Origin of the sequence: Stenotrophomonas sp. NRRL B-14846 (assembly GCF_050473585.1) — a bacterium.
Lineage (GTDB): Bacteria > Pseudomonadota > Gammaproteobacteria > Xanthomonadales > Xanthomonadaceae > Stenotrophomonas.
In genome coordinates this window covers 1927137-1983287 of sequence record NZ_JBFLUN010000022.1, presented here as the reverse complement: position 1 = coordinate 1983287, position 56151 = coordinate 1927137, and the positions used below count along the sequence as shown (strand labels likewise).

The window sequence follows — 56151 nt, the reverse complement described above, 5'->3', positions numbered from 1 at the left end:
GAAGCGCGCTTCATCACCGGCTCCCAATCGGGATCGGTCATGTCGGCGATCAGCACGTCGCCCGGCTGCACGCGGTTCATGTCATCCAGCGTCTTGACCACGCGGGCCACGCCCGAGCCGATCTTGGCACCGACGGCACGGCCTTCGGCCAGCACGTTGCCGCCCTTTTCAGTCAGCGCGAAGCGCTCGATCTGGGTGGCATGGCTGCGCGACTTCACCGTTTCCGGGCGCGCCTGCACGATGAACAGCTTGCCGCTGACACCGTCCTTGGCCCACTCGATGTCCATCGGGCGGCCGTAGTGCTTTTCGATGACCAGTGCCTGCTTGGACAGTTCCTGCACGTCCTCGTCGCTGATCGAGAAGGTGTTGCGCAGTTCGACCGGGGTGTCCTCGATCCTGACGCGCTCACCCGGAACATCCGAATACACCATGCGGATCGCCTTGCTGCCGAGCGAGCGGCGCAGGATCGCCGGCTTGCCGGCCTGCAGGGTGGGCTTGTAGACGTAGTACTCGTCCGGGTTGACCGCGCCCTGCACGACCATTTCGCCCAGGCCGAAGGACGAGGTGACGAACACCACGTCGCGGAAGCCGGACTCGGTGTCCAGGGTGAACAGCACGCCGGAGGAACCGACGCCCGAACGCACCATCAGCTGCACGCCGGCGGACAGGAACACGTCCTCATGCTTGAAGCCGTGGTGCACGCGGTAAGCGATGGCGCGGTCGTTGTACAGCGAGGCGAACACTTCCTTGACCTTGTGCACGACGTCGTCGGCACCGGTGACGTTGAGGAAGGTTTCCTGCTGGCCGGCGAACGACGCATCCGGCAGATCCTCGGCGGTGGCCGAGGAACGCACGGCCACGGCCACGTCGCCGCCGCCGTTGTCGGCGCTCAGCTTGGCGTAGGCGGTGCGGATGTCCTGGTCCAGCTGCGGCTGCAGCGGAGCGTCGATCACCCAGGTGCGGATTTCCTTGCCGGCGGCGGTCAGCGCGTTGACGTCCTCGACGTCCAGCGTGGCCAGCTTGTCGAAGATGCGCTTGGACAGATCGTTGTGCGCGATGAAGTCCTTGAAGGCTTCAGCGGTGGTGGCATAACCGCCCGGCACCGAAACGCCCAGACCGGCGAGGTTGCCGATCATCTCGCCCAGCGACGAATTCTTGCCGCCTACGCGGGCCAGATCGGCCAGACGCAGTTCGTGCAACCACAGGATGTTCTCGTTCAAGCGCGATGCTCCGTTTGGCCATCGCCCGAGGCGGGCTGAGTGGCCGCGTCCGTAGGAAGAAGCCGATATGATGCCGGGCAGAGCACCGTCGGCACAAGCTTGTGCTGGCGGCCTTTTTAAGCTTCGTAGGGGGTAAAAGCGCGCATGTCGACCATCCGTCCGGTGTTCTACGTTTCCGATGGAACCGGTATCACCGCTGAAACCATTGGGCATAGCCTGCTTACCCAGTTCTCCGGGTTCAGCTTCATTACCGACCGCATGTCGTTTGTCGACGACCCCGAAAAAGCGCGTGAAGCCTGTGCCCGGATCCAGGCGGCGGGGGAGCGGTACCAGGTCCGGCCGATCGTGGTGAACTCCTGCGTGGACCAGAGCCTGAGCCTGATCCTGGCCGACAGCGGGGCGTTGATGCTGGATGTGTTCGCGCCGTTCATCGAGCCGCTGGAGCGTGAACTGGCCAGCCCGCGCCTGGCCCGGGTCGGCCAGGCCCACGGCATGGTCGATTTCGACACCTACCACCGTCGCATCAACGCGATGAACTTCGCCCTGACCCATGACGACGGCATCGCGGTGAACTACGACGATGCCGACGTGATCCTGGTGGCGGTGTCGCGCGCCGGCAAGACGCCCACCTGCATCTACCTCGCCCTGCATTACGGGGTGCGCGCGGCCAACTACCCGCTGACCGACGAAGACCTGGAAAGCGACCGCCTGCCGCCGCGGCTGCGTGCCTACCGGCGCAAGCTGTTCGGCCTGACCATCGACCCCGACCGCCTGCAGCAGATCCGCCAGGAGCGCCGCCCGAACTCGCGCTATGCCAACCTGGACACCTGCAAGCGCGAGGTGGCCGCGGCCGAGACCATGTTCCGCATGGAGCGGATCCCGACCCTGAGCACCACGCATACCTCGATCGAGGAGATTTCCAGCAAGGTGCTGGCCACGCTGGGGCTGCAGCGCGAGCTGTATTGATCCGTGCGCCACGACCAACGGTCGTGGCCTACCTGGGGGGGGCGGGCGTTGCCCCTCCTCCGCGGTGGGTATCGACCGTTGGTCGATACCGAGCCCCTTTGGTCGGGACGATCCCGCCCCCACGTTGAAGCACCAACGTGTAGGATCGACCCATGGCCCAAGCCTCGCCCCGCACCGAACGCATTCCCCGCCTGAGCCGGCTCAGCTGGCTCATGGGCCTGTACGCGGAAAACTACCGCCATCTCGTGCGCCTGTTCGAACCGGCCGGACTGGTGGCGGGCAGCTACATTTCCTCGATCGGCGACGGCCTGGATGTCCGCCTGGACGTGATCGAGTGCCACCGCTACACGGTGGAACTGCGCCTGACCTACGACCTGGCCGACCCGGTCACCGGTGAGCCGGATCCCTCGGCATATGTGCGCCTTTACCGTGACGCGCGCCAGGCCGAGACCACCCACTGCTACGTCGGTCGTCGCTGGCAGGACACCATGGGCCTGTATCCGCCGCCGGCGGAGCTGATCAGTCACCGCATGCGGATGAACACCTTCCTCGGCAAGTGGCTGGAATACCTGGCCGAGCGTGGCCACGGTGTCGCCACCCTGCGCCGCGATCCCGACGGCGCCGGCACGCCCGCCGAGCGCCGCCTGTCGCTGGTGCGCTGATCGGCCATAATCCACGGCTGACCTGCCGCTGGATGCTGCCCCATGCCGTATACCCCGATCGTCGCCACCCTGGGCTATGTGCTGTCGCCCGATCGTCGCCAGGTGCTGATGATCCACCGCAACACCCGGCCCGGTGACCATCACCTGGGCAAGTACAACGGGCTGGGCGGCAAGATCGAAGCGGACGAGGATGTGGCGGCCAGCATGCGCCGCGAGATCGCCGAGGAAGCCGGCATCCACTGCACCGGCATGCACCTGCGCGGCACCATCAGCTGGCCGGGCTTCGGCAAGCACGGCGAGGACTGGCTGGGCTTCGTGTTCGTCATCGATGGATTCGAGGGCACCCCGCACGGCGGCAACCACGAGGGCACGCTGGAGTGGGTGGACCTGGACAAGCTGGACACGCTGCCGATGTGGGAGGGCGACCGCAACTTCCTGCCGCTGGTGTTCGACGCCGACCCGCGCCCGTTCCACGGCGTAATGCCGTACAAGGACGGTCGCATGGTCAGCTGGTCCTACAGTCGACTGTGACCCGACGAATCGGGTGGGAGCCAACCTTTCGGGTAGCTGCCACCCTTGGTTGGCACGCTCCCCTGGCTGGTTAATACCCGGGCAATATTGACTCTCGCAAATTACCCGGGCAATATTCGCGCATCACCTCTGATGCCATTGCCATGCCTGCGTCCCGACTTCCTCCCTTCAGCTGTTTCGACGGCCATCGCCTGGTCGCTTCCGGTACCCCGGAAGTTGCTGCGCTGGCGTTGAAACAGCTGCGTGCCGACAACGCCGCCGGTCCGCTGCTGGTGTTCGACAACGCCAGCGGCCGAACCCGCGATTTCGACACGCGCGGCAGCGACTCAGAACTGCTGGCGCGGGTGACCGAGGCGTTTCCCGCCGCCATGGAGGCGGAGGCCGACGCCACTGCCGAAGATGCACCCGCAACCCCGCGTGGCCGTGGCCGCCCAAAGCTGGGCGTAGTCGCCCGCGAAGTGACGCTGTTGCCGCGCCATTGGGCGTGGCTGGCCGAACAGCCGGGTGGGGCCTCCGTGGTGCTGCGCAGGCTGGTGGAAGCGGCCAGCCGTGCCGGTGCCGACAAGGACCGGCAGCGCCGCCACAGCGAGCGCGCCTATCACTTCCTGCAGGCCATCGCCGGTGACCTGCCGGGCTTCGAGGAGGCCATCCGCGTGCTGTTCGCCCACGACCGCACGGGCCTGGAAGCGGCGCTGCATTCCTGGCCCGAGGACGTGCGTGACCACGTCCTGCGCCTGGCCTTCGAAGACGCTGACGGCTGAGCCATCGCGCCGTTGCTGAGCGACGGCGTCATCTGATCGCGGGCCGCGGCCCGCTTCCCCTGTGCTTGCTTTGCTGGCGGAAACGCCGGGCAGGGCGGCGCCTTGCCCAGAGAACCCCATGAGCACCCCTGTACATCCGATACCTCCGGCAGCACCCCCGCTGTGGCGCACCTACCTGACGCTGCTGCTGCCGATGCTGCTGACCAATGCGCTGCAGCTGGCCGCAGGCACGCTGGACAACATCTATCTTGGCCACCTGCTTGGCACACAGGCGGTGGCTACGGCCGCCGCGTTCTTCCCGGTCTTCTTCCTGCTGCTGGCCCTGGTGATGGGCCTGGCCACGGGCGCAATGGTGTTGATCGGCCAGGCCTGGGGCGCGGGCCGGCCGCAGCAGGCACGCGCGGTGGCTGGCAGCGCGGTGGCGCTGATCCTGCTGTTGTCGGCGCTGGTGATGGTCCTGGGCGGCGGTTTCGCGCCACAGCTGCTGGTGGCGCTGGGTACGCCGGCAGCGGTCCTCAGTGAGTCCATCGTCTATGCACGCGTGCTGCTGCTGGCGGCCCCGGCGTTCTTCCTGCTGTGGCTGACCACCGCCGTGAGCCGTGCAGTGGGCGATGCGACGTCGCCGCTGCATGCGCTGCTGCTGGCCACGGCGGTCGGCCTGCTGTGCACGCCGCTGCTGATCCTGGGCGGGGCCGGCCTGCCGCAGCTGGGTTCGGCCAGTGCGGCCGTATCCGCGGCGTTCGCGTCGCTGCTGGCACTGGCCTGGTTGCTGTGGCGCTGGCGTCGGCTGGGACATCCGCTGGCGCCGGGCCGTGACCTGTTGCGCGCCATCCGTTTCGATGGCGCGATCATCCGCGCGATGCTGCGCATCGGCGTGCCGTCTTCATTGCAGATGCTCAGCCTGGCCATTGCCGAGATCGTGTTGCTGGGCTGGATCAACCGCTACGGCTACACGGCCACGGCTGCCTACGGTGCGGTCAACCAGTTGATGAGCTGGGTGCAGCTGCCGGCGATGTCACTGGGCATTACCGCCACCATCCTCGCGGCGCATGCGATGGGCGCGGGGCGTACGGCACGGCTGCCCGCCATCGCCCGCACCGGCGTGCTGCTTGGACTGGCGATGCTGAGCGCGGTGGTGCTGCTGGTGATGGTGCTGGCGCCCTGGCTGACTGCGCTGATCCTGGTGACGACCGAAGCGCGCGAACTGGCCACGCTGCAGTTGCGCACGGTGGCGTGGGGCGTGCTGGCGATGGGAGGCAGCACCGTGCTGGTCGGGGTGATGCGCGGCAGCGGCACGGTTTTGCTGCCCTCGTTGCTGGGCATGGCGGCGGTACTGCTGCTGGAGCTGCCGCTGGCGATGTGGTTGCAGGCGCGGCATGGGCTGGCCGGCGTGTGGTGGGCGTGGCCGCTGGGGTTGCTGGCGATGCTGGTAATGCAGGTGTTCTGTTTCGCGCGTTGGCGACGACGGGTGCAAGGCGGGTAATACCGACCGCTGGCCGGCAACCCGGAACGGTTGGGGCAGCCGGCCAGCGGCCGGCTCTACCACGCGGTCGGATCGTTGCCGTCGCGGCGGCTGCGGTGGGCTGGCCATTGGTGATGCAGGTGTTCTGTGTTGCTCGTTGGTGGCGCGTGCAGGTTGGGTAGTGCCGGCCGCTGGCCGGCAACCCGGAACGGTCGGGGCAGCCGGCCAGCGGCCGGCTCTACCACGCGGTCGGATCACAGCCGTTGCGGCGGCTGCGGTGGGCTGGCCATTGGTAATGCAAGTGTTCTGTGTAGCTCGCTGGCGGCCGGTGCAGTCCGGGTAGTGCCGGCCGCTGGCCGGCAATCCGGAACGGCCGGGGCAGCCGGCCAGCGGCCGGCTCTACCACTTCAGCGCCGCTGTGCCAGCAGCAGGTGGAAGTGCTTGTCGCGGGTCTGGCCGTCATTGCCGCTTGCGGTTTCGCGGTGGCTGCGCCAGGCCGAGACGCGGAAGCCGGATACCCGCAGGGCCAGCTCCACCGCGTCCAGTTCATGCAGCTGGAAGTCGGTGGCGAACGGCAGGCTGCGCATGAAGGCGGCATCGCCAAAGGCCAGGCACAGGCGGCCGCCCCGGCGCAGCACCCGCGCCAGCTCGTCCAGCACCGGGGCCAGGTTTGGCCAGAAGTACAGGGTATTGACCGCCAGCGCCGCATCCATCGAGGCATCGCTGACCGGCAGGGCATGGGCGTCGCCGAGGCGCAACGTGGCACGGTCGCCCAGCCCGGCGGCGCCCAGGCGCTGATTGCCGGCCTCGACCATGGCAGCGGACAGTTCGATCCCCAGGTACTGGCTGTCGGCGGCGTGCAGAAGCTCGGGCGCGAAGGCGGCGTTGCCGGGACCGATCTCCAGGATGCGTTCGCCTGCCGACACCGCCAGCAGGCCGATCGCCGCGCGGTTGAGCGCGCCGTTGCTGCGATTCATTGAATCGGCCACCGCCAGTGCGGCGTCGCCATGGGGCTGCCGCAGCTGCGCGGCCAGGGAGGAGGCATCCAGCATCGTCATCGTCGTCCGTCGGTGGGTTTCGGACGTGGCGGCGGCGGGCCCGCCGGTGACCATAGCGCCGACTCTGCGGCTTGGGAAGTAGGGAAACCCCGCGGAAGGGTGATGAGGAAATGTCCACCGTCGCAGTCGGTGAGATCTGGTTGTCCACAGGGGGTGTGGATTACGCGTGGGCAACTTTGTGGATAAGCCGCGACAGGCGCCACCCCCCTAGGCTGTCAAGATGGGTGGCGAAAAATTCACCGCCGGTGACGACGGGTGAGGGAGCGGTGAAGGATCGGCCCCGCCAGCGCTGTCGCCAGCGGCGGCGCTCGCGGTAACCTGTGGGCCTTGATGCTCCGTGAGACCCCATGAAACGTCACTTCTCGATGCTGCGCGAATTCCAGCTGGCCGACTGGTTCACCCTGGCCAATGCTTTCTGCGGCACCGGTGCGGTGTTTGCCGCGATGCGCTTCCTGCAGGATGGCGAGCGCGGCTACCTGCTGTTCGGCATGGCGCTGATCCCGCTGGCCTTCATCTTCGACGCCCTCGACGGGCGCATCGCGCGCTGGCGCAAGTCCAGCTCGACCCTCGGCCGCGAACTGGACTCGCTGTCCGACGTGATCTCCTTCGGCGTGGCACCGGCAGCGCTGGCGTATGCGTGCGGCATGCAGGGCGGCTGGGACTGGCTGGTGCTGAGCTACTTCGTCTGCTGTGGCGTCAGCCGCCTGGCACGCTACAACGTCACCGCCGAGGCGCTGGCCGGCGACGAGGGCAAGGTCGCGTATTTCGAGGGCACCCCGATCCCGACCAGCCTGCTGCTGGTGATCGTGCTGGCGATCGCCGCCGGTACCGATGCCATCGGTCAGAACATCTGGTTCGGCCAGTGGCAGATCGGCCCGTGGCAGCTGCACCCGATGGTGCTGTTGTTCGCCCTGTCCGGGTCGCTGATGATCAGCAAGACCCTGCGTATCCCCAAGCCATGAGCCAGCCCTGCGGAGGCCTGCGATGACCAGCTCGGCCCACGACGCCGGCAGCAGTGATTTCGAAACGCTGGCCCGGCAGTACTTCGGCGCCTGGGGCGATGCCCTGCGCCATGCGAGCACGCCCGGCGCACCGGCCGGTGACGATCCCGGCAGCTGGCAGCGGTTGTTCGACTGGTGGGGCCAGCTGCTGCCCGAACAGGCGCATGGCGCGCCGGAAGATGCCGTGCGCCGGTTCCGCGAACAGGCGGGCAGCTGGTACGGCACCATGCAGGAAGTCGCCGCACGGTTTGCCGGCCGCGACGCCAGTAGTGCCGACGTCGCCCAGGCCTGGCGCGAAGCGGTGCAGGGGCAGGGTGACGGCATGCTGCAATGGATGCTGCAGGGCGCCCGTGGCAGCACCCACGCCGGCGCCGCGGTTCCGGAGTTCGCCGCCTGGCTGCAGCAGTTCCAGCTGCAGGCCGGCCCGTGGCTGCAGAGCCCGGCGTTCGGGCCCGGCCGCGAGCACCAGGCGCGCTGGCAGGCCCTGCTGCGTGCGCAGGAGGAATACCAGCAGCATTCGCGCGCATACGTCGATCAGATCAAGCAGGCGCTGGACGAGGCCTTCGCACTGTTCGAGCAGCGGCTGGCCGAGCACGAGCAGCCCGGCAGCCAGCTGACCAGTGCCCGCGCGATGTTCGACCTGTGGATTGAAGTGGCAGAAGAGGCCTACGCCAAGGTCGCCATGTCCGAGCCGTTCCAGCAGGTGTACGCCGCGCTGGGCAACGCACAGATGCGGCTGCGCGCCGGCCTGCAGCGCGAGGTGGAACAGATGAGTGAACGGATCGGCCTGCCGACCCGCAGCGAGATGGACGCCGCACACCGCCGCATCGCCGAGCTGGAGCGCAGCCTGCGTCGCCTGCAGGCACAGGTGGTGGCCATGGCCGGTACGGGCGAGGTCGATCCGGTGGCGCAGCCGGCACCGGCGAAGGTGAAGCCTGCCCCGCGCAAGGCCGCGAAGAAGGCCGCGCCGGCAAAGAAGGCTCCTGCGAAAAAGGTGTCTGCGAAGAAGGCGCCCGCGAAAAAGGCTGCACCTCGCACTTCCACGCGGGCGCGTGACCGATGAAAGGACCGCTGGGCTTCAACGCCGATGACCTGATGCAGGAAACCCTGGCCATGCAGCGCAAGCTGATGGAAGGGCTGAAGCTGCTGCCACAGGTGGAAGACGTGGACTATGGCGTGACCGCGCGCGAGGAAGTCTGGCGCGACGGCAAGGTGGTGCTGTACCGCTTCGTCGGCGAGCAGGCGCCGACCCGGCGCTCGCCGCTGCTGATCGTCTATGCGCTGGTCAACCGGCCGTACATGGTCGACCTGCAGGCCGATCGTTCGCTGGTGCAGAAGCTGCTGGCGCTGGGCCAGGATGTCTACGTGCTGGACTGGGGCTACCCGGATCGCTCGGAGCGCTTCCAGACCCTGGAGGACTACCTGCTGCGCTACATCGATGGCGCGGTGGATGCGCTGCGCGCGCGCAGTGGTGGCCCGGTCGACCTGCTCGGCATCTGCCAGGGCGGCGTGTTCGCGCTGTGCTACGCCGCGCTGCGCCGGCAGAAGCTGGGCAAGCTGATCACCATGGTCACCCCGGTTGATTTCCAGACCGCCGACAACATGCTCTCGCACTGGGCGCGGCAGGTGGACGTGGACCTGCTGGTGGATACGCTGGGCAACATCCCGGCCGACCTGATGAATGCCAGTTACCTGATGCTCAAGCCGTTCCGCCTGAACGTGCAGAAGTACGTCGGCCTGCTCGACATCCTCGATGACAAGGCGGCGCTGGAGGATTTCCTGCGCATGGAGAAGTGGATCTTCGATTCACCGGACCTTGCGGGCGAGGCGTTCCGCGACTTCATCAAGCAGTTCTACCAGGGCAACGGGCTGGTGAACGGCACAGTGCGGATCGGCGAGGAAGCGGTGGATCTGTCGCAGGTGACCTTGCCGGTGCTGAACATCTATGCCGAGCAGGACCATCTGGTGCCGCCGGATGCCTCGCGCGCAATGCGTGGACGCCTGGGCACCGAGGATTACACCGAGTCCAGTTTCCGTGGCGGCCATATCGGCATCTACGTGTCCGGCCGCGCGCAGCGCGAAGTGCCGGCCACGATCGATGGCTGGCTGAAGGCGCGCGACCTGTAGAGTCGAGCCATGTTCGACTGACTTGGGGGGATGATGACGTACCGGATTTGGTTGATTCTTGCGGCCCTGCTGGCAGCGCCCCTTGCCCACGCCGCACCCAGTGCGGATGCACGGCGGGAGATCGCCCAGCTGATCTCCAGCCTGGACGGCTCCCAATGCCGGTTCCAGCGCAATGGCAGCTGGTACGACGGCAGCGATGCGCGCGCGCACCTGCAGCGCAAGTACGACTACCTGCTGAAGAAGGACATGGTGGACAACGCCGAGCAGTTCATCGAGCGCGCCGCCAGCCAGAGCAGCATGAGCGGCAAGCCCTATCGCATCCAGTGCCCGGGGCAGCCTGAACAGACGGCAGCGGCCTGGTTCGGTGCACGCCTGCAGGCATTGCGTCACCGCACGCCGTAGACACGGCCCGGGTGTAGAGTCGAGCCATGCTCGACTGGTTCTGTCCGCAAGCCGAGGAGACGCCGCCATGAACACCACGCCCAAGACGCTGTCGCGCTCGCTGAACGACCGCATGATTGCCGGCGTGATGGGCGGCATCGCCCACCGCTTCGGCTGGAACCCCACGCTGGTGCGGATCGTGTTCGTGCTGGTCTCGATCGGCTCGGCGGCTTTCCCCGGCATCCTGGTCTACCTGATCCTCTGGTTGCTGATGCCGAACGAGGCCGATTGAAGACGGCTCCGGAGCCCTGGCCGGTCTGGCTGCGCGCGCTGCAGGTGCTGGGCGCGGCATGGGCGTCCCCCAATTCCCTGCTCGGCCTGATCGGTGGCCTGGCCGGCATGCTCGGCGGCGCGACGCTGCGTTGGAGCGGGCGGGACTGCGCCCTGGTGTTCGACCGCTGGCCGTGGGGGCCGGGCGGGGCGATCACGCTGGGCAATGTGATCCTGCATACCGGCCATGACCTGGGCATTTCCTGCCGCACCTATGCGCACCAGGCCGGGTGGGGCGTGGAGCCGCTGATCCGGCTGGACGACCACGAGCGCGCGCACGTTTACCAGTACATGGTGCTGGGGCCGCTGTACCTGCCGGTGTACCTGCTGTGCGGCGGGGTGAGCGCGCGCAATCCGTTCGAGCGCGCGGCGGATCATTTCGCCCGGTTCGGGCGTGGCTGGTGGCCGTAGGTTCCAGCCAACGGCCCAGCCCCTCGTGGCTTGGTCGCGGAATGCCTGCTTCCTGGGGGCTGGCCGGGTGGGTGGGGCTGGCGGGGACGCCGTGAACCCATCCATGGGGGCTTAGCCGCGGCATCCATGCCGCGGATACCCCGCCAGCCCCACCCACCCGGCCGCTGACAGTTTCCGTGCGCGCCAGGCCACGGAAGAGAATAAAGAACAGCAGAAGCGGGTCGCGCGCTGCGCTTGCTCGTGAGCCGAACATGGGCTCGGCTCTACAAAAAGCGGCCAGCCAGGCTGCTTTTGCTTTTGATCTTCCTTTTTCTTTTCCGTGGCTGGACGCGCACGGAAACTGTCAGGGGTCGGTCGGGATGGGGTCGCGGGACCGTTGGCGCCATGGATGGCGCCATCGAGCCCCCCATGGATGGGTTTACGGCGTGTCCCGCGAACCCATCCCGCCCGGCCCAATCGCATGAAGCGCATTCCGCGACCAAGCCACGAGGGGCTGCGCCGTTGGCTGGAAACCCCCGATTCGTTAGTCGGAAGTTAAAGATCCGTAAGCATTCTGCTGCGATCCCGCAGTCATCTGCATGCAACCGATCGTCATTAGCCTTCGTGACGTTCCAGTCAGGTTCGACGCGGTAAGCTCTCCCTCGATGAGCTCGCAGCATCGCTCATCGAGTGCAGTACGCAGTAGCAATTTGGAGGAATACATCACATGGCAATCGTTCTTTATGTCGGTGGTAGCAAGGATGGCGAGAAGGGCGTGGTGCCCTACGGCTTCAGCAAATCCCGCGCCGACACCGCGCTGGGGCCGGAGTTCTACACGGAGCGGTTCATGGAACTGCAGGGTGTCGGCAAGGTCCGCCTGATGGCCCTGGAAAGCATGCGTGACGACATCGTCATGCAGCGCGCCGCCCGCCACTACCGCTGACCTTCGCAACACGCGGCAGGGCGCGCCCACCATCGTGCGCCCGCGCCGGCATCCCAGCCCCGGGCCAGTCCGAGCCCTCTCTTCGCCAGGATGCCGGCGTCCACTCCGGCCCCGCCGCTGAACCTCGCCCCCTGTCAATGCCTTGTCCGGCTCCGTCGTGGATTGCCAGAATGGGGTCTTCCCGAAACGCGGCACAGACCTGAAGCAATGCACGACGCCAAGAACGCCCAGAGCGCGCTCGCCCAGCAGATCGCCCAGACCATCGCCGACGAGATCGGCGCCCAGTCCGCCCAGGTACGTGCCGCCGTCGGCCTGCTCGACGAAGGCGCCAGCGTTCCGTTCATCGCGCGCTACCGCAAGGAAGTGACCGGGGGCCTGGACGACACCCAGCTGCGCAACCTGGAAGTGCGCCTCACCTACCTGCGCGAACTGGAAGACCGGCGCGCGGCGGTGCTGGCCAGCATCGGCGAGCAGGGCAAGCTCAGCGACGAACTGCGCAACGACATCCTGGCAGCCGATACCAAGAGCCGGCTGGAAGACCTGTACCTGCCGTACAAGCCCAAGCGCCGTACCCGCGCCCAGATCGCCCGCGAGGCCGGTCTGGAGCCGCTGGCCGACGGCCTGCTGGTTGACCCGACGCAGGACCCGCAGGTCTTTGCCGCCGGTTTCGTCGACACCGACAAGGGCGTGGCCGACACCAAGGCCGCGCTGGAAGGCGCCCGCGCGATCCTGATGGAGCGCTGGGGCGAAGATGCCGCGCTGGTTGGCGAACTGCGCACCTGGCTGGGCGAGACCGGCGTGATCCGCGCCCGCGTGGCCGAGGGCAAGGAAACCGAAGGCGCCAAGTACCGCGATTATTTCGAGCATGCCGAGGCGCTGGCGAAGATTCCATCACACCGCTTGCTGGCGCTGTTCCGTGCGCGCCGCGAGGAGATCCTGTTCCTGGAACTGGACCCGGGCAGCGATGCCGAGGCCGGCCACCAGTACGCCGAGGGACGCGTGGCGCGCAAGGCCGGCATCGCCGACCAGGGCCGTGCCGCCGACCGCTGGCTACTGGATGCCTGCCGCCTGACCTGGCGCGCCAAGCTGCACACCCATCTGCTGCTGGACCTGTTCAACCAGGCCCGCGAAAAGGCCGAAGCCGAAGCCATCGCGGTGTTCGGCGACAACCTGAAGGACCTGCTGCTGGCCGCACCGGCCGGCCCGAAGACCGTACTCGGGCTGGACCCGGGCATCCGTACCGGCTGCAAGATTGCCGTGGTCGATGCCACCGGCAAGCTGGTCGCCACTGACACCATCTACCCGCATGAGCCGCGTCGCCAGTGGGAGCAGTCGCTGCAGACGATCAAGCAGCTGTGCGCCAAGCACAACGTGGAACTGATCGCGATCGGCAACGGCACTGCCAGCCGTGAAACCGACAAGCTGGCCGGCGAAGCGATCAAGGCTGTCGCCAACCCGAAGCTGCAGAAAGTGGTGGTCAGCGAGGCCGGTGCGTCGGTGTACTCGGCGTCCGAGTTCGCGGCCAAGGAGTTCCCGGGGCTGGACGTGTCGCTGCGTGGCGCGGTGTCGATCGCGCGCCGCCTGCAGGATCCGCTGGCCGAACTGGTGAAGATCGAGCCCAAGGCGATCGGCGTTGGCCAATACCAGCACGACGTGGACCAGTACCGCCTGGCGCGGGCGCTGGATGCGCGCGTGGAGGACTGCGTGAACGCGGTGGGTGTGTACGTGAACACCGCGTCGGCCGCGCTGCTGTCGCGCGTGTCTGGCCTGTCTTCCACCGTGGCCGAGAACATCGTGCGCCATCGTGACGACAACGGCCCGTTCAAGCGCCGCAAGGACCTGCTCAAGGTTGCGCGCCTGGGCGAAAAGACCTTCGAGCAGTGTGCCGGCTTCCTGCGTATCGCCGATGGTGACCAGCCGCTGGACGCCTCGGCGGTGCACCCGGAAGCCTACCCGGTGGTCGAGCGCATCGTGGCCAGCACCGCGCGCCCGATCAAGGCGCTGATCGGTGACGGCAGCTTCCTGCGTGGCCTGAAGGCCGAGCAGTTCACCGATGCCACCTTCGGCGTGCCAACCGTGCGCGACATCCTGAAGGAATTGGAGAAGCCGGGCCGCGACCCGCGTCCGGAGTTCAAGGCCGCGCGCTTCGCCGAGGGCGTCGAAGACATCAAGGACCTGCGCGAAGGCATGGTGCTGGAAGGCGTGGTCAGCAATGTGGCCGCGTTCGGCGCTTTCGTCGATATCGGCGTGCACCAGGACGGCCTGATCCATATCTCGGCGCTCTCCGATACCTTCGTGAAGGACCCGCGCGACGTGGTCAAGGCTGGTGACATCGTCAAGGTGAAGGTGCTGGAGGTGGACGTGCCGCGCAAGCGCATCGCCCTGACCCGGCGCCTGGACGATACCCCCGGCCAGGCCACCAGCCGCCCGGGCCAGCGCGATGAGCGCGGCCAAGGCCAGGGGCCGCGCCGTGACGCGGGCGGACAGAACCGAGGGCCGAACCGCGGCCAGGGTGCTGGCGGCCGTCCAGCCCAGTCTGCGCCGCCGGCCAACAATGCCCTCGCCGAGGCCTTTGCCCGGGCCAAGCGCAGCTGAGGATCGTGCCCCCCGTCACGGTTGATCCGGGGCGGGGGACTTGTCGGTTTTCCCCGTGATTGCGCACACTTGCGCCTGAGGGGGGCGTTTGGCCTCCCCGCTGTCGCTGGGGAGGGCCATGACGCCAGCACGACCCGCCATCTTCGTTGCAGGCCGCAGCGTTCCGCTGCGGTCGGCGCCTGCCCGTGCCGGCAGGGGACCGGATTGATGCCGGGCCAGGGTAGCCACGGCAATGGACTGCTGGAGCGCCGCCTGCAGGAGTTGGCGGAAGAGCGTCGTCGCCTGGCGATGATCATCGACGGTACCGCTGCGGGGACCTGGGAATGGAACGTGCAGAGCGGCGAGATGCGGGTCAACGCGCGCTGGGCCGAGATTGTCGGTTACCGCCTGGATGAGCTGGAACCGATCTGCCAGAAGACGTTCCTGAAGCTGGTCCATCCCGATGACATCGCGCTGTCCGATGCGGCGCTGGATGAGCATTTCGAAGGCCGCACCGACAACTACGCCTGCCTGCTGCGCATGCGCCACAAGAACGGGCAGTGGATCTGGATCCAGGACCGCGGGCGGGTCTTCGAATGGGACGGGCAGGGCAAGCCGTTGTGGATGGCGGGCGCGCATGCCGACGTCACCGAGCTGCAGCAGGCGAGGCAGGACGCGGCCGAGACCCGGCAACGCCTGCAGGCCGTGGTCGATGCGTCCGATGAGGTGGCGGTGATCGCCACCGATACCGATGGCACCATCACCCTGTTCAACACGGGGGCGGAGCGCCTGCTGGGCTACAGCGCGGCGGAGGTGGTCGGCCAGCGCCGGCTCGACGCCTTCCACGATCCAGCCGAACTGAAAGCCTGGTTGCAGCCGCTGGCCGACGCTGATGGCAATCTTCCCGGCGTGTTCGAGGCGCTGAGCGCGCGTGCCGACGGGCAGACCTACTCGCGGCAGTGGACGCTGCTGCGCAAGGATGGTCAGTCACGCCAGGTGCGCCTGTCGATCAGCCGCATGGAGAGTGCTGATGGAGCGCGCATCGGCTACGTCGGCATGGCCATCGACATCACCGAGATCCTGCAGGCGCGCGCTGAGGCACGGCTATCGGCGGAGAAGTTCGCGGGCGCCTTCACGTCTGCGGCGCTGGGCATGGCCCTGGTCTCGCTGGAGGGACGCTGGCTGGACGTCAACGACGCGCTGTGCCGGATCCTGGGCTACCCGCGCGAAGAGCTGCTGCAGGTCGATTTCCAGCGGCTGACCCATCCCGATGACCTGCAGACCGACCTGGCCCTGGTGCAGGACCTGCTGGCCGGGCGACGCAGCCACTACCACCTGGAAAAGCGCTATCTCGACCGCGACGGCCGCATCATCTGGGCGCGGCTGTCGGTGTCGCTGGTGCGCAACGAGCACGGCGAACCACTGCATTTCGTGTCGCAGATCCAGGACATCACCGCCCAGCGCAGCAGCGAGCAGCGCCTGTTCGAGAGTGAACAACGCAGCCGCATCACGCTGGATGCGGTGGCCGACCTGGTGCTCAGCGTCAGCCTTGATGGCCGCATCGACTACGCCAACGCGGCCGCGGTGCGCACCCTGGCCGGGGATGGCGCGTTGTCGCTGGCCGGGCACAAGGTGCAGGACGTGCTGGCGCTGACCACCGAGTACGCGCCCGGCTCGGTACTGGATGTGTCGGTGCTGCTGGACCCGGAGAGCAATGCGGTGGACCTGCACGCCGACCTGCTGCTGCGGCTGGGCACGGCAACGGTGCCGGTGGACCTGACCCGCGCCTGGCTGCGCGATGACGAAGGCCATGTGCGCGGCGCGGTCTGGGTGCTGCGTGACGATACCCAGCAGCGTGCGCGCCAGCGCGAAGCCCGCCACCTGGCCGAGATCGACCCGTTGACCGAGCTGAGCAACCGTCGCGGCTTCGAGGTGCACCTGCAGCAGGCGATCACCCGCGTCGAGCGCACCGGCCAGGCCGCCTCGCTGATGTACATCGATCTGGACCGCTTCAAGCCGGTCAACGACACCTGGGGCCATCTGGCCGGCGATGCCGTGCTGTGGGCGGTGGCCAGCGTGCTGCGCCATGGCGTGCGCGATTCGGATGTGGTGGCGCGGTTGGGCGGTGACGAATTCGCGGTGATCCTGTCCGGTTGTACGCCACGTCGTGCGGCCCGTATCGGCGGTGAACTGCTGCATACGCTGGCCTCCCTGTCGATTCCCTGGGACCAGGACCGGCTGCGGATCGGTGCCAGCATCGGTATCGCGCCGCTGGCCGGCGGCATGAGCGTGGACCAGGCGGTGGCTGCGGCCGATGCCCAGTGCTACCGGGCCAAGGCGATGGGCCGCAACAACGTGCAGGTGCAGGGCGAGCTGTCCGAGCTTCCGGGTGAGGACGGCGAACCGGGCTGAACCGGCCCGCACCACGGGGATGGATGAAGGATGTTTCATTTGCCCGCGCCGGCTGATTTGGCGAGCATGGGCCAGTCTGGACTTCAGCGGTGCCCATGTCGCGCGTATTGACCATCGAGGATGACGCCATCACGGCCCAAGAGATCGTGGCGGAGCTGGGCAGCCATGGCCTGCAGGTGGACTGGGTGGCCGACGGCCGCGAAGGCCTGGTGCGCGCGGCCAGTGGCGACTACGACGCAATCACGCTGGACCGCATGCTGCCCGGGCTGGATGGCCTGGCCATCGTCACCACCCTGCGCCGGATCGGCATCGACACGCCGGTGCTGATGCTCAGTGCGCTGTCGGATGTCGATGAGCGGGTGCGCGGCCTGCGTGCCGGCGGCGATGACTACCTGACCAAGCCGTTCGCCTCAGACGAGATGGCCGCGCGGGTGGAGGTGCTGCTGCGTCGCCGCCAGCGCCCGGCCGGCAACGAGACCCTGCTGTGCGTGGGGGATCTGCAGCTCGACCTGCTGGCGCGCACCGCCCACCGTGGCGGGCGCAGCCTGAGCCTGCTGCCGACCGAGTTCAAGCTGCTGGAATACCTGATGCGCAACGCCGGCCAGGTACTGACCCGGATGATGTTGTTCGAGGAAGTGTGGGGCTATCACTTCGACCCGGGCACCAACCTGATCGACGTGCACATCGGCCGCCTGCGGCGCAAGCTGGACCAGGCCGACGCGCCGTCGCTGATCCGTACCGTGCGTGGCAGCGGCTATGTCCTCAGCGAAACTGTCTGACGGCTGGCGCTCTTCCAGCAGTCGCCTGCTGGGCCTGTACAGCCTGCTGTTCGTGGCCTGGTCGTGCGTGCTGCTGGGGGTGCTGTACTGGAGGGTGTCGCTGTACCTGGACGAGCTGGCACAGTCGGCGGTGCTGCAACGTGCGCACCTGTTCGAGCACTTCACCGGTGATGGCCTGACCGCAGCGCTGCGCGAGAACCGCCGCTACGACCTGCATGGCATCGATGCCTACGGGTTGTTCACCCCCGACGGGCAGCCGATTGCCGGCATGCTGAAGTCGCTGCCGGCGCAGCTGCCGCTCGATGGCAGCGCGCATCCGGTGTCCGGCCTGCCGATTGCCGATGTGAACGCACGCGGCAAGCGCGGTTTCGGCCTGGCGATGCCGACCCGCGACGGCCGCATCCTGGTGCTGGTGCGTTACAGCGGGCCATTGAACGAGGTCAACCACCTGATCCTCGACGCCCTGCTGTGGGGTGTGTCGTTGACCCTGCTGCCGGGGCTGCTTGGCTGGCACCTGTTGCGGCGGCGGCCGCTGCGCCGCATCCAGGCCATCGAGCAGGCCACTGCGCGGATCGTTGCCGGCGACCTGGGCCAGCGCCTGCCGTTGGCCAACCGCCGCGACGAACTGGACATGCTGGCGGCCATCGTCAACGCCATGCTCGACCGCATCGAGCAGTTGATGACCGAGGTCAAAGGGGTATGCGACAACATCGCCCACGATCTGCGTACGCCACTGACGCGCGTGCGTGCGCAGCTGTACCGCATGCGGCAGCAGGTACAGGACGGTGATCCGCAGGCGCTGCCACTGGAGCAGGTGCTGGAAGAAACGGACACACTGATGGTGCGTTTCCGCGCGCTGCTGCGGATCTCCGAGCTGGAAGACCACCAGCGCCGCTCCGGGTTCGACACGCTGGCGCCGGAAGCGTTGCTGCAGGAGATCCATGCGTTCTACGCGCCGCTGGCGGAGGAGAAGGGGCAGTGGCTGCAGCTGGAACTGGCCGCTGGCCTGCCGGGCGTGGTGGGTGACCGCGGCCTGCTGTTCGAGGCGATCGGCAACCTGCTCGACAACGCGATCCGGTTCGCACCGGAAGGCGGCCGCGTGCAGCTGTCGGCACAGGTGGAGGAGGGGGCTACCAGCATCGTGGTGGAGGATTCGGGCCCGGGCATACCGCACGCCGAGCGCAGCCTGGTGTTCCAGCGTTTCCACCGTGCGGAGGCCAGCAAGGGGGGAGGCTTCGGCCTGGGCCTGTCGATCGTGGCAGCCATCGCGGGCCTGCACGGGTTCCGCCTGCAGGTGGCGCAGTCCACGCTGGGCGGCGCCCGCTTCAGCCTGCTGTGCCGGCCGCAGCTGCTGTAGAGGATGTGTGTTTTTGCAGGGCTTGCAGCCCTGCACCTGCTGCAATCAACGTCAACTTCAAAAGCCTGCATTCCGTGGGATGGCGGGGTGGGTCCGGTTGCGGGGGACGCCGTGAACCCGTCCCTGGGGACTTGGCCGCGGCATCCATGCCGCGGACACCCCCGCAACCGGACCCACCCCGCCTTCGACAGTTTTCCGCTGCTGTTGGTGCCAGCTGCTTCTGGTGGGTGCCGACCGTTGGTCGGCACTGGGTCGGGTCCCAAATGAAATTTGATATCTGACAGATGTGTCGACCAACGGTCGACACCTACCAACAGCCGCGCGGACCAACAGTCTCAGTTTTCAACAGCCGCGTGAAACTGTCGAAGGCGGGGCACTGTGGGTTTACGGCGTCCCCGCACTCCGACACCGCCCCGCCATCCCACGGAATGCCCGCTGTTGCTGCTGCTGTTGCAGGCAAGCGGCCGGCACTACCGCAGGTGCAGGGCGCAGCCCTGCAACAAAATCCCTTCATGAAATATGTTTCATCTGCGGCACAGCCTTGTTTTAGCTGGCAGCGCCGATACTTGCCGGCCTGCGCTGCCCGCGGTGGGCAGTGGCACCGTTGGAGAGCCGCATGCTCGGGTTGGTCAGGACCGCGCTCAACAAGCCTTACACCTTCGTGGTGATGGCCATTTTCATCTGCATCGTCGGTCCGCTCAGCGCGCTGCGCACCCCCACCGATGTGTTTCCCGATATCGGCATCCCGGTCGTCGCCGTCGTCTGGCAGTACACCGGCCTGTCGCCCGATGCGATGGCCGGGCGGGTGATCTCGCCGTACGAGCGTGCGCTCAGCACCACCGTCAACGACATCGCGCACATCGAATCGCAGTCGCTGGCCGGCATGGGCGTGGTGAAGGTGTTCTTCCAGCCCGGCGTGGACATCCGCACCGCCAATGCGCAGATCACCGCGATCTCGCAGACCATGGTCAAGCAGATGCCGGCCGGCATGACGCCGCCACTGATCCTCAACTACAGCGCCTCCACCGTGCCGGTGCTGCAGATGGCGTTCTCCAGCCCGACGCTGGGTGAGTCGCAGATCCGCGATCTTGCGCAGAACACGGTGCGCCCGCCATTGACCTCGATTCCGGGTCTGGCCATTCCCGCCCCCTACGGCGGCAAGCAGCGCCAGATCACCCTCGACCTGGACCCGCAGGCGATGGCCGCCAAGGGGCTGTCGGCCCAGGACGTGGGCAACGCCCTGGCGGCGCAGAACCAGATCACCCCGGTCGGCACCGCCAAGCTGGGCAGCAATGAATTCACCGTGCTGCTCAACAACAGCCCCAACGAGATCGAAGCGCTCAATGACCTGCCGATCCGGACCGTCAATGGTGCGGTGGTCACCATCGGCCAGGTGGCACACGTGCGCGACGGCTCGCCGCCGCAGACCAACATCGTGCGGGTCAACGGCGGCCATTCGGTGCTGATGGCCGCGTTGAAGAACGGCGATGCATCCACGCTCACGCTCGTCAGCCGCATCCGCGCGATGCTGCCGCAGATCGGGGAGTCGCTGCCGCCGTCGCTGAAGATCTCGTTGCTGGGCGATGCGTCCACCTTCGTGCGCGAATCGATCAGCAGCGTCGCCCGCGAGGGCATCATCGCCGCGCTGCTGACCAGTGTGATGATCCTGGTGTTCCTCGGCAGCTGGCGTTCGACCGTCATCATTGCCGCCTCGATCCCGCTGGCGGTGCTGTCGGCCATCGCGCTGCTGTCGGCCGCCGGGCAGACCCTCAACGTGATGACGCTGGGCGGCCTGGCGCTGGCCGTGGGCATCCTGGTCGACGATGCCACGGTCACTATCGAGAACGTCAACTGGCATCTGGAGCAGGGCAAGGGGGTGCGCGAGGCGATCCTCGATGGCGCCGCGCAGATCGTCGGCCCGGCGTTCGTATCGCTGCTGTGCATCTGCATCGTGTTCGTGCCGATGTTCCTGCTTGATGGCATCGCCGGTTACCTGTTCCGGCCGATGGCGCTGGCGGTCATCTTCGCCATGGGCAGCTCCTTCGTGCTCTCGCGCACCCTGGTGCCGACCATGGCGCTGTACCTGCTGCGGCCGCATCGCGTGGAAGGCGGGGTCGGGCATCATCCCGAGGACGCGTTCCTCAACCATCACGAGGGTGATCATCCGCGGCCGCGTCGTGCACGCCTGACGGCCACGCTGGTGCACTGGCAGCAGCGTTTCGAGGCCGGCTTCTCCGCCACCCGTGACCGCTACCACGCACTGCTCGGTCTGGCGCTGGCACATCGCGGTCGCTTCCTGATCGGCTTCATGGCCTGCGTGATGGTGTCCTTCGCGCTGCTGCCGGCACTGGGCCAGGACTTCTTCCCGGCCACCGAAGCCAGCGCGTTGTCGCTGCACGTACGCCTGCCGCTGGGCACCCGCATCGAGGAAACCGCAGCGGCGTTTGATCGCATCGAATCGCGCATCCGCCAGGAAGTGCCGGCGCATGAGATCGACGCCATCGTCGACAACCTGGGCCTGCCAATGACCGGCATCAACATGGCCTACAGCGCCAGCGGCACCATCGGCCCGCAGGATGGCGACATCCAGGTGTCACTGAAGCCGGGCCACGGCGATGCGGCCGAGTATGCGCGGCGCCTGCGGGAGGTGCTGCCGGCCGCCTTCCCGGGTGTCAGCTTCGCGTTCCTGCCCGCCGATACCAGCAGCCAGATCCTCAACTTCGGTTCGCCGGCACCGCTGGACGTGCGCATTGCCGGGCCGGATGCCGCCGGCAACCGCGCCTATGCCCAGGAGCTGCAGCGTCGCCTGCGCCACGTGCCGGGCCTGGTCGACCTGCGCCTGCAGCAGCCTGATGGCTATCCGACCCTGAAGGTGGATGTTGACCGCCTGCGCGCCAATGGCCTGGGCATCACAGAACGCGATGTCACCAACAGTATGGTGGCGTCGTTGGCCGGCAGCGGCCAGGTTGCTCCGACGTTCTGGCTGAGCCCGAAGAATGGCATTTCCTACAGCGTCGTGGCGGCCACGCCGCAATACCGCATGGACAGCCTGGCCGCGCTGCAGGCGCTGCCGGTGACTGGCAGCAGCGGTACTCCGCAGGTGCTGGGCGGCCTGGCTGACATCCAGCGCGGGGCCAGTTCCGCGGTGGTCACCCACTACAACGTGCAGCCCACGCTGGATCTGTACGCCAGCGTGCAGGATCGGGACCTCGGCGCGGTGGCGGCCGATGTGCAGAAGGTCATCGATGGCATGGCCGGCCAGCGCCCCCGGGGTACCGAGGTCGGCCTGCATGGGCAGATCGATGCGCTGCACGTCGCGTTCACCGGCCTCGGTTACGGCCTGCTGGCGGCGATCGTGCTGATCTACCTGCTGATCGTCATCAATTTCCAGTCCTGGACCGATCCGTTCGTGATCATCACCGCGTTGCCGGCGGGTCTGGCCGGCGTGGTCTGGATGCTGTTCCTGACCCACACCACGTTGTCGGTACCCGCGTTGACCGGCGCCATCCTGTGCATGGGCGTGGCTACGGCCAATTCGATCCTGGTGGTCAGCTTCTGCCGCGAGCGCCTGGCCGAGCATGGTGACGCGGCCAAGGCCGCGCTTGAAGCAGGATTCACCCGGTTCCGCCCAGTCTGCATGACAGCGCTGGCGATGATCCTGGGCATGCTGCCGACCGCACTGTCCACCGAACAGAACGCGCCACTCGGCCGCGCGGTGATCGGTGGCCTGCTGCTCGCGACCTGCGCCACGTTGTTGTTCGTTCCGGTGGTGTTCGCATTGGCCCACTCCCGCAAAACCCGTACTGCTCCTGCCGGAGAACCCCTGCATGTCTGAGTCTTCGCTGCCGCAGCGTTCGCTGCGCCGTCCCTTGCTCCTGGCCGCGGCTGTTGCGCTCGCCCTGGTGGCCGGTGGTCTTGCCCTGCGCGCGCAGCAGGCACACGCCGTGGTCGAGTGGACTGAGCGCCAGGCGGTCCCGTCCGTGCAGGTGGTCATCGCTGGCGGGCAGGGCGCTGCAGGAACCATGACCCTGCCGGCACACCTGAGTGCCTGGACCGAGGCGCCGATCCATGCCCGCGTGGGCGGCTACCTGAAATCGTGGAGTGCCGACATCGGCCAGGCGGTCAAGGCCGGCCAGGTGCTGGCGGTGATCGACAGCCCGGAACTGGATCAGCAGATCGCCCAGGCCCACGCCCACCTGCTGCAGGTACAGGCAGACGCAGCGTTGGCCAAGGTCAGCGCCGAGCGCTGGCAGGGGATGCTCGGCAGCCATTCGGTGTCGCGCCAGGAAGCCGACGAGAAGCAGGCCAATGCGGTGGCCGCACAGGCCAGCGTGGAAGCGGCCCAGGCCGACTATGCGCGGTTGCAGGAGCTTGGTCGCTACCGCACCTTGCGCGCGCCCTTCGATGGCACCGTTACTTCACGGCAGACCGACGTCGGCCAGCTGATCCGTGCCGACGACAGCGGTCGCGAGCTGTTCAACATCGCCGACACACACCGCTTGCGCCTGATGGTGCCGGTGCCGCAGAACAGCGCGGCCAGCATCCGCTCCGGGCTGCAGGCCACGCTGCAGGTGCCAGGCCAGGAAGGGCGCCATTTCACCGCCACGCTGCAGGGGGATTCCAGTGCGATCGATCGCAGCTCGGGCACCCTGCTGGCGCAGTTCGTGGTCGACAACGCCGACGGCGCACTGCTGCCCGGCAGCTACGCGGAAGTGACCCTGCCGCTGCAGGACGGCGGCGCCGGCGTGAGCGTGCCGGCCGAGGTGCTGATCTTCCGTGCCAAGGGTACGCAGGTGGCAGTGGTCGACGCCAAGGACATCGTGCATCTGCGCGACATCCATATCGTCAGTGATCTGGGCAGCACGTTGCGCATCGACCGCGGCTTGAAGGCGGGCGACCGGGTCATTCCCAATCCGCCCGATGCGTTGCGCGAAGGTGACCATGTGCGTGTGGTAGCCGGTGAGCAGGAGCCCGCGCATGCCCGCGGCTGAGCGTGTCGCTGCGCTTGCGCTGGCGACGCTGCTGCTGGGCGGCTGTTCGCTGGCGCCGGCCTACCAGGTGCCGTCGGTGGCGATGCCGGCGGCCTACGAGCAGGTCGAGGCGGCGGTGGCCACTGCACCGATGGCACCGGCGTGGTGGCAGGCCTTCGATGACCCGGTGCTGGACCAGCTGCAACAACAGCTGGGCCAGGCCAATCCGACGCTGGCGCAGGCGGTGGCGCACTACGATGCCGCACGCGCCGCTGCGGGCGAAGTGGCATCGACGCGCGCACCGCAGATCGGCTTCAGCACGGGTCCGGTGCGCCAGCGCCAGTCCGATGACAAGCCGCTGCGCAGCGCGACCCAGCCGGCCATCTATGACAGCAATAGCGCCACGTTTTCGCTGTCGTTCGATCTTGACCTGTGGGGGCGGCTGCGCAACGCGGCGGCCGCCGGCAGGGCGCGCGCCGATGCGAGTGGCGACGACCTGGCCGCCGCGCGGCTGAGCCTGTCGCAGCAGCTGGCCGGGCTCTACCTGCAGCTGAGGGGCGCCGAGGCGCAGCAGCTGATCCTGCGCGGGAGCATTGAGGACTACCAGCAGGCGCTGGCGCTGACCGAAGACCGATTCCGTGGCGAGATCGCGTCGGAGCTGGATGTGTCCCGTGCGCGGCATCAGCTGGCGAGCGCGCAGGCCGATCTGGATGCGCTCGATGCGCGCCACGACCTGCTGCGGCATGCCATTGCCGAACTGGTCGGCAGGCCAGCCAGCGGGTTCACTGTCGCTACTGCAGGCCTGCCGGCATTGCCGACGATGCCGGCCGATCTGCCCAGCAACCTGCTGCAGCGACGGCCGGATATCGCTGCCGCCGAGCGGCGGGTGTTCGCCGCCAATGCCGGCATCGGTGTGGCCCGCGCCGCGTGGTTCCCGCAGCTCAGCCTGACCGGGTTGCTGGGTGGCCAGACCTCGGGTGGCAGCGCCCTGCTGGATGCGGGCAACCGTTATTGGGCACTCGGCCCGTTGGCTGCACTACCGGTGTTCGATGGCGGCCGACGCAAGGCTGCCAAGGCCGGGGCCGAGGCCGAATTCGATGCTGCGTCGGCGCAATACCGGGCCACCGTGCTGGCGGCGATCCGCCAGGTGGAAGACCAGCTGACCCTGCTGCGCCAGCTCGATGCCCAGCGCGGCCACGAGCAGGAGGCGGTGCAGGCCGCGCAGCGTGCGGAGCAGATCGCGCATGACCGCTACACCGGTGGTGCGGTGAGCTATCTGGACGTGGTCAGCGCGCAGACCGATGCCCGCCAGGCGCAGTTGGGGCTTCAGGACATCCAGAGCCGGCAGCTGCAGGCGAGTGCGGCGCTGATGGCGGCATTGGGCGGTGGCTGGTCGCGGTAGCGGCGGCAGGCGGTCTCAGCCTGTGAGAGGGCGGGGCGGAACAATCGCCACTCCCCCGGACAACAGAGCTGACGATGATGGCCTGGAATCGAAACGTCGTTGCCGCCTATGCGCCGGCCATGGTCGGCTGGTGCCTGGCGCTGGCCAGCTGGCTGCGCCTGGAACAACTGCGCGACGACCTGCATGCGAAGGCGATGCTGCCGGTGCTGCACGGCGGCGTGGTGGCGTCGCTGGTGCTGACGCTGGCCTGCACGTTGATGGCCAGCGTACTGCTGTGGCGAGGTGGCCGGAGGAGGCGCTGACCAACCGTACTGTCATGTTGCTTCAGGGAAAGCTGCACAGGTCGCCTGTGGGAATCGACGAGTTGCCAATGGACTGGACACCCGCGATCCCTCCCTTGGCATTGATGCCGTTGCAGTTGCCTACACCCATACGCCGGTTGAAAACAAAACGATTTGAACGGAATGTAGCGCTTGCCCCCCCGGACGTTTCAAAAACAGCTCCGCCGTAGTTCGCGCCGTTGACCATGTTGTTCTCGGCGAGGAAGCGATGTGATCCTTGCACGACGTCGATTCCCCATTCCCCAGGTCGTTCAATCACTGAATTCTTGATGGTGCAATCAACGCAGTTCACCAGATAGATGGCGCTTGCTCCCGAGTCGATGACACGGGCGCCGTCGATCATGACGTTACTCGAATTGTAGATGGCCATTTCTCCGTCGCCTCCTGGTCCATCTTTGCGGCCGGTGAGCTGCCCATAGAGGATGGTGACGTCACGTGCGTCGGTAATCCAAAGGTTGGGATCGGCCACACCATTGCCAGCAATTCCATTGCCGCGCATGAAGGTATCCCATATTTCAATGCCTTTGCCGCCGACGACTCCGGTGCTGATCTGGAAGCCGACAATATCAAGGCTCCATATGATGACGCGATCCTGATGGTAGGCGAGAACGCCAAAGTTCCCGCCTACTCCCGTCGTCAGCGTGAAATTGTGCAGCATGGTGTTGCTGCCGAGTCCGATTGCCTTTTGCGGCGCACCATACGCAGAGACCACCACATCGGCCATGCTCGTGCCCAGACCTTCGATGGTGGTTCCCGCAGGAACTTCCAAAGGCGCCGGGCCAGTGACATAGACACCTGGCCGCAGGCAGATCTTCTTTCCCGCTGTCGTGGCAACGGCAGCGGCAAGGTCACCGCCGTTGTCGAGAGTGAGGTCGCAGGCAACAGCCTGAAAGGTGCTGGCAAGACCAATGACAGTAAGTGCTGCAATCCATCGCTTCATACGGGTTCCTTCCATGTGGTGGCTACGATCACGTGTACCGTATCCCAGCTGTTGGGAGCTTTGTCAACGCAATACTTCGTCCGCCGAGACCAGCTGCACATCGTGCATCTGGTTGAGGTAGGCCTCGTAGTAGCCCTTGTGCGAGGCACCGACGATGGTCAGCATGCGGCTGCCGGGGTGCTGGCCCAGCACGTCGCGCATGTTGGCGACCATGCGCAGGTTGCGGGTTTCCCAGTAGCCGACGTAGTTGCGGCCGAAGGCCTTGGGTGAGGGCTCGACGAGCGTCGCGCCGAAGTCGCTCTGGTAAGCGGTCATCGCCACCGCGGGGTCGTTGTACGCCCGGTACAGCGCCATGACGCCGTCGGGCTTGTCCAGGTCGGCGATCAAACGTTCATCGGCGTCCTTGCGTGCCTGCGTATAGGCATTGTTCCAGGCACCAGTGATGGCCGCGCTGGCCGCCGCTTCATCCTCGGCGGGCGTGGGGGAATCGGCCGTGTGGTCGTCCACCGCCCACAGCCGTTCATGCCCGAGGCGGGCGGCGACTTCGGCGGCGATCAGGTTGGTTTCATTGCGGCGAACCAGGCCTTTGTCGAGGATCTCGACCAGGGCCGGTGTCAGTCCATCACCGCCTTTGCGCTCGGGCGCAGGCAGGCGCAGCCACTGCACCTGCGCCGAACCGCGTTCGCCCGCTGCCAGGAACAATGCAGCAAGCCGACGACGCTGGGCGGGCGCCGGATCCTTCGGCCAGGTTGCAAGCAGCCGCTCGGCCTGGGTGTTCGCCGTAGGCACGTCCAGTCCGGTCGCAGCCTGCGCAGCGGTGGTGTCGAAGCAGTAGGTGGCCACGCTCTCTGCATAGCGTGCCGGGTAGCGACGCATGAAATCGCACTGCAGGCCTGACAGGTCTTCGGTGGCGATCAGCTCGGGCTTCCAGGCGACCAGTCGCTGCAGCAACGGTTCAAGCAAGGCGGGCTGGAAGGACTTGGGCAGGCCGGACAAGTGGGTGGTGCCCAGTACCAGCACTTCGTTCGGGCGCCCGGCAGGCGGGCCCTTCAGCTGGTCGGGGTGGAAGCTGGGGCGATAGGTGGCGTCGGCGGCGAGGGCGCCGCTGCTGCACAGGCCCAGGATCAGGAAACTGGCAAAGCGTGGGAACATGCGATCTCCGTGTCAGTGAGCGTCCTGCGGTTCGCTGCATGCTGGCCATTTTCATCTGCCACGGGATCTCCCGTTGGTCATGCAAACCTTTTCGGCTTGAACTGCATCGGTGTCCCGGGCGAGGCTATGCCCAATGACAGCAACGACGCGCGACATGTCCCCCGACGACTGGACCATCGACAGCCGGCGGCTGCAGCTCCGGCCCTTCACGCCGGAGGACGCAGGCGAGGCGTTTGCCGCGATCACGCCGGGGCTGACCCGCTACATGGCGTTTGATCCCCCTGCGTCGGAGCACGCATTCGCCGCTGTCTGGTCGACGTGGTTGCCCACCATCGCCGATGGCACCGACGTTACGTTCGTGATCCGCCGATACGCCGATGATGCGTTTCTCGGCCTGGCTGGCCTGCATCGCACTGCCGATGCGGAACCCGAACTGGGCATCTGGATCGCCGAGGCGATGCACGGGCATGGTTATGGCCGTGAGGCCGTTGCGGCGGTGCGTGCGCTCGCATCCCGGCGGCTGGACCGCGCCGCATTCCGCTACCCGGTGGCCGAGCAGAACATGCCCAGCCGGCGCCTGGCGGAATCACTCGGCGGGGTCCCCGTCGCGCGTGAGCAGAATGTGAAGTACACCGCGATTGTCTACCGCATCCCTGCAGCAGCATCTGAAGTTGCGACGGGCGTCGCGGAATCCGGCTAAAGCCACCGATCGCATCGCCGATATCCCCTCTGGATCCCGCTCCAGTCGCCCGCTGCAGGACCCCAGGCTGCCCCGACGGGCGGCCCGCGCTGTGTGTTCCGCCGCTCCCTATGCCGATCGCACCCGCACCAGACGTTCTTGCCAGCCGCTCGAGGGGTGCCTGCCGGCACCTGTAGTCCCAAGCAACTGAAGTTGCCGCCGGGCATCCCGCCCGTCGGGTCGCAACCGCTTACCGGACACCGAGGATCAGACAATGCTCATTCCAGGCTTCACGGCAGGCGCGCAGGCGCCGGCCGAGCTGCATACCCGTTGGTCGCCGTGGCGTGCCCTGCTGGGCGCGCTGGCACCCCAGCACCGCTCCGGCGTCGAGGCGGCGGCCGATGGCCGTGCCGAACTCGAGGCGCAGGTCGCGGCGCTGCACCGGGTCCAGGCGGTCATCGAGTTCGCCCTCGACGGCACCATCCTGCAGGCCAACGACAACTTCCTGCAGGCGATGGGCTACCGGCTGGAGGAGATCCAGGGAAAGCACCATTCCCTGTTCGTCGATCCCGAGCAGGCGCGCAGCGCCGAATACCGTGACTTCTGGGCGCGGCTGGGACGTGGCGAATATGACGCTGGCCAGTACCGGCGCTTCGGCAAGGGCCAGCGCGAGATCTGGATCCAGGCCTCGTACAACCCGGTGCTGGACCGTCAGGGGCGTCCGTACAAAGTGGTCAAGTTCGCCACTGACATCACCGCGCAGAAGCTGCAGGCGGCCGACTCGGCCGGGCAGCTGGCGGCCATCGACAAGTCGCAGGCGGTGATCGAGTTCAGCATGGATGGCCGCATCCTGTCGGCCAACGACAACTTCCTGGCTGCGACCGGTTACAGCCTGGATGACGTGCGTGGCCAGCACCATTCGCTGTTCGTCGAACCCGAGTATCGCGGCAGTGCCGAGTATCGGCAGTTCTGGGAGAAGCTGGGCCGTGGCGAATACGATGCCGGCCAGTACCGGCGCCTCGGCAAGGGCGGGCGCGAGGTCTGGATCCAGGCGTCCTACAACCCGATCCTGGACCTCAACGGAAAGCCGTTCAAGGTCGTCAAGTACGCCACCGACATCACCGCGCAGGTGCATGAAAACCAGGCCATGCAGCGCGCCGTGGCACAGACCCGTGAAGTGGTGGCGGCCGCCAAGGAGGGCGACCTGACCCGGCGCGTGGCCACCGCCGACAAGAACGGGCCGATCGCCGAGCTGTGCGAAGGCGTGAATTCGCTGGTCGAGGCGATGGCCGCGATCATCGGCCAGATCAAGTTCGCCGCCGACACCATCGCCGTCGGCGCAACCGAGATCGCGCAGGGCAACAGCGATCTGTCGCAGCGCACCGAGCAGCAGGCAGCATCGCTGGAGGAGACCGCGGTGTCGATGAAGGGCCTGGCCGAGACCGTGCAGCGCACCGCGGCCAATGCACGGCAGGCCAGCCAGCTGGCCGGTGGCGCCGCCGACGTCGCCGCGCGCGGCGGCAACGTGGTGCACGAAGTGGTCGAGACCATGGCGGTGATCAACGCATCCTCGCGGCGCATCGTCGACATCATCGGCGTGATCGACGGCATCGCCTTCCAGACCAACATCCTTGCCTTGAACGCCGCGGTGGAAGCTGCGCGTGCGGGTGAACACGGGCGTGGCTTCGCCGTGGTCGCCACCGAGATCCGCGAACTGTCGCAGCGCTCGGCCAGTGCCGCCAAGGAGATCAAGCAGCTGATCGATGCGTCGGTGGCCAATGTCGGCGCCGGTACTGCACAGGTTGAGAGCGCCGGCCGCACCATGGATGAGATCGTGGTCAACGTGCGCCGGGTCAGTGACCTGATGTCCGAGATCAGCACGGCCGCACAGCAGCAGAGCGACGACATCCAGCAGATGAACCATGCCGTCGACCTGATCGACCAGGGCACCCAGCAGAACGCCGCGCTGGTCGAGGAAGCCTCGGCCGCGGCGCGCAGCATGGAAGAGCAGTCAGCGCAGCTGCTGCAGACCGTGGCCAGCTTCCGCGTGCAGGGTGGGGCGGGGCACCTGCATGGCGCGGCGGTGCTGCGCGCGGTCTAGGCCCTGCGGTCGGAGTGGTGTTCCCCGGCCTCGAGGGCCGGGGCAGCATGCACGCAGTTGCGGCCGGCATGCTTGGCCCGGTACAGGGCCTGGTCGGCCCGGTCGACCAGGCCGCATGGGTCGGCCTGCTCATGCGCGGCCTGCCAGGCCACGCCGATGCTGATGGTCACGTGGGCCTCGGCGGCGGGCAGGGCGGCGGCTTCGACGGCGGCGCGCAGGCGCTCGCCCAGGCCCACAGCGTGGGCGGCGTCGGGCGCGGGCAGGGCGGCGATGAACTCCTCGCCACCGTAGCGGGCCAGCAGGTCATCACCGCGTTGCAGGCAGCCGTCGAGGATCGCAGCGACTGCCTGCAGGCGGCGATCGCCTTCCGGATGCCCGTAGGTGTCGTTGAGTCGCTTGAAGTGGTCGATGTCGATCATCAGCACTGCCAGCCCCAGGCCCTGGCGACGGGCGCGGCCGTGCGCGCTGCCGAGTGATTCATCGAAGTTGCGCCGGTTGCCCAGCCCGGTCAGCGGATCGCGCCGGGCCAGCAGCGCCAGTTCGTCGCGCTCGCGCTGGATCTGCACCTGGGTCAGCACGCTGCGCAGGGCATAGCCGAGCATGGCGCCGATGAACCCCACGGTGGCCAGGGTCGGCTGCAGGCGTGCCACCAGCAGCGCCACCATCATCAGCAGCAACGGCAGCATCAGCGGCACGCCGGCATCGACGATGCGGCGGAGGCTGCGCGGCACAGCCACCGCCGGTGGGCGATACGTGCTGCCGGCCAGCACCGCCAGCAGCACGAACAGCCCGCTGATCAGCAGGTCGCCCCAGCCACCATCGGGTACCTGCGGCTGCCAGGTATTGATGTAGAACGCCAGCAGGAAGTAGCCCAGCGCGTAGAGGGTCAACGTGCGGAAGAAGTCGCGGCGGTCGGCATTGTCCTCGGCCAGGAAGCGGATCAGCGCGAAGCAGAACACCAGGCTGTTCTGCACGCTGCTCATGGTGTGCAGGCATTGCGTCCACAATGCGGTGTTGAGGTGTGCCATCGCCCGCGTATGCACGAAGTACAGCAACCACAGCAGCGCGATGACCGCCAGGTCCACCGCACGGATGCAGCGGTTGCCGCCGCCCGGGCTGGCGGCCACGTAGGTCAGCGGAATCCGGTAGAACACGTACAGGATCAGCGACGAGGCGGTCATCTGCGCAGGGCTGAGGCCGGCCACATTGCGATACAGCAGGGCCAGCAGGGCAAGCGAGAACAGGCCGACGGCAGCGCCCAGCGTTCGCCATTTGCAGGCCGCCTGGCTGTCGCGCGCGCGTCGCACGCAGGCCAGTGCCGCCAGAAGGGGGGCGGTGATCAGCATCAGGTAGGAGCCAACCGGGTCCTGCGGGCCGATCAAGGCAATGACGAGCGCGTGCGTGACCATGAAAAACAGTGCCGCACGCAACGTCATGCATTCCCCCGCCCCCAGATCCGGCTGGGATCACGATAGGCAGAAGTACGTGAGGCTGGCAAGAAAAGTGTGCGCCAGTTCTATTCGCAACCTTGTCGGTTGTCACATTTGCGTTTCAGCGGGGTGACACGACGCCGTTGACGTGGGCGTACATCCAGAAGTCGCGGGGCTGCCCCCGCACGTGGCGATAGGCGCGCAGCCGCCCCTCGCGCTGCATGCCGAGGCGTTCCAGCAGGGCGATCGAGCGGGCATTGCTGTCTAGAACGGTGGCCTGGATGCGGACCAGCCCACAGGTGCCATGTGCCCAGTCAAGCACTCCTCGCGCCGCATGCGTGGCCAGGCCCTGTCCCTGCCAGCGCGGATCGAGGTCATAGGCCAGTTCGCCGCGGCCATGCCACGGGTCGACGCCGTTCAGGCCAACAGTGCCGATCAGCTGGTCGTCGGCGGTATCGGACGCCCGCAGAGGGCGCGCAACCGCGCAGGCAGGGTGTCGGCAAGCGTGGGAGGGGCAGGCTGGGGCATTCTCGCCAGTGTCGATGCACAGGCCCGGGAAATGCAAAAGGCCAGGTCATGGACCTGGCCTTTGATGCAGTGGTGCCGGTGAAAGGACTCGAACCTTCATGGGGTCACCCCCGGCTGATTTTGAGTCAGCTGCGTATACCATTCCGCCACACCGGCAGGCAGCGTGCGAGTGTAACCGAGGTCGGCGGGAGATGCATAGTAGGAGGGCCTATCAGGGCGGTTCCTGTCGGCATTGGCTCCTTGGTAGCTATACTCCCAGCGTGCAATTGCCTCCAGGAGCGGTAGCTGATGACAGTGTTGCAGGACCTGAGGGTGCTGGTGGTCGAGAACGACGAAATGAGTGCGGCCCTGCTGCAGATGCAGCTGGTGCATGCCGGTGCGACCGTGGTCGGGCTCGCAGCGAGCGTGTCCGAGGCCCTGCAGCTGCTGGAGAAGAGCGCCCCGGACGTGGCCCTGCTGGATTACCGGCTGGCCCGCAACGAGACCAGTGAGCCGGTGGCCGCAGCGCTTTCGGCACGTGGCATTCCGTTCGTACTGGCCACCGGGATGCTGGCCGAGCAGTTGCCGGCACCGATGTTGGCCGGCCTGCTGCTGGTCAAGCCGTACCTGTCGGCGGATCTGTCGCGGGCGCTGGCCCGTGCGGTCGGCCGCTCCAGCGCCAAAGCCTGAGCCGTCCACTGCGGACCGGCGGGGGTGTGCTGCTGGGGCCTGAATGCTCACGTCTACGATGTGCGGCGGCAACTCTGGATCCAGGAACCCCGCCCAGGCGGGGTTTTTCAATCGCGCGTGGCGCTCAACCCGCTTCCTCGTACACGTAACGGATCTCCTCGCGGTCATCGAGTATCTGGTACTGGCGCGCCAGGTCATCCGGGTCGGGATTGAGCCAGGCGTCGAGGTGTTCCCTGCGGATCGGTACCACGCCGCGGTCATGCCCGGCAGCGGCGATGTCGCTGGGAGGTGCGTCGGTGATCGTGGCAAACGACAGCAGGCGGCCTTCCGGTCCTTCCCATTCCGCCCAGAGGCAGGCCAGCAGCAGGTCGCGGGGCGGATCGGGACGGAATTCGAGCACCACGTCCTGTTCCTCTTGGTCGTCACCGAGGGTGCGGCCGGCGATGGCGTGGCGTGGCACGTGCTCGTAGAACGCTTGCACCACCACCACGCCATGGCGCAGTCCGAACGCACCCCGCCAGTAACCTTCCAGGCTGTCGCGCCGCGCATTGTAGGTGCCGGGGTACAACACGTCGTTGCGCGCCGGTTTGTCCGGCAGCCGGCACTGGTAGCGCATCGGCTTGATCACGCGCTGGCCGTTCTCGCTGACCATCACCGGTGCGTAGGTGCCGGGAAAAATGCGGTTGTCGCGCGGCAGCAGCTGTACCCGATGCAGGTCTTCCAATCGGGCGTGCGCGCGCTCGATGCGGTTGCCGGCCACGCGCAGGTCATTGCGTGCCTTCTGCGTGGGCCGGGAGGCCAGCGTGGCATGGGCGATATCGCGTCGTTCGCGTTGCCGGGCCAGTTCGGCCTCCAGTGCCTGCTGCTCCTGCGCATGCCATTGCTGGATCTTCGCCACGATGTCGCGGCCCTGTTCGGTACGCGCACCGGCGAATCCGTCATCCATCGCCTTCGGGGTCTTCGGCCGCTTCTTGCCCGGATCGTGTGCGTACAGGTCGGCGAACTCCTCCAGCGACAGGATGGCACCGAACTCGCGTACCAGCTTGGCGTAGTCAGCGCGGATCAGGGCGGAATAGCACATGGGAACTCTGTGGGCCTGGGTCGCAGCGACTGCGACGTGGATGCGGCAGGATAGCCCGACCCATCTGGAGATGCCGCATGAATGATTCCACCTGCCAGTTCCGCGAAGCCGTGCCGACGGTCGAGGACTACTGCCGGTTGCGTGTGCTCGCAGGCCTCAGTGCCAAGAGCCCGGAAGCGGCCATGCGTGCGCTGCCCAACACCCTGTTCGGTGTGTGTGCCTACCAGGGGGCCGAACTGGTGGCGATGGGGCGTATCGTCGGCGATGGCGGCTGCCACCTGCAGGTCTGCGATATCGCGGTGCTGCCGCGGCTGCAGGGGCAGGGACTGGGCAAGGAGGTGATGCGACGCCTGGATGGCTGGATGCAGGCCAGCCTGCCGCCATCGGCGTACGTCAGCCTGCTGGCCGATGGCGAGGCGCATCGGTTGTACGCACAGTTTGGTTTCGCGCCCACGGCACCGGCATCGATCGGGATGTATCGGCGGTTCTGAGCCGTAATCGGGGTGAAGCCATCCACGCATGTCGTGGATCTACCCGGGCCCTGCAGTAGATCCACGCCATGCGTGGATAGGGCCTTCCCAGGAATTGCAGGCAAAGAAAAACCCCGGCCGAAACCGGGGTTTTCAAGAATTGGCGTCCCCACGGGGATTCGAACCCCGGTCGCCACCGTGAAAGGGTGATGTCCTAGGCCTCTAGACGATGGGGACGCACGAAAACTTCAAGTTGTAGATCCTTCGACGGCCTAATGTCGAAGTGGTGGAGCCAAGCGGGATCGAACCGCTGACCTCCTGCATGCCATGCAGGCGCTCTCCCAGCTGAGCTATGGCCCCATGAAACTCCGGATGATCTGCCGGGAGCAGAGTCCGTTTTGAAACTGGCGTCCCCACGGGGATTCGAACCCCGGTCGCCACCGTGAAAGGGTGATGTCCTAGGCCTCTAGACGATGGGGACGCACGAAAAACTTCAAGTTGTAGAACCTTCGACGGCCTAATGTCGAAAGTGGTGGAGCCAAGCGGGATCGAACCGCTGACCTCCTGCATGCCATGCAGGCGCTCTCCCAGCTGAGCTATGGCCCCGTGTTACCGAGCCGCCTATCATACCTGCGTGTTCACGTTTGTGGAAGTCTTTTTTGAACTTTTTTCGTTCCGGTTCAACCGCAGCCACGAGGGCAGGGGAACCGCAACGCCACAACCTGAATGCCGGTAGGCGGTGAACAAAAAAGACCCGGTTATCGGCCGGGTCCTCGTTGTTCGTGATGAGTGGCGTCCCCACGGGGATTCGAACCCCGGTCGCCACCGTGAAAGGGTGATGTCCTAGGCCTCTAGACGATGGGGACGCAATTCTCATCAATGTTCTTTAGCGACCTTTCGACGGCCTAATGCCGAAAGATTGGTGGAGCCAAGCGGGATCGAACCGCTGACCTCCTGCATGCCATGCAGGCGCTCTCCCAGCTGAGCTATGGCCCCACGTCGCTGAGGAGCGAAATAATAGCCTTGCCCCAGGGGGTTGGCAAGCATTTGTTGCACTTTTCTTCACGCGCGTTGCGAGGTGGATGTCAGTCGCCCGGACTCACGCGGTGTCATCGGTCAGCGCCGCCAGGATCGGGCATTGATCCAGTGTGCCGTGGCCGGGGCAGGCGTCGACCAGCTGCGAAAGCGCGGTGTGCATGCGCTGCAGTTCGGCCATGCGCTGCGCGATGTCGTGCAGTCGGGCCTGCGCCGTGTCGCGCACGCTGCCCATGTCGTGCGAATGACGGTCACTGAGTGCCAGCAGTTCGGCGATTTCTTCCAGGCTGAAGCCCAGCGTCTTGGCGCGACGGATGAAGCGCAGCCTGCGCAGGTCCTGTTCGCCGAAGATGCGGTAACCCCCGGCCGAGCGTGCCGCCGTGGGCAGCAGCTGCTGGCGCTCGTAGTAGCGCACCGTATCGATCGGCACGCCGGCCTGGCGCGCCAGTTGACCAATGTTCATGGCGGATTCCTGCGGATGCTGCCGCTCATTGTGAAGCCTTGAGTCTGGTCCAGGGTCAAGGTCCCGTCGCTGACGGCGCATTCAGCGCACTTTGCAACTTTCTTCATAGCCCCGCCGTCGTGGCAGTTCCTACCCTGCGCCTGAACCGGCCGCTGGATGGCCTGCAACGAACCGAGGAGATGGTCTGTGGAAGGATTCAGAAACGAAGGATTCGTCGAGGTCGCGGTGGTCGAGTACCCGGGAGGCGACCCGTCGGCCGCCTCCGTGCTGACTGAGATGGCACATGTCGCCAACCGGCTTGCCCAGCAGCAGCGCCGTCCGTTCAAGCGGGTCCTGGTGACCCGCTGGATCGTGCCGGCCAGCCAGACCGGCGTGCATCGCATTGCCGGCGCGGAGATGCTCGAGGCGGATATTCCCGCCGTGATCGCCGTGCCTGGCCAGATCAGCCAGGGCGTCTGCCTGCGCGCCGATGAGGTGCTGCTGGATTGGCTGCGCGCGCACTACGACGGCGGCAGTCTGCTGGCGGCGGCCAGCGACGGCGTGAGCATGCTCGCGCGTGCCGGACTGCTGGCCGGGCGCACGGTCAGTGGTCCGGACCTCGGGCGTCACCCGGGTCTGCAGGGGCAGTCGGCCAGCTGGGTGCCCAGTGAGCGCGCGCTGGTTGATGACGGCGACCTGCTGACGGTGGCCGGTTCCCAGGCCTGGCGCTTCCTCGCCCTGCGCCTGCTGTACCGGCTGCACGGCCAGGGCGTGGCGAGTTCCGTTGCGCAGCAGCTGGGGATCACGGTGCCGGCGGCGATCCAGCAGGATCTCGAGCGCTTCAGTGCCAACTTCGCCCACGGCGATCGCGACGTACTGAAGGCGCAACGCTGGCTGCATACCACCGCTGCGCGCGGCGCCACGCTCGGTGCGATCTGCGAGATTTCCGGGCTGGAGCCGCGGACCCTGCAGCGGCGCTTCCTGAAGGCCACCGGCCTGCGCCCGATCGAGTATTGCCAGCGGTTGCGTATCGCCAAGGCGCAGACGCTGCTGCAGCAGGGCGCGGGTATCGATGAAGTGGCCTGGGGCGTGGGTTACGCCGATCAGAGCGCTTTCCGCCGCCTGTTCCTGCGCATTGTCGGAATGACGCCGGCCAACTATCGCCGGCTGGTCAACAACAAGCGACGCGAGCGGCCGCTGTTGTCATCGGTGGCGGGCAGCCTGCGCGGGCTGCAACCGGTGCCTGGCATGCAGATGCCGCGCAGCGCTGCCTGATGCCCGCGGTGGGCGTCGCGCTTGCAACCTGGGCGCGACGCTTCGACCATGCAGGCAACAGATGATGGGACAGGTGGGCTGATGTCGAGTGTTGGGCCGGTGCCGATGCCGGTGGTGTTGATCCTGATGTGCGTGCTGCTGGCCATGGCCGTGGCACACCTGTGGCCGCGTCGGAAGGACGGGATGGCAGTGCCTTCCGCGGCAAGCATGGTCCTGGACATGTTGCTGATCGGCCTGCTGTGCGGGCGCATCAGCTTCGTGGCCTTGAACTTCGCGCTCTATCGTGAGGCCCTCTGGAGCATCCTGCAGATCGCCGATGGTGGGTATCACCTCTCGGTCGTGCTGGTTGCAGGCCTCGCCTGGGGTGTTTGGCGGCTGAGGCTATGGCGCGCCTTGCGTGCCCCGGTGCTGGCGGGGGCGCTGGTGGGCGTGGTGCTGTGGGCGGCGGGCAGCCACCTGTTGGCAGCATGGCAGGAGCAGCGCATGCCGCTGCCGGCGGTGCAGGTGACCGATCTGCAGGGGCGCGTGATCGACCTGCAGCAGTTCCGGGGCAAACCGCTGGTGCTGAATCTCTGGGCCAGCTGGTGTGGGCCCTGCCGGCGCGAGATGCCGGTGCTGGCATCCGCACAGCAGACCCATACTGACGTGCAGTTCGTGTTCCTCAACCAGGGGGAAACGCTGGTCGAAGTAGAAGGTTTCATCGCGTCCGAGCGGCTTCGGCTGGGCAATGTGCTGCTGGACGATACCGCTTCCGCGTCAACCGCACTGGGTGTGCAGGCCTATCCGTCGACGCTGTTTTTCGACGCCGAAGGGCGCCTGCGCGAACTGCACCTTGGCGAACTGACGGTGGCGGGCCTTGAACACAAACTGCGTCGGCTGCGGTAGCCTGCGCGGGCATCTCACTACGGAGTTCCCATGTTGTCGACTTCCCTGCGCATCGCTCCGGCGGTGCTGTTGCTGCCGGTCATGCTGGCATTGGCCGCCTGCAGCCAGGCCCAGACCCCGCCGGGCAAGACGGCCGCCGCACCGGCCGCCAGCGCTCCGGCCACTGCGGCCAAGGGTGACCGCCCCGCAGTGCTGAAAGGCATCGAGAAGCACGGCTTCGAAGTCGTTGCCGAGTTCGATGCACCGGGTGGCCTGCGCGGCTTCGCTGGCGTGGTGGGCGGGCAGCAGCCGGCTGCTGCCTACGTCACCGCCGACGGCAAGCACGTGCTGGTAGGCAGCCTGTTCGACGCCGAAGGCAACGATGTGGCCGCCGAGGCGGTGGAGAAGCTGGTCGCCGCACCGATGTCGGCCAAGATGTGGACCAAGCTGGAAGCCAGTGCCTGGGTGCGTGACGGCAAGGCCGATGCGCCGCGCGTGGTCTACACCTTCAGTGATGCCAACTGCCCGTACTGCCACAAGTTCTGGGAAGCGGCCCGCCCGTGGGTCGACGCGGGCAAGGTCCAGCTACGCCACATCATGGTTGGCGTGATCCGCGAGGACAGCCCGGCCAAGGCCGCCGCCATCCTGTCCGCGCGTGACCCGAGTGCGGCGTTGCTGGAAAACGAACACCAGTTCGATCGTGGTGGCATCAAGGCCCTGCCGAGCATCAGCCGCGAGATCGCTGGCAAGCTCGACGCCAACCAGGTGCTGATGATCGAGATGGGGTTCCAGGGCACGCCGGGCATCCTGTTCCAGGACGCACAGGGCCAGGTGCAGCGTCGCGCGGGCCTGCCGCAGGGCGCCGACCTGCAGACGGTGTTGGGCCCGCGCTGATCGCCGCCAACGTCGTGATGTAAGCCACAGGCCCGCATGGCAGCATGCGGGCCTGTTGCTTTTCGTCGCTCCTGCAGAGGCTGCGGGGCTGCGCAGCAGCTGTTCGTCGTCACGTCTGAATCGTGACTGACATCAAGCATCGCGCCTTGATTCCAATCAAGGTCAAAAACGACAGACGGATTAGCCTGTGACGCATGGAATACAGCGTCAACGCGCCATGGATGCCGCGCCAGGCATGCCCTGAACCGGGTCGGTCGGCACAGCCATTCACGACACTCTCACCCCCTGATTGTTACCCAGACCGCTGCGGTCGCCACCTCTCTGGCAGCGCGGCCTTGATGGAGTCGACATCGGTGCGGGTGGGGCAGTGTCATCGTCCTGTTGCCTGTCACGCGCAGGCTGGCCGGTGTCGTCAACGCAGTACCCGCATTTCCAGCAACGGCAACGCAACGTCGGAGCCGCGTCTGCGCGCGTGCCGTCAGCGCGTTGCGAGTGTTTGTCCAGGGAGGATGCAATGCGCTTGGCGGTACTGAGTCTGGCCTGTCTGACCGCGCTGGCGATCACGCCGGCGTATGCGCAGCAGGATGGCCAGGAAGATGCGCGGGCATTGCGCCAGGAAATCGCTGCCATGCGTCAGGCACTGGAAGGCATGCAGCAGCGCCTGGATCGGCTTGAGCAGCGAGAGGGAGCCGAAGCGGCCACGCCGCAGGTGCCGGCGCCGATGGTTGCCGCCGCCAGCAGCGCCAACCTGCTGCATCCCACCCAGGTGCCGGGCGTGGCGCAGCCGGTGCTGCCGCAGCGCGAATCCGTGGCCGACCCCTCAACGGCGGCCTCGCGTCCCGACAGCGCCGCTGGGCCGACCGACCCGGATCTGAAGGGCTTCTTTGCCATTCCCGGCACCGATACGGTGATCCGCATCGGCGGCTACGCCAAGCTCGATGCGATTGCCGATTCGCGTGCGGCCGGTGACGAGGATCAGTTCATTCCCTCGTCGATGCCGGTGGGTGGCAGTCATCGCGATGTCTCCAACTTCAACATCCATGCCAAGCAGACCCGCTTCAGCTTCGAGGCGCGGCGCCCGACCACGCACGGCAACCTGCGCTTCTACCTGGAGAACGATTTCTTCGGCAGCAGTGATGGGTATGAGTTCCGCCTGCGACATGCCTATGGCCAGCTTGGCAACACCTACGCCGGCTACGGCTATTCCAGCTTCATGGACCCGGACAGCCTGCCCGATACACTGGATTTCGCAGGGCCTGGCGGTGCCGGATACCTGCTGGTGGCGGGCATCCACCACAGCTTTGCGATGGGCAAGGGCAACACCCTGACCGTCGCCGCTGAAGACCCGAAGACTGAACTCGCCGGCGCCAGCGACGTCCGCGCGGCAGTCAACCGCCTGCCCGATGTGACCGTGACCGCGCGCATGGAGCGCGACTGGGGCCACCTGCAGCTGGGCGCGGTGGCACGCAGCCTGGCCTACGACGGCGTTGGCGAGCGCGACCGGCGCATGGCCGGCGGCCTGCAGCTGAGCGGCTCGGCCTCAGTGGGCGAGCGCGACCTGCTGCTGTTCGGCGTACTCGGCGGGCGCGGCCTCAGTCGCTACACCGCCGACCTGACCGGCTCCGGACTGGACGCGGTGGTCGGTGCCGATGGCCGTCTCGACGCGCTGGACCTGCACGGCGGTTTCGTCGGCTACACCCATTACTGGTCCGAGCTGTGGCGTTCGAACCTGATCTTCGGCCAGCTGACCCTGGAGCGGAATGCCGCACTGGCGGCCGATGCATTCCGGCAGAGCCGCTACGGCGTGTTCAACCTGATCTGGAGCCCGGCGCCTTCGTGGACGATGGGCATGGAGCTGCTGTACGGCCGCCTGGAACAGCAGGGCGGCGCGCGCGGCGACACGGTCCGGGTGCAGGGCAGCCTGCAATACAACTTCATCAAATAAGCGCCAGCGGTCGTACGCCAGCGTAACCGTCCCCACGCCCGGCTGCACCGGGCTCATGCCAGTACAGGAGATTGTCATGGCAGAAGCAAAGAAAATCGGGGTGGTCGGAGCCACCTTCCTCGTCGCCGGCAACATGATGGGCTCAGGCGTGTTCCTGTTGCCGTCCAGCCTGGCCAAGATCGGTACCGCCTCGATCTGGGGCTGGCTGATCACCACCGCGGGTGCGCTGCTGCTGGCCTTCGTGTTCGCCAAGCTGGGCAAGCTGGCACCCAAGGCGGGCGGCCCCTATGCCTACGCGCGTGACTGGTTCGGGCCGTACATGGGCTTCCAGACCAACACCATCTACTGGTTCGCCAACTGGATCGGCAACGTCGCCATCCCGATCGCGGCGGTGGGCTACTTCAGCTACTTCTTCCCGATCCTGTCCGAGCCGCTGGTGCGCTGCATCGCGGTGCTGGTGCTGGTGTGGGCGCTGAGCTTCGCCAACATGATCGGTCCGGCCTTCGTCAGCCGCGTGCAGACGGTCACCACCAGCTTCGCGCTGGTGCCGATCCTGGGCATCGCCATCTTCGGCTGGTTCTTCTTCGATGCCGACATCTTCAAGGGCGCCTACAACGTGTCGGGTGAATCCAACTTCGGCGCGATTTCCAGCGCTGCAGCGCTCACCCTGTGGGCCTTCATCGGTGTCGAGTCGGCTTCGGTGACCGCCGGCGTGGTGGAGAACCCGGAAAAGAACGTGGCCCGTGCCACGCTGGCCGGTGTGTTCCTGGCCGCCATCGCCTACATCGCCAGCTCCTCGGTGATCATGGGCATGGTGCCGAACTCGGAACTGCAGGTGTCCGATGCCCCGTTCGCGCTGGCCGCGGCCAAGGCGGTAGGCGGCTGGGGCGGTGCACTGGTCAGCCTGTGCGCCTTCATCGGTGCGGCCGGTTCGCTGGGCGGCTGGATCCTGCTGACCGCACAGAGCGCCAAGGCGGCCTCCGATGATGGCCTGTTCCCGAGCATCTTCAGCAAGACCAACAAGGATGACGTGCCGGTCAAGGGCGTGCTGATCGTGGCGGTGCTGATGACCCTGGCGGTGCTGGTCACCTCCACCTCGGAAACCGCGTCGGCCCAGTTCGACGTGATCACGTCGGCGGCGGTGGTGCTGACCCTGCTGCCCTACATCTACTCGTGCGTGGCCTGCTACTTCGTGGTCGAGCGTTCGCACACCCTGGTCCACACCGGTGCGTTCTGGACCCTGACCAGCCTGACCGTCGTGTACTGCCTGTGGGCGATCTACGGCTCGTCGGGAACCATCGTGCAGTACGCCTTCCTGTTCGTGCTGTTCATCACCGTGTTCTATCCCTTCTTCAGCGAGGAGCGCCGCCAGCAGCGGCAGCGCGCCCGCGAGGCATCGGCCATCAGTGCCGGCGCCCAGCGTTCCTGAGTTCGACAAGGAGAATCAACGTGTACTTCAAGTCCCTGGACTATCCGGTCATTGTCATCGACAACGACTATGAGTCGCCGCGCATCGGCGGCATCCTGATCCGCGCCCTGGTGGAAGAGCTGCGCAGCAACGACCAGCGCGTGCTGTGCGGCCTGAACCTGGATGATGCCCGTGCCGGTGCCCGCACCTACGTGGCGGCCTCGGCGGTGCTGATCTCGATCGACGGCAGCGAAGAGGTGGATGGCGAGTTCCAGCGCCTGACTGCTTTCCTGCGCGAGCAGAGCGCGCGGCGCGCCAACCTGCCGGTATTCCTGTACGGCGAGCGCCGCACCATCGAGAAGGTGCCGAGCAAGCTGCTCAAGTACATCCATGGCTTCATCTTCCTGTTTGAAGATACCAAGAGCTTCATCTCGCGGCAGGTGATGCGCGCGGCCGAAGACTACATGAAGAACCTGCTGCCGCCGTTCTTCAAGGCACTGATCCATCACGCGGCCGAGTCGAACTATTCCTGGCATACGCCGGGCCATGCCGGCGGCGTGGCGTTCACCAAGTCGCCGGTCGGCCGTGCATTCCACCAGTTCTACGGCGAGAACACGCTGCGCAGTGATCTGTCGATCTCGGTGCCGGAGCTGGGCTCGCTGCTTGACCACACCGGCCCGATCAAGGACGCCGAGAACGAAGCGGCGCGCAATTTCGGTGCCGACCATACGTTCTTCGTCACCAACGGAACCTCGACCGCCAACAAGATCGTCTGGCATGGCACGGTGGCGCGCGGTGACGTGGTGTTCGTCGATCGCAACTGCCACAAGTCGCTGCTGCACGCGCTGATCATGACCGGTGCAGTGCCGGTGTACTTCACCCCCAGCCGCAACGCGCACGGCATCATCGGCCCGATCAGCCTTGACCAGTTCACGCCGGAGTCGCTGCAGCAGCGCATCGCCGCCAATCCGCTGGCCAGCCAGGCCTACAAGGCAGGCTCCAAGCCGCGCATCGCGGTGGTCACCAACTCGACCTACGACGGCCTGTGCTACAACGCCGAGAAGATCGCCGACGAGATCGGCAGCGCGGTCGACTTCCTGCATTTCGACGAAGCCTGGTACGCCTACGCCGCGTTCCACCCGTTCTACGAGAACCACTACGGCATGGCCAAGGGCAAGCCGCGTGAGCAGGATGCGATCATCTTCACCACGCATTCGACCCACAAGCTGCTGGCTGCGTTCTCGCAGGCGTCGATGATCCACGTGCGCAATTCGGCGCAGCGCAACCTGGATGCCGAACGCTTCAACGAGTCGTTCATGATGCACACCTCGACCAGCCCGCATTACGGGGTGATCGCGGCCTGTGACGTGGCCTCGAAGATGATGGAAGGCGATGCGGGCCGTTCGCTGGTGCAGGAAATGCACGACGAGGCCATCGCCTTCCGCCGCGCGATGCTGCACGTGCGCGACGACCTCGGTCGCGATGACTGGTGGTTCAGCGTGTGGCAGCCGACCCAGGTCGAGCGCAGCCTGGACAAGGGCGATACGCCGGCGCCGCTGGTGGCCAAGCGCGAGGAGTGGTACCTGCAGCCGGATGCGCACTGGCATGGCTTCGAGAACCTGGTCGACGACTATGTGCTGATCGACCCGATCAAGGTGACCCTGCTGACCCCGGGCCTGGCGATGGACGGCAGCATGGGCAAGCTGGGCATCCCGGCGGCAGTGCTGAGCAAGTTCCTGTGGGGCCGCGGCATCACCGTGGAGAAGACCAACCTGTACTCGGTGCTGTTCCTGTTCTCGATGGGCATCACCAAGGGCAAGTGGAGCACCCTGGTGACCGAGCTGATGGCCTTCAAGGAACTCTACGACCGCAACGCGCCGCTGAGCCAGGCACTGCCGACGCTGGCTGCCGACTATCCGAATGCCTACGCCGGCTGGGGCCTGCGTGACCTGTGCGACGCGCTGCATGCGTTCAACCAGGAATTCGCCGTGGCCAAGGTGATGCGTGAGATGTACGTGGATCTGCCGACGCCGGTGATGACCCCGGCCGATGCCTACAACCACCTGGTGAAGGGCGAGATCGAGCGGGTCGACATCGAGCAGATCAGTGGCCGCATTGCGGCGACCATGCTGGTGCCGTACCCGCCGGGCATCCCGACCATCATGCCCGGCGAGCGCTTCGGCGACAGCGACGAGCCGATCATCCAGTCGCTGCGCATCGCCCGCGAGCAGAACTCCCGTTTCCCGGGCTTCGAATCGGACGTGCACGGGCTCATCATCGAGCAGGAGGGTGATGCGGTTTCGTACAAGGTGGAGGTGCTGAAGGCCTGACCCGTAACGGTCGGCCCTTCGGCGAACGATGGATACTGCGCGCGAGCAACGCATCCTGAAGTTCTCGATCGGGGTCACCCTTGCGGTGAGCGCGGTCGGCTTCATCGGTGGCCTGCTGGTGGGATCGCAGGCCATCCTGTTCGACGGCGTGTACAGCCTGGTCGACGTCGCCCTGACCCTGGTGTCGTTGTCGGTGCTGCGGCTGGTGGCGCGGGAGCAGAGCCCGCGCTTCCAGTACGGCTACTGGCACCTGGAGCCGATGGTCGAGGCGCTGGGCGGTGTGATCCTGTCGCTGGCCTGCGTGTATGCGCTGGCCAACGCCGTGATCGGATTGACCACGGGCGGGCACGAGGTGAAGTTCGGGCCCGCGCTGTGGTGGGCGGCACTGCTGAGTGCCAGCAATCTGGCGATGGCGGCATTCGTCGCACAGCGTGCGCGGCACCTGCGCTCCGCCCTGTTGTGGCTGGACGTGCGCGGCTGGCTGCTGGGCGGATTGATGAGCCTGGCGGTGGTGCTGGCCTTCGTGCTGGCGCTGGTCCTGCACGGCGGTGAGTGGCACCACTGGGTGCCGTACCTGGATTCGATCGTGCTGGCGTTGATCAGCCTGGCGGTGCTGCCGGTGCCGGCGCGCAGCGCGTGGAAGGCCATGCGCGAAGTGCTGCAGGTGGCACCGGATGATCTGGACCGGCGCGTGCAGCAGGTGATGCAGGCGTTCGTGGCCGAGCGTGGCTATGCCGGTTTCACCAGCCACGTGGCGAAGATGGGGCGGATGCGCTTCATCGAGATCCATGTGCTGGCTGACCCGGCCATGCCGCTGGGGTCGGTGGGCGAAGTCGACGCGATGCGCGACGAGATCGCGGTGCGGCTGGATGCGCGGGGCAGTACCTTCTGGTTGACCATCGATTTCACGGCGGATCCGGCGTGGACGTGATCGTTGCGCGTGGCGAACCGATCTGTTGCACGGGCGTTGTTTGACCTCAACTCATGTTCAGGTTGCAGACTCACTCGCATCCCCAACGAGGCATGCGGCATGAACCTGCTGACCACCCCCGACCTCGGCCACGGCCTGCTGGAACTGTTCAATCCTGCGGGGCTTTACGACCCTTCGGCCAATGGCTACTCGCACGTGGCCGTGGTACGCCTTCCCGCCCGGGTGATCCATATCGCCGGGCAGGGCGGTGAGGATGCCGATGGCCATCTCTCCCCCGGTTTCGAGGAACAGGTCGAGCAGGCACTGGACAACCTGCAGATTGCATTGGGTTCGGCGCAGGCCAGCCTGGCCGATGTCGCACGGTTGCGCATCCTGGTGGTCGACCACGACGAGGACCGGCTGGGCATCATCGCCCGTCAGGTGCGGCGGCGTTGGCCTAACCGCGCGGCGCCGACCTGCACCCTGATTCCCGTGCCGCGGCTGGCGCTGGACGGCATGCTGTTCGAGATCGAGGCGGAGGCCTATGCCGCCTAGCGCAGGTAGTACTCCACCGGCACCACCAGTTCCTGCGGTGCCTTCATTTCCACGGGAATGGGCGGCAGCGGCTGCGCGCGGCGGAACGTCTGCAGCGCGGCATCGTCGAGCATCGGTTGGCCACTGGACTGCTCCAACCGCAGCGCCAGCAGGCGTCCCTCGCGATCGATGCTGGCCCTGACCCAGGCGGTCCCCTGCTGCCGGCGCGAGCGCGCGGCGGCGGGGTAGTAGCGGTAACGCTCCAGCCGCGCCATCAGGCGGGCTTCCCACTGGTCGCTGGCGGCGCCGGCCTGGAAGTCCGCCGGTGGTGCGTCGGGAGCGGGCGGCGCGGCCGTGATCGATGCCGGTGCGGGACTTGCATTGGTCACGGCCGCAGGCGGGGCGACCGGCAGGGCTTGCCGGCCAGGGCCACCGCGTTCGCTGGCGGCCACCTCGCCCTCGCGTGCGGCGGTGGGCTTCGGTGGCGGGGGCGACTTCGTTGGTTGCGATGCGCGCGCCTGCTGCGCCTGGCTCGGGGTCTCGGCCTGGCGTTCTTCCACTGGCTGGGGCGGCGTCGCCGGCGCCAGCAGGCGCAGGCTGATGCGCACGTCCTGCTCAGGCGGCGGCAGCAACGGCGGCGTGGCCACCCAGTGCACCAACAGCAGCAGGGGCAACAGGTGCAGGCCGATGCTGATGGCGATCGCCTGCCAGTGGTGGCCGCGCTCACTCATCGTCCAGCACCCATAGCAGGTCGGCGTCGGCCGCATCGACGGTTTCACCCGGCGAGGCGAGTGCGATCACCAGCGCCGGCGTGTCCGCTGGCAGGTAGCCCGGGACGCCGGTACCGCGCAGTACATGCCAGCGACCAGCCACCAGCAGCGCGGGCACGGGTGCTGCGGTCAGCACCTGTGCCATGCGCGTGTCGCGGGCCTGTTGCACGGCCAGCATCCCTTCCAGCATCGGTGCTGCGTCCGCATGCTGGGTCAGCACCACGGCCGACAGGCGATGCCGGGCAGCGGGCACCGGGAACCGCACTGCATCCGCGGACGCCAGGCGGGCGTTGACCTCGGCGCGCGCGAGATTGCCGCCGAACAAGGGGATGCTGGCAGCGGTGGCGTCCTGCACCAGCCCCCCATAGGCGATCCACGGCCAGCGCGTATCCCAGCCCAGCAGCTCCTGCAGGCGCGCACCGTCGGCATGGTTGCCCTTGGCCAGCCAGCGCTGCACCCGCTGCAGGCGTGGCTGGCGTTCGCTGGCAATCATCTCCAGCACCAGCGCGCCTTGTGGACGCTGCTGCTGCAGCGCGTGCAGCAGCCAGCGCTGGGCGGCGTGGTCACCGGCCAGGTCGTGGCGTTCGCCCAGCAGCAGTCGCGGGACGTCCGCTGCGCGCTTCACGAATGCCGCTTCGTCCAGGTGCTGGCCACTGGCCAGGTCAATCACCGTGCCTGGCATTGGCTGCGCGCTGGCCATTGCGGCCAGCGCAAGCAGGCACAGTGGCAGCCAGCGACGGCTAGAACGCCACATTGACGCCCATCGAGACAGTGCGGCCACGGCCGTTGCCGCGGTCCAGGATCGGGCTGAAGATGCTGTCGATCGAGGCATTGTTGTCATAGGCCTTGTTCTGCAGGTTTTCGATGTTCAGCCACAGCGTGGTGTTGGGCTGGGGCTTGAAGCTGGCGTAGAAGTCGAGCAGTACACCGGTACCGCCGGTCTTGCGGGTCTGGAAGAAGTCGTAGCCTTCTTCGGTGGGCCCGGAGTATTCGGCGCGCAGGCCGACCTGCACGCGCTGCTGCCACCAGCGGCCGCCCACGTCCAGCGTCCAGTAGCGGTCGGGCAGGGCGGTGATGTCTTCCAGGTTGACGAATTCGATGGCGGGCGCGCTGGTGTGCGAACGGGTCCAGCTCAGCGTGGCGTGGTAGTGCTCGCTGGCGTAGTGCGCTTCCAGCTCGATACCGCGCATGCGCACCACGCCCGGGTGGTTCATCCAGCGCGTGGTGGTGCTGAAGTCGTCCACGTCCAGCGCATCGGTCCAGGCAGTGAGCTGCGGATCGCTGTCGATCGGTACCACGAAAGGCTCCACTTCCGGCGGATGCACGATCAGCAGGTATTGCGGCTTGATGTAGTCGCGGATGCGGTTGTCGAAGCGGGTGACGCGCAGCTGGGCCAGGTCGCCGTCAACCAGCAGCGAGTCGGTGCTGAGGTTGGCGCCGAACTGCAGGTTGCGCGAGCGCTCACGGCGCAGGAACGGGTTGGCACCCACGCCGTCGGCATCGCTCATGCCTTCCAGCGGGATTTTCTCGAAGAACATCTCCTGCACGCGCGGCGGGCGCGATGTGCGCGAGGCTTCGGCAAACAGCTGCAGCCAGTCGGTGGCCTGCCACGAAACCGCCAGGCTGGGGCTGAGCGCGTGCTGGGTGCGGCGTACGTCGATACCGCCGCCGTTGATCTCGGCGCACTGGCCGGGGACATCCGAGCACACCGGGACGTGGCCACGGATGCCATAGCGATCCTGGCGCAGGCCTGCGGTCAGCGCGTAGACGTCGTACTGCAGTTCCAGCGTGCTGAACACGCTGTCCAGCTGGCTGCGACCCTGGGGGTTGGCGCCGCGCAGGGTCGGAGTGTCGGCCACGTAGATGTCCGACTGGTGCTTGATGCCGGTGTTCCAGCGCGCCTGCAGTGCGCCGATGTCGAAGCGGCTGGTGTTGTCGAGCGTCCAGCTGCTCAGGCTGCTGTGGGTGCGGCGGCCGATGTAGCTGGAGTCCTCCACCGGCGGATAGAACAGCCGGGTCTTGTTGCTGGCGAAGGTCGCACGCAGGTCGATCCACGGCGTGTAGGGCGTGTAGTGGTAGCTGGCACGCTGGTTGCGCGCGGAAATCTGCCACGGATAGTTGTGGTAGAAGTCGTTTTCATAACGCATGTGGCTCAGGTCCAGCCGATGCTGGTCACTGGGCTGCAGGCGTGCTTTCAACAGCCAGCTGCTGGGTTGCTGGCTGCCGGGGTCGGCATTGTTCTTCTGCCCGCGTGCCGTGGCGTACTCGCCGCTGCGACTGCTGCTGGCGGCGGCCAGCAGGCCGAACTGGCGGTCACCACCGTCTTCGCTGTGGCGCCACGCGCCAGCGAAGGTGCGGCCGCTGCCATAGCCGTTGTTGCCATGGCGATAGCCCGCACGCAGGCCCCAGTCACGGCCTTCGCCGAGCAGGTCGTCGATGTCCAGCGTGCGGAAGTTGGCACTGCCGGCCAGCGTGCCGGCGCCATCACCGCCGGCCACCGCACCGCGCTGCACGTCCACGCCGGCCAGCAGGAACGGGTCGACATAGGCGAACGGGCCGCCCGAGCCATGCCCGGCGTTGTTGCGGAAGGTCTGGGTGACACCATCGATCATGGTGTTGACCCGGCCGGCGCCGGTCATGCCGCGGATGTTGACCTGCAGGCCAGGTTGGCTGCGCGAATGGAAACTGTGGGTGCCGGGCATCGAACGCAGCAGGCTGTTGCCGTCCTGGCGTTCGGCCATCGCCACGCGCTCGCTGCCGACCGCCGGCGCGAAGCCATCGCGCGTGGCCGGCACATACTGGCTGGCGCCTGCACCGGGGGAATGACCCTGCGCGGTATCGCCCTGTACGCGCAGCGGGCCGGTTTGACGGCTGCCATCGGCGGGTTCGGCCGGCGCCGGTTCCAGAGTGGCGCGGCGTGCGTCGAGGAAGCGGGGACGCAGGCCGCTGCCGGCCAGCAGGCGCGACAGGGCCTGAGCGTCGTCGAACTGTCCGCGCAGCGCCGGCGCTGTCTGGCCGCCCGGCAGTGCCGCACCGATCACCAGGTCGACACCGGTCAACCGGCTGTAGGCGTCCAGTGCGCTGGCCAGCGGTTGTGCAGGAAGATCGAAGTGGCGGGTGGCGGCCTGCGCGTGTGCGCTGGCGGACAACAACGTAAGCGGACTGGCGCAGGCCAGTGAAAGGGCGAGGACAAGGGGGCGGTGAAACAGCATCGGGGGCTCCAGGGGCTGACGCAGTGCGTCGTCATCCTGGGTAGACGCAGCGGCAGGGCCGATGTCAGGGTGCATCGCGATGTCCCTTGCGTGGTGGCAGCCACACCTGCACGCCCGCGCCCAGGCGGAGCACGCGCACATGCAGCTGCGTGGCCAGCTGGTCACGGCTGCGCGCCGCACCGTCGGCGCTGCCGAGCAGGGTGACCGGCTGCTGGCGCAGGTGTGCGCCGATGATCCAGGTATGGCCGCCATGCCAGCGATCCAGGTCCTGGGTGACGTCGGCCAGGGGCGTGGAGATCCAATGCAGGCGACGTTCGCGCCAGGCCAGCGCACTGTGGCTGGCAGCCTGGCTGACGGTCGCTGCCTGTCCATCGAAGCGCAGCTGCTGTCCTTCGATGGCCAGCTCACTGCGGCTGCCGCTATCCACGCGGACGCGATGCTCGGTGACGGTGACCACGCTGTCGTTGTCCTGCACGGCAAGGTCGAAGGCCGTGCCGAGCGCGGTGACCGTGCCGTGCGTCGTATGCACCTGGAATGGATGCTGCGCATCGGCGGCTACCTTGAACCAGGCCTGGCCGTGCTGCAGCTGCAGCTGCCGGCGCTGTGCATCGATGCGGACATGGACTTCGCTGCCTGGCGAGAGCAGCACGTGCGAGCCATCCGGCAGGACTTCTTCGCGGATCTCGCCCGCCGCCGTGCGCATCACCTGGGCGGCGGGTGGCGCGGCCTGGCGGGTATACAGGCCCAAGGCACAGAGCAGCAGCACGGCAGTGCCAGCGTCGCGCAGGCGCCGGCGCTGCCGCTTGCGCTGGTGCCGCTGCAGGCTGGGCGTCGCGTCACCGGCCTGCCAGAGCGCCTGCAGGTGCTGGTACTGCGCGGCGTGGCGGCAATCGGCGTGGTACCACTGGTTGAAGGCGCGCTCGTCGCGGCCACCGTCGTGGCCGTCCAGCCACCAACGCGCGGCCTCGCGCGCGATCGCTTCCTGGCTCATGCGCCGGGTACCTGCTGCAGCGCCACCAGCGCACGCAGCAGATGGCCGTGCGCGGTCTGACGGCTGATGCCGAGCTGGCGGCCGATCTCGGCCAGTGCCATCTGCTCCACGCGGGCCAGCAGGAATACCTGGCGCGAGCGCGGTGGCAGCGCGGCGATGATCGCATCGAGATGGCGCAGCTGTTCGGCGTCCAGCAGGCGCTGCTCCGGCAGCGGTGCAGGATCGGCGAGGACGTGCAGTTGCGCGTCATCCAGCGCTTCCTCACGACGGCGCTGGCGTTGCCGGTAGTGATCAGCGATCAGATTGTGGGCGACGCGGTACAGGTAGGCACGGCCGTTGCTCAGCAGGCCGCTGGCGGCGAGCTTGACGACGCGCAGCCAGGTTTCCTGGACGACGTCATCGGCGTCGCTGCGTTGCGGGAGTTTGCGGCGGACATGGGCGTGCAGCGGCCGGTAATGGGCCGCGCACAGCTGCGCGACATCCGTCGGTTCGACAGGCGTGGACACGGGGCGGGCGACAACTGGGAAAGGGAACAGCCCGCGGCGGCAAGGGCAGCGGCTGCACCTTACAGCAAAAGAGAATCATTTGCATCTATAGATGAGCATGGCACACCTGCCCGGACGCGGGATCAGCGCGGGCGATAATCGCAGTGGATCTGCAGGGCTTCGGTGGGGTTGTGGTGCAGTTCGAAGCCGCAGTGCTGCAGGCTGTGCTTCACCCGCGCGACCGCTTCGGCATGGCGGGCGACGCGACGATCCTGCCAGCGCGGCGGGGTGAACACGCCCAGCGGCAGCAGCCGTAGCCGCTTGCCGCGCAGTACCAGTGAGACATCGATATGACGGCCATCGATATCGTGGCCGTTGGCGCCGAAGATGGCATCGGCTTCATCGTGCCGCTGCGGATAGCAGGTGCGGAAGAGGGTGATGCCGAGTCGCCGCACCAGGCGCCGGAAGCCGCCGAGGCGGCTGTGGCGGGGCTCGAAGCCCCGGGTGAGCAGCAGGCGCAGTTCGGCAGGCAGCAGTGCCTGTGCCTCGAGCAGGCGTTGCAGCACCTCTGCGTCGATCTGGATATGGCGGGAGGGCCAGCGCGGGGCGACACGCAGCCCGTGGTGGCTGCCGCGGTGCAGGGTCAGCATGCGTGAAGCTTCGCATGCGGGCGAACAGCCGGGGTAGTGTCGGCCGCTGGCCGGCACCACCATCGTCGGGTCAGAGGTCGCGGTACTGGATCTGCGACGCCAGTACGCGGAGGCCGTCGGCATTGCTGGACAGGATGCGTTCTTCGCCAACCCCCTTCTGTCGCGTCAACTGGAAGCCCTGGTCGGCAGGCAGCTGTGCGGCGATGGCATCCATGCGCTGCAGGGCATCGGGGCCGCTGCAGTCGAAGTGGCCCCAGCAGGCGCCATCGCGGTGGATCTGCAATCGGTAGTTCATCGCGGCATCTCCGGCAGGCCCTGCAGCCAGTGGTCGAACATCGCGGTGGCCGCAGCCGCCAGCGGTGCACCGTAACGACGTGCCTGGGCGCGAAGATCGTTCGGATCGATGCCGGCCTGCGCCAGCTCCAGGGTGTGGCCGATCAGCCAGCGTTCGAACTGGCGGGCGTCCAGCTCCGGATGGCATTGCAGGGCCAGCGCATGGTGGCCGATGGCGAAGGCCTGATGGCGGCAGGCCGGCGTGCTGGCCAGGCGGTTGGCACCGGTTGGAAGTTCGAACGCTTCGCCATGCCAATGCAGCACGGGAATGCCTTGTAGGGCCTGCAGCGGTGAACGCTGGCCTTCATCGGTCAGCAGCAACGGTGCAAAGCCGATCTCCTTGCCACCACTGGCGGCGACGTCGGCGCCGAGCGCACGGGCCATCAGCTGCGCGCCGAGGCAGATGCCCAGGGTCGGCTGTTGCTGCTGCAGCCGGCGCTGCAGCAGGGCGATGCTGTCGGTGACGAAGGGATAGGTCTCTGTGTCATTGACGCTGATCGGACCGCCCAGCACCACCAGCAGGTCGGCGGTTTCGGCGCAGTCGAGCGCGTCGATACCGGCCTGCAGCACCTGCAGCTGCCAGCCCTGCGCCAGCAGCAGCGGTTGCAGGGTGCCGAGGTCTTCAAAGGCGACGTGTTGCAGAACGACCGCACGCTTCATGCCGGGGCTCCGCTGTTCGGCCAGTAGAAACTGTCCGGGGTGGCGCGGGCACCGAAGATGGCCTGGCCGACGCGGACCACGGTGGCGCCTTCCTCGATGGCCACTTCGAAGTCGCCGGACATGCCCATCGACAGCTGCGACAGGTCGAGGCCATGCGGGGCGGTGCGTTGCAACTGATCGCGCAGCTCGCGCAGGCGCACGAAGCAAGCGCGCACGCGCTCGACCTCCGGGGTGAAGATGGCCAGTGTCATCAGGCCGCGCACGCGCAGCCGGTCGAATGCGGGAAGCTGCTGCACGAAGGCTTCGACGGCTTCCGGTTCCAGCCCGTACTTGCTGGGTTCGGCCGAGGTGTTGACCTGCACGAACACATCCAGCGTACGGTCTTCCAGTTGCAGGCGCTGCTGCAGGGCCTCGGCCACGCGCAGGCTGTCCAGCGCCTGGAACTCGCTGGCGAAGCGCGCTACGTAGCGCGCCTTGTTGGTCTGCAGGTGGCCGATCACCGACCAGTGCACGCCCAGGTCGGCCATCGCTTCGGCCTTGCGCTGTGCCTCCTGCACCTTGTTCTCGCCCAGTTCGTGGCAACCGGCGGCCACCGCCATGCGGATGCGGGCGTCATCGACGGTCTTGCTGACCGGCAGCAGGCGCACGCTGGCCGGGTCACGGCCAACGCGGGCGCAGGCCGCGGCGATGCGTTGGCGCACCGTGACCAGGTTGGCGGCGATCTGTTCAACGGACTGGGCGACGGGCCAGTCGGCAGCGGCAAGGGGCATGCAGGCACCTCCAATGCAGGATGGCCAGGGTGGGATACACTGGCACAGGACAAGAGATATTTTGGCATAGGACAAAATGAAAATCACCGGGCATAGCGCCGAGTCGATCTTCGACAGCATCCGCGAGGGCATCGGCAAGGGCCGCCTGCTGGCTGGCAGCGTGCTGCCGCCGGTGCGTGAGCTGGCCGAGCAGCTGGGCGTGAACCGCAATACGGTGGCCGCTGCCTACAAGCGATTGGATGCGGCGGGCCTGGCCAGCACGGCGGGCCGTCGTGGCACGGTGGTGCGCGGATTGCCGCCGATGCTGGCGCGCGAGGGCAGCACGCCAGGGCTGGCGCTGCAGGATCTCGCCGGTGGCAACCCGGACCCGCGCCTGCTGCCGACCCTGCGCCTGGCCCCGGCGGCACCACGGCTGTATGGCGTGGGCACGGTCGACCCGAGGTTGCAGGCGCTGGCACGCGCCTCGCTGGATGCGGACTGCCCCGAGGGGTACGCGCTGGAGCTGACCCATGGCGCGGTCGATGGCATCGAACGCCTGCTGGCGGCGTGGCTGCTGCCGGGGGATCGCATCGCAGTGGAGGATCCGTGCTTCCTCGGCAGCCTCAATGTGCTCAATGCTGTGGGCCATGCGCCCTTGCCGGTGGCGGTGGACGCGCATGGCATGCAGGTCGAATCGCTGCGGCAGGCGCTGGAGGCCGGTGCACGTGCGGTGTTGCTGACGCCGCGTGCGCACAACCCAACCGGGGCCAGCCTGGATGCGAAGCGGGCACGGGCGTTGCGCCAGTTGCTGGCGGCCTACCCGCAGGTGGCGGTGCTGATCGACGATCACTACGCGCTGCTCTCGCAGCAGGCCTACCACTCGGTACTGCCGCTGGATTGCCGGCGCTGGGCGCTGCTGCGTTCGTTGTCCAAACCGCTCGGCCCGGATCTGCGGTTGGCCTGGCTGGCCTGTGATGAAGAGACCGCGTCGCGGTTGCGGCTGCGGTTGGCGTCCGGCACGGGCTGGGTCAGTCACCTGCTGCAGGATGCAGCGACCTCGGTGCTGGGGTCGGCAACGCAGCGGGCGAAGATCGCCTCGGCGGGCGAGCGTTACCAGCAGCGGCTGCAGTCGTTGCAGGAACTGCTGCGCGCGCGTGGCCTGCCGACGCCGTTGCCGATGGAGGGGCTGAACCTGTGGCTGCCGTTGCCGGCCGACAGCCATCCGCAGGTGCTGGCGCTGGCTTCGCGCGGATGGCATGTGCGTGCTGGCGAGGTGTTCGCGGTGGCGGCGCCGGGGCATGGCCTGCGCATCACCTGCGCGGCGCTGGGGGCCACACAACTGCGGCCGCTGGCCGATGACCTGGCGGCGGTGTGCGGCTTGTAGCGTCGAGCCATGCTCGACTTTGCTTCGCGTTTGTAGAGCCGAGCCATGCTCGGCTGCTGTTGGTAGAAGCAGTCGAGCGTGGCTCGACGCGACATGACCGTCAGTCGAGCATGGCTTGACGCTACAGAAGCAGATCAGGGCGCGGCGTTGGCGCCCGGGCGCACGTAGTAGGATTGGCCGCTGTCATCGACGAACATCAGTTCCGGCTTGCCCTGCCAGGAGGTGAGCATGGCGCCGGTGTTGTTCTGGTGCTTGACCATCAGGCTGGCGCCGCGGTCCGGGTTGGCCACCACCTTGAACACCTCCGTGGTGCCATTGGCATCGTCCAGGGTCAGCACGGCTTCACCGCCACGATCGCTGGTGCCATAGCCCCCGCGTTCGGAGCCATCCGGGCCGAGCAGGATCAGGCCGGACAGGGCGGTGGCGCGCGGCCCCTGGGTACGGCCCCGGCTGAGTGGGTCGGGCACCGGCGCGCCGAGGATCACCCGTGGTTGGCCGTTGCCATCGTGGATGATCAGCCCGCGCGCTTCGATGATGCGCTGTGGCGATTGGCTGCGATGCAG

Annotated in this window: 51 protein-coding genes and 7 tRNA genes (2 of these 58 running past the window's edge); 33 read left to right on the top strand and 25 right to left on the bottom strand. The window is 67.2% G+C overall.

Annotation, left to right across the window (positions count from 1 at the left end):
- Positions 1-1220: the 5' portion of a phosphoenolpyruvate synthase gene (ppsA, locus tag AB1281_RS11370; protein ID WP_049444262.1), read on the bottom strand. 1159 nt of this gene lie to the left of the window's left edge; 1220 of the gene's 2379 nt are visible here — the first part of the coding sequence; the start codon lies at positions 1218-1220; its stop codon lies beyond the left edge, outside the window.
- A 144-nt stretch (positions 1221-1364) separates the two neighbouring features.
- Here ppsA and ppsR point away from each other — a divergent pair, with 144 nt between their 5' ends.
- The 5 genes from ppsR (at position 1365) to AB1281_RS11345 (ending at position 5623) form a co-directional block, all read left to right on the top strand.
- Positions 1365-2186, top strand: coding sequence for a posphoenolpyruvate synthetase regulatory kinase/phosphorylase PpsR (ppsR, locus tag AB1281_RS11365; protein WP_014037622.1), 822 nt, complete (start codon positions 1365-1367; stop codon positions 2184-2186).
- Between the two features lie 152 nt (positions 2187-2338).
- Positions 2339-2848, top strand: coding sequence for a DUF1249 domain-containing protein (locus AB1281_RS11360; protein ID WP_032956108.1), 510 nt, complete (start codon positions 2339-2341; stop codon positions 2846-2848).
- 42 nt (positions 2849-2890) lie between these two features.
- The gene (locus AB1281_RS11355) at positions 2891-3379 is read left to right on the top strand and encodes an NUDIX hydrolase (RefSeq protein ID WP_430345953.1); all 489 of its coding nucleotides are present in this window, start codon (positions 2891-2893) and stop codon (positions 3377-3379) included.
- A gap of 143 nt (positions 3380-3522) precedes the next feature.
- Positions 3523-4140, top strand: a complete 618-nt coding sequence (locus AB1281_RS11350; protein ID WP_430345952.1) for a DUF2239 family protein — start codon at positions 3523-3525, stop codon at positions 4138-4140.
- A 118-nt stretch (positions 4141-4258) separates the two neighbouring features.
- Positions 4259-5623: an MATE family efflux transporter gene (locus AB1281_RS11345; RefSeq protein ID WP_430345951.1), complete on the top strand. Its 1365-nt coding sequence runs from the start codon at positions 4259-4261 to the stop codon at positions 5621-5623.
- A gap of 386 nt (positions 5624-6009) precedes the next feature.
- On the opposite strand, the gene AB1281_RS11340 is transcribed toward AB1281_RS11345, so the two are convergent.
- Positions 6010-6660: a class I SAM-dependent methyltransferase gene (locus tag AB1281_RS11340; RefSeq protein ID WP_430345950.1), complete on the bottom strand. Its 651-nt coding sequence runs from the start codon at positions 6658-6660 to the stop codon at positions 6010-6012.
- 347 nt (positions 6661-7007) lie between these two features.
- Here AB1281_RS11340 and AB1281_RS11335 point away from each other — a divergent pair, with 347 nt between their 5' ends.
- The 15 genes from AB1281_RS11335 (at position 7008) to AB1281_RS11265 (ending at position 25628) form a co-directional block, all read left to right on the top strand.
- Entirely contained in the window at positions 7008-7622 is a 615-nt protein-coding gene (locus AB1281_RS11335) for a CDP-alcohol phosphatidyltransferase family protein (RefSeq protein ID WP_014037616.1), read from the top strand.
- 22 nt (positions 7623-7644) lie between these two features.
- Positions 7645-8724, top strand: a complete 1080-nt coding sequence (gene phaE / locus AB1281_RS11330; protein ID WP_430345949.1) for a class III poly(R)-hydroxyalkanoic acid synthase subunit PhaE — start codon at positions 7645-7647, stop codon at positions 8722-8724.
- A complete protein-coding gene (gene phaC, locus AB1281_RS11325; RefSeq protein WP_430345948.1) occupies positions 8721-9788 on the top strand; it encodes a class III poly(R)-hydroxyalkanoic acid synthase subunit PhaC in 1068 nt (355 codons plus the stop codon). The genes phaE and phaC overlap by 4 nt, the downstream gene beginning before the upstream one ends.
- Positions 9789-9821: 33 nt before the next feature.
- Positions 9822-10190 carry a YfeK family protein gene (locus tag AB1281_RS11320; RefSeq protein WP_430345947.1) on the top strand — a complete coding sequence of 123 codons (369 nt, stop codon included), beginning with the start codon at positions 9822-9824 and terminating at the stop codon, positions 10188-10190.
- Between the two features lie 67 nt (positions 10191-10257).
- Entirely contained in the window at positions 10258-10461 is a 204-nt protein-coding gene (locus AB1281_RS11315; RefSeq protein WP_014037612.1) for a PspC domain-containing protein, read from the top strand.
- Complete coding sequence (locus AB1281_RS11310) at positions 10458-10910, top strand: hypothetical protein (RefSeq protein ID WP_014037611.1); 453 nt, start codon at positions 10458-10460, stop codon at positions 10908-10910. The genes AB1281_RS11315 and AB1281_RS11310 overlap by 4 nt, the downstream gene beginning before the upstream one ends.
- Before the next feature lie 706 nt (positions 10911-11616).
- Positions 11617-11832, top strand: a complete 216-nt coding sequence (locus AB1281_RS11305; RefSeq protein ID WP_006452005.1) for a hypothetical protein — start codon at positions 11617-11619, stop codon at positions 11830-11832.
- A 207-nt stretch (positions 11833-12039) separates the two neighbouring features.
- Complete coding sequence (locus AB1281_RS11300; protein WP_430345946.1) at positions 12040-14427, top strand: Tex family protein; 2388 nt, start codon at positions 12040-12042, stop codon at positions 14425-14427.
- A 207-nt stretch (positions 14428-14634) separates the two neighbouring features.
- Positions 14635-16818 (top strand): PAS domain S-box protein, encoded by a 2184-nt coding sequence (locus AB1281_RS11295; protein ID WP_430345945.1) that lies wholly within the window; start codon positions 14635-14637, stop codon positions 16816-16818.
- A 95-nt stretch (positions 16819-16913) separates the two neighbouring features.
- Positions 16914-17597, top strand: coding sequence for a response regulator transcription factor (locus tag AB1281_RS11290; RefSeq protein WP_014037608.1), 684 nt, complete (start codon positions 16914-16916; stop codon positions 17595-17597).
- Positions 17575-18954 carry a sensor histidine kinase gene (locus AB1281_RS11285; RefSeq protein ID WP_430345944.1) on the top strand — a complete coding sequence of 460 codons (1380 nt, stop codon included), beginning with the start codon at positions 17575-17577 and terminating at the stop codon, positions 18952-18954. The genes AB1281_RS11290 and AB1281_RS11285 overlap by 23 nt, the downstream gene beginning before the upstream one ends.
- A 616-nt stretch (positions 18955-19570) precedes the next feature.
- Complete coding sequence (locus AB1281_RS11280; protein WP_430345943.1) at positions 19571-22789, top strand: efflux RND transporter permease subunit; 3219 nt, start codon at positions 19571-19573, stop codon at positions 22787-22789.
- Positions 22782-23945: an efflux RND transporter periplasmic adaptor subunit gene (locus AB1281_RS11275; protein ID WP_430344790.1), complete on the top strand. Its 1164-nt coding sequence runs from the start codon at positions 22782-22784 to the stop codon at positions 23943-23945. Before AB1281_RS11280 ends, AB1281_RS11275 begins: the two co-directional genes overlap by 8 nt.
- A complete protein-coding gene (locus tag AB1281_RS11270; RefSeq protein WP_430344791.1) occupies positions 23932-25326 on the top strand; it encodes an efflux transporter outer membrane subunit in 1395 nt (464 codons plus the stop codon). Before AB1281_RS11275 ends, AB1281_RS11270 begins: the two co-directional genes overlap by 14 nt.
- 77 nt (positions 25327-25403) lie before the next feature.
- Complete coding sequence (locus AB1281_RS11265; RefSeq protein ID WP_430344792.1) at positions 25404-25628, top strand: hypothetical protein; 225 nt, start codon at positions 25404-25406, stop codon at positions 25626-25628.
- Between the two features lie 22 nt (positions 25629-25650).
- Here AB1281_RS11265 and AB1281_RS11260 read toward each other — a convergent pair whose 3' ends face one another.
- Positions 25651-26607, bottom strand: coding sequence for a right-handed parallel beta-helix repeat-containing protein (locus AB1281_RS11260; protein WP_014037602.1), 957 nt, complete (start codon positions 26605-26607; stop codon positions 25651-25653).
- Between the two features lie 63 nt (positions 26608-26670).
- Complete coding sequence (locus tag AB1281_RS11255) at positions 26671-27759, bottom strand: DUF5694 domain-containing protein (protein ID WP_430345942.1); 1089 nt, start codon at positions 27757-27759, stop codon at positions 26671-26673.
- 154 nt (positions 27760-27913) lie between these two features.
- On the opposite strand from AB1281_RS11255, the gene AB1281_RS11250 reads away from it, so the two are divergent.
- Entirely contained in the window at positions 27914-28459 is a 546-nt protein-coding gene (locus AB1281_RS11250) for a GNAT family N-acetyltransferase (protein ID WP_430345941.1), read from the top strand.
- A gap of 253 nt (positions 28460-28712) precedes the next feature.
- On the top strand, positions 28713-30539 hold the full coding sequence (locus tag AB1281_RS11245) for a methyl-accepting chemotaxis protein (protein WP_430345940.1): 1827 nt from the start codon (positions 28713-28715) through the stop codon (positions 30537-30539).
- Here AB1281_RS11245 and AB1281_RS11240 read toward each other — a convergent pair.
- The 3 genes from AB1281_RS11240 to AB1281_RS11230 all read right to left on the bottom strand — a co-directional run bounded on the left by AB1281_RS11240 (position 30536) and on the right by AB1281_RS11230 (position 32653).
- Positions 30536-31975, bottom strand: a complete 1440-nt coding sequence (locus AB1281_RS11240; protein WP_430345939.1) for a GGDEF domain-containing protein — start codon at positions 31973-31975, stop codon at positions 30536-30538. The genes AB1281_RS11245 and AB1281_RS11240 overlap by 4 nt on opposite strands.
- Before the next feature lie 115 nt (positions 31976-32090).
- Positions 32091-32534 carry a GNAT family N-acetyltransferase gene (locus AB1281_RS11235; protein ID WP_430345938.1) on the bottom strand — a complete coding sequence of 148 codons (444 nt, stop codon included), beginning with the start codon at positions 32532-32534 and terminating at the stop codon, positions 32091-32093.
- 33 nt (positions 32535-32567) lie between these two features.
- Positions 32568-32653: transfer RNA gene (locus tag AB1281_RS11230), tRNA-Leu, on the bottom strand.
- A gap of 132 nt (positions 32654-32785) precedes the next feature.
- Between AB1281_RS11230 and AB1281_RS11225 the strand changes: the two genes are divergently transcribed.
- Positions 32786-33166: a response regulator gene (locus AB1281_RS11225; RefSeq protein ID WP_014037597.1), complete on the top strand. Its 381-nt coding sequence runs from the start codon at positions 32786-32788 to the stop codon at positions 33164-33166.
- A gap of 124 nt (positions 33167-33290) precedes the next feature.
- Here the strand turns inward: AB1281_RS11225 and AB1281_RS11220 are convergent, their stop codons facing one another.
- Positions 33291-34247, bottom strand: a complete 957-nt coding sequence (locus tag AB1281_RS11220; RefSeq protein WP_430345937.1) for an SOS response-associated peptidase family protein — start codon at positions 34245-34247, stop codon at positions 33291-33293.
- Positions 34248-34324: 77 nt separating this feature from the next.
- Between AB1281_RS11220 and AB1281_RS11215 the strand changes: the two genes are divergently transcribed.
- Positions 34325-34738, top strand: coding sequence for a GNAT family N-acetyltransferase (locus tag AB1281_RS11215; protein ID WP_075677771.1), 414 nt, complete (start codon positions 34325-34327; stop codon positions 34736-34738).
- 140 nt (positions 34739-34878) lie between these two features.
- Here AB1281_RS11215 and AB1281_RS11210 read toward each other — a convergent pair.
- From AB1281_RS11210 to AB1281_RS11180, 7 genes are all read right to left on the bottom strand, one after another.
- A tRNA-Glu gene (locus AB1281_RS11210) sits at positions 34879-34954 on the bottom strand.
- A gap of 47 nt (positions 34955-35001) precedes the next feature.
- Positions 35002-35077 (bottom strand) — tRNA-Ala (locus AB1281_RS11205).
- A gap of 45 nt (positions 35078-35122) precedes the next feature.
- Positions 35123-35198, bottom strand: a tRNA-Glu gene (locus AB1281_RS11200).
- Positions 35199-35247: 49 nt separating this feature from the next.
- Positions 35248-35323, bottom strand: a tRNA-Ala gene (locus AB1281_RS11195).
- A 184-nt stretch (positions 35324-35507) separates the two neighbouring features.
- Positions 35508-35583: transfer RNA gene (locus tag AB1281_RS11190), tRNA-Glu, on the bottom strand.
- Between the two features lie 54 nt (positions 35584-35637).
- A tRNA-Ala gene (locus AB1281_RS11185) sits at positions 35638-35713 on the bottom strand.
- Between the two features lie 103 nt (positions 35714-35816).
- Positions 35817-36215, bottom strand: a complete 399-nt coding sequence (locus AB1281_RS11180; protein ID WP_197621954.1) for a heavy metal-responsive transcriptional regulator — start codon at positions 36213-36215, stop codon at positions 35817-35819.
- A 186-nt stretch (positions 36216-36401) separates the two neighbouring features.
- Between AB1281_RS11180 and AB1281_RS11175 the strand changes: the two genes are divergently transcribed.
- From AB1281_RS11175 to AB1281_RS11140, 8 genes are all read left to right on the top strand, one after another.
- The gene (locus AB1281_RS11175; RefSeq protein WP_014037593.1) at positions 36402-37469 is read left to right on the top strand and encodes a GlxA family transcriptional regulator; all 1068 of its coding nucleotides are present in this window, start codon (positions 36402-36404) and stop codon (positions 37467-37469) included.
- 81 nt (positions 37470-37550) lie between these two features.
- Positions 37551-38354, top strand: a complete 804-nt coding sequence (locus AB1281_RS11170; RefSeq protein ID WP_430346994.1) for a redoxin family protein — start codon at positions 37551-37553, stop codon at positions 38352-38354.
- 30 nt (positions 38355-38384) lie between these two features.
- Positions 38385-39227 (top strand): thiol:disulfide interchange protein DsbG, encoded by an 843-nt coding sequence (gene dsbG / locus AB1281_RS11165; RefSeq protein ID WP_049444457.1) that lies wholly within the window; start codon positions 38385-38387, stop codon positions 39225-39227.
- 514 nt (positions 39228-39741) lie between these two features.
- On the top strand, positions 39742-41172 hold the full coding sequence (locus tag AB1281_RS11160) for a DcaP family trimeric outer membrane transporter (protein ID WP_430345936.1): 1431 nt from the start codon (positions 39742-39744) through the stop codon (positions 41170-41172).
- A gap of 76 nt (positions 41173-41248) precedes the next feature.
- Positions 41249-42601 carry an arginine/agmatine antiporter gene (adiC, locus tag AB1281_RS11155; RefSeq protein ID WP_014037589.1) on the top strand — a complete coding sequence of 451 codons (1353 nt, stop codon included), beginning with the start codon at positions 41249-41251 and terminating at the stop codon, positions 42599-42601.
- A gap of 20 nt (positions 42602-42621) precedes the next feature.
- Entirely contained in the window at positions 42622-44910 is a 2289-nt protein-coding gene (locus AB1281_RS11150) for an Orn/Lys/Arg decarboxylase N-terminal domain-containing protein (RefSeq protein ID WP_430345935.1), read from the top strand.
- Between the two features lie 28 nt (positions 44911-44938).
- Positions 44939-45841 carry a cation diffusion facilitator family transporter gene (locus tag AB1281_RS11145; protein WP_430345934.1) on the top strand — a complete coding sequence of 301 codons (903 nt, stop codon included), beginning with the start codon at positions 44939-44941 and terminating at the stop codon, positions 45839-45841.
- Between the two features lie 99 nt (positions 45842-45940).
- On the top strand, positions 45941-46375 hold the full coding sequence (locus AB1281_RS11140) for a RidA family protein (RefSeq protein WP_014037586.1): 435 nt from the start codon (positions 45941-45943) through the stop codon (positions 46373-46375).
- Here AB1281_RS11140 and AB1281_RS11135 read toward each other — a convergent pair.
- From AB1281_RS11135 to AB1281_RS11095, 9 genes are all read right to left on the bottom strand, one after another.
- On the bottom strand, positions 46372-47085 hold the full coding sequence (locus AB1281_RS11135; protein ID WP_430345933.1) for an energy transducer TonB family protein: 714 nt from the start codon (positions 47083-47085) through the stop codon (positions 46372-46374). The two genes, AB1281_RS11140 and AB1281_RS11135, sit on opposite strands and share 4 nt — an antisense overlap.
- The gene (locus AB1281_RS11130; protein ID WP_430345932.1) at positions 47078-47878 is read right to left on the bottom strand and encodes a ChaN family lipoprotein; all 801 of its coding nucleotides are present in this window, start codon (positions 47876-47878) and stop codon (positions 47078-47080) included. The genes AB1281_RS11135 and AB1281_RS11130 overlap by 8 nt, the downstream gene beginning before the upstream one ends.
- Entirely contained in the window at positions 47865-50336 is a 2472-nt protein-coding gene (locus AB1281_RS11125) for a TonB-dependent receptor domain-containing protein (RefSeq protein ID WP_430345931.1), read from the bottom strand. The genes AB1281_RS11130 and AB1281_RS11125 overlap by 14 nt, the downstream gene beginning before the upstream one ends.
- Positions 50337-50400: 64 nt before the next feature.
- Positions 50401-51327, bottom strand: coding sequence for a FecR family protein (locus AB1281_RS11120; protein WP_430345930.1), 927 nt, complete (start codon positions 51325-51327; stop codon positions 50401-50403).
- Positions 51324-51833, bottom strand: coding sequence for an RNA polymerase sigma factor (locus AB1281_RS11115; RefSeq protein ID WP_430345929.1), 510 nt, complete (start codon positions 51831-51833; stop codon positions 51324-51326). The genes AB1281_RS11120 and AB1281_RS11115 overlap by 4 nt, the downstream gene beginning before the upstream one ends.
- A 122-nt stretch (positions 51834-51955) precedes the next feature.
- On the bottom strand, positions 51956-52462 hold the full coding sequence (locus AB1281_RS11110; protein WP_430345928.1) for a hypothetical protein: 507 nt from the start codon (positions 52460-52462) through the stop codon (positions 51956-51958).
- A 70-nt stretch (positions 52463-52532) separates the two neighbouring features.
- Positions 52533-52757 (bottom strand): hypothetical protein, encoded by a 225-nt coding sequence (locus tag AB1281_RS11105; RefSeq protein ID WP_049444441.1) that lies wholly within the window; start codon positions 52755-52757, stop codon positions 52533-52535.
- Positions 52754-53455, bottom strand: a complete 702-nt coding sequence (locus AB1281_RS11100) for a glutamine amidotransferase (protein WP_430345927.1) — start codon at positions 53453-53455, stop codon at positions 52754-52756. The genes AB1281_RS11105 and AB1281_RS11100 overlap by 4 nt, the downstream gene beginning before the upstream one ends.
- Positions 53452-54225, bottom strand: a complete 774-nt coding sequence (locus tag AB1281_RS11095; protein ID WP_430345926.1) for a YggS family pyridoxal phosphate-dependent enzyme — start codon at positions 54223-54225, stop codon at positions 53452-53454. The genes AB1281_RS11100 and AB1281_RS11095 overlap by 4 nt, the downstream gene beginning before the upstream one ends.
- A 76-nt stretch (positions 54226-54301) precedes the next feature.
- On the opposite strand from AB1281_RS11095, the gene ptsJ reads away from it, so the two are divergent.
- Positions 54302-55588, top strand: a complete 1287-nt coding sequence (gene ptsJ, locus AB1281_RS11090) for a transcriptional regulator PtsJ (RefSeq protein WP_430345925.1) — start codon at positions 54302-54304, stop codon at positions 55586-55588.
- 134 nt (positions 55589-55722) lie between these two features.
- Here the strand turns inward: ptsJ and AB1281_RS11085 are convergent, their stop codons facing one another.
- Positions 55723-56151: the 3' portion of a hypothetical protein gene (locus tag AB1281_RS11085; RefSeq protein ID WP_014037575.1), read on the bottom strand. 78 nt of this gene lie beyond the right edge of the window; only the last 429 of its 507 coding nucleotides appear in the window; the start codon falls outside the window, past its right edge — the gene reads right to left on this strand; it ends in the stop codon at positions 55723-55725.

Bases quoted from the DNA above. Each gene is read 5' to 3' on its own strand.
- AB1281_RS11250 (WP_430345941.1), top strand. From the start codon at position 27,914: ATGTCCCCCGACGACTGGACCATCGACAGCCGGCGGCTGCAGCTCCGG.
- AB1281_RS11355 (WP_430345953.1), top strand. From the start codon at position 2,891: ATGCCGTATACCCCGATCGTCGCCACCCTGGGCTATGTGCTGTCGCCC.
- ptsJ (WP_430345925.1), top strand. From the start codon at position 54,302: ATGAAAATCACCGGGCATAGCGCCGAGTCGATCTTCGACAGCATCCGC.
- AB1281_RS11140 (WP_014037586.1), top strand. From the start codon at position 45,941: ATGAACCTGCTGACCACCCCCGACCTCGGCCACGGCCTGCTGGAACTG.
- AB1281_RS11335 (WP_014037616.1), top strand. From the start codon at position 7,008: ATGAAACGTCACTTCTCGATGCTGCGCGAATTCCAGCTGGCCGACTGG.
- AB1281_RS11095 (WP_430345926.1), bottom strand. From the start codon at position 54,225: ATGCCCCTTGCCGCTGCCGACTGGCCCGTCGCCCAGTCCGTTGAACAG.
- AB1281_RS11120 (WP_430345930.1), bottom strand. From the start codon at position 51,327: ATGAGCCAGGAAGCGATCGCGCGCGAGGCCGCGCGTTGGTGGCTGGAC.
- AB1281_RS11130 (WP_430345932.1), bottom strand. From the start codon at position 47,878: ATGTGGCGTTCTAGCCGTCGCTGGCTGCCACTGTGCCTGCTTGCGCTG.
- AB1281_RS11215 (WP_075677771.1), top strand. From the start codon at position 34,325: ATGAATGATTCCACCTGCCAGTTCCGCGAAGCCGTGCCGACGGTCGAG.
- AB1281_RS11285 (WP_430345944.1), top strand. From the start codon at position 17,575: ATGTCCTCAGCGAAACTGTCTGACGGCTGGCGCTCTTCCAGCAGTCGC.
- AB1281_RS11240 (WP_430345939.1), bottom strand. From the start codon at position 31,975: ATGACGTTGCGTGCGGCACTGTTTTTCATGGTCACGCACGCGCTCGTC.
- adiC (WP_014037589.1), top strand. From the start codon at position 41,249: ATGGCAGAAGCAAAGAAAATCGGGGTGGTCGGAGCCACCTTCCTCGTC.
- AB1281_RS11345 (WP_430345951.1), top strand. From the start codon at position 4,259: ATGAGCACCCCTGTACATCCGATACCTCCGGCAGCACCCCCGCTGTGG.
- AB1281_RS11125 (WP_430345931.1), bottom strand. From the start codon at position 50,336: ATGCTGTTTCACCGCCCCCTTGTCCTCGCCCTTTCACTGGCCTGCGCC.
- AB1281_RS11295 (WP_430345945.1), top strand. From the start codon at position 14,635: ATGCCGGGCCAGGGTAGCCACGGCAATGGACTGCTGGAGCGCCGCCTG.
- AB1281_RS11105 (WP_049444441.1), bottom strand. From the start codon at position 52,757: ATGAACTACCGATTGCAGATCCACCGCGATGGCGCCTGCTGGGGCCAC.
- phaC (WP_430345948.1), top strand. From the start codon at position 8,721: ATGAAAGGACCGCTGGGCTTCAACGCCGATGACCTGATGCAGGAAACC.
- AB1281_RS11135 (WP_430345933.1), bottom strand. From the start codon at position 47,085: ATGAGTGAGCGCGGCCACCACTGGCAGGCGATCGCCATCAGCATCGGC.
- AB1281_RS11255 (WP_430345942.1), bottom strand. From the start codon at position 27,759: ATGTTCCCACGCTTTGCCAGTTTCCTGATCCTGGGCCTGTGCAGCAGC.
- AB1281_RS11110 (WP_430345928.1), bottom strand. From the start codon at position 52,462: ATGCTGACCCTGCACCGCGGCAGCCACCACGGGCTGCGTGTCGCCCCG.
- AB1281_RS11220 (WP_430345937.1), bottom strand. From the start codon at position 34,247: ATGTGCTATTCCGCCCTGATCCGCGCTGACTACGCCAAGCTGGTACGC.
- AB1281_RS11160 (WP_430345936.1), top strand. From the start codon at position 39,742: ATGCGCTTGGCGGTACTGAGTCTGGCCTGTCTGACCGCGCTGGCGATC.
- AB1281_RS11100 (WP_430345927.1), bottom strand. From the start codon at position 53,455: ATGAAGCGTGCGGTCGTTCTGCAACACGTCGCCTTTGAAGACCTCGGC.
- AB1281_RS11265 (WP_430344792.1), top strand. From the start codon at position 25,404: ATGGCCTGGAATCGAAACGTCGTTGCCGCCTATGCGCCGGCCATGGTC.
- AB1281_RS11305 (WP_006452005.1), top strand. From the start codon at position 11,617: ATGGCAATCGTTCTTTATGTCGGTGGTAGCAAGGATGGCGAGAAGGGC.
- AB1281_RS11170 (WP_430346994.1), top strand. From the start codon at position 37,551: ATGTCGAGTGTTGGGCCGGTGCCGATGCCGGTGGTGTTGATCCTGATG.
- AB1281_RS11270 (WP_430344791.1), top strand. From the start codon at position 23,932: ATGCCCGCGGCTGAGCGTGTCGCTGCGCTTGCGCTGGCGACGCTGCTG.
- AB1281_RS11300 (WP_430345946.1), top strand. From the start codon at position 12,040: ATGCACGACGCCAAGAACGCCCAGAGCGCGCTCGCCCAGCAGATCGCC.
- AB1281_RS11320 (WP_430345947.1), top strand. From the start codon at position 9,822: ATGACGTACCGGATTTGGTTGATTCTTGCGGCCCTGCTGGCAGCGCCC.
- AB1281_RS11350 (WP_430345952.1), top strand. From the start codon at position 3,523: ATGCCTGCGTCCCGACTTCCTCCCTTCAGCTGTTTCGACGGCCATCGC.
- AB1281_RS11280 (WP_430345943.1), top strand. From the start codon at position 19,571: ATGCTCGGGTTGGTCAGGACCGCGCTCAACAAGCCTTACACCTTCGTG.
- AB1281_RS11245 (WP_430345940.1), top strand. From the start codon at position 28,713: ATGCTCATTCCAGGCTTCACGGCAGGCGCGCAGGCGCCGGCCGAGCTG.
- AB1281_RS11290 (WP_014037608.1), top strand. From the start codon at position 16,914: ATGTCGCGCGTATTGACCATCGAGGATGACGCCATCACGGCCCAAGAG.
- AB1281_RS11340 (WP_430345950.1), bottom strand. From the start codon at position 6,660: ATGACGATGCTGGATGCCTCCTCCCTGGCCGCGCAGCTGCGGCAGCCC.
- AB1281_RS11180 (WP_197621954.1), bottom strand. From the start codon at position 36,215: ATGAACATTGGTCAACTGGCGCGCCAGGCCGGCGTGCCGATCGATACG.
- ppsR (WP_014037622.1), top strand. From the start codon at position 1,365: ATGTCGACCATCCGTCCGGTGTTCTACGTTTCCGATGGAACCGGTATC.
- AB1281_RS11315 (WP_014037612.1), top strand. From the start codon at position 10,258: ATGAACACCACGCCCAAGACGCTGTCGCGCTCGCTGAACGACCGCATG.
- AB1281_RS11225 (WP_014037597.1), top strand. From the start codon at position 32,786: ATGACAGTGTTGCAGGACCTGAGGGTGCTGGTGGTCGAGAACGACGAA.
- phaE (WP_430345949.1), top strand. From the start codon at position 7,645: ATGACCAGCTCGGCCCACGACGCCGGCAGCAGTGATTTCGAAACGCTG.
- AB1281_RS11275 (WP_430344790.1), top strand. From the start codon at position 22,782: ATGTCTGAGTCTTCGCTGCCGCAGCGTTCGCTGCGCCGTCCCTTGCTC.
- AB1281_RS11360 (WP_032956108.1), top strand. From the start codon at position 2,339: ATGGCCCAAGCCTCGCCCCGCACCGAACGCATTCCCCGCCTGAGCCGG.
- dsbG (WP_049444457.1), top strand. From the start codon at position 38,385: ATGTTGTCGACTTCCCTGCGCATCGCTCCGGCGGTGCTGTTGCTGCCG.
- AB1281_RS11260 (WP_014037602.1), bottom strand. From the start codon at position 26,607: ATGAAGCGATGGATTGCAGCACTTACTGTCATTGGTCTTGCCAGCACC.
- AB1281_RS11145 (WP_430345934.1), top strand. From the start codon at position 44,939: ATGGATACTGCGCGCGAGCAACGCATCCTGAAGTTCTCGATCGGGGTC.